Here is a 56385-nt window from a genome sequence, read left to right as displayed (position 1 = left end):
CCCTACGAACCGCATACCGGACTGGATGCGACTTCCCCCCCGGAGCCTGCAACCAGTCCGGTACGCGGTCCGAAACCTGACCGAACACCATGCGAGGCGCGTGCCGGGTGGAAGGTTCGCGTTTCGCCGGATTCCGACGAAACGAGAGGTGGATCATCCCAGTAACGGCGGGGGGTTGGAGTGTCTGCTCACCAGCGGAACCCGCACGGGCGGTGTTTGTCACGCGACGGGAGGGGGTCACTCCTGACCAGGAATCAACTTTGACCCGGGTTTGAAAAGACCCAGGGCCTGGAGAGGGCCTCAGCGCGACTCCTGCTCATAGGGCACGCCGAGTGCGGCGGGGGCGCTGCTGCGCTGTCCCTGGAGGGTGAGGAGGGCCAACGTGAGCACGTAGGGGAGGGCCTGCAACATGCCCTGAGGTACGACTTCCAGCAGACCGGGGGCGCTGGAGGCGAGGCCGATCCGCAGCGCGTCGCCGAAGGCGAAGAAGAGGGCGGCGAGGAAGGCGCCCACGGGCGTCCAGCGGCCGAACACCATGGCGGCCAGGGCGATGAAGCCCAGGCCCGCGGGGGTGTGCTGCTCGAAGCGGCCCAGCACGGACGTGGACAGCACGGCGCCGCCCAGGCCCGCCAGCAGCCCGCCGCCCAGCACCGCGCCCCAGCGCAGCCCGGCGACGCTCAGGCCCAGGGTGGCCACGGCGTGGGGCTTGTCGCCCACGGCGCGCAGCCGCAGGCCCAGCGGCGTGCGCGTCAGCAGGGCCTGGAGGGCGAAGGGCAGCACCAGCGCGAGGTACGTGGGGGCGGAGTGGCCGGACAGCGCGCCCAGCACCGGCACCGACGCGAGGCCGGGCACGTCCCAGCGGGGGGCCTGCGCGAGGGCGGGCGTGCCGTTGGGGCCGTAGAGGGACTCCAGCAGGAAGGTGCCGCCGGCCAGGGCCACCAGGTTGAGGGCGATGCCGGACACCACCTGGTCCGAGCGCCAGCGGATGCTCAGGAAGCCATGCACCGCGGCCAGCGCCGCGCCCGCCAGCATGCCCACGCCGACGGCCAGGGACATGGGCATGACGAGCGCCGCCACCGCCGCGCAGAAGGCGCCCACCCGCATCATCCCCTCGACGCCCACGGACACCACGCCGGCGCGCTCGGAGAGCACCGCGCCCAGCGCGGCGAAGACGAGCGCGGGCACCGCGTCCAGGGTGGAGAAGAGCAGGGCGTGGAGGACCTCAAGCACGGGGCACCTCCACGGAAGGAGCGGCGGCCGGAGGCGCCGCGGCGGCCTCGCGGCGGCGCAGCAGGGCGAGCCACACCATGCGGCCGGCGACGAAGAGCAGCGCGAGGCCCTGGATGAGCTCGGGGAAGCTCTTGTGCACGTCCAGCAGCTGCATGCGGGTGCCGCCCGCGCGCAGCACGCCGAAGAAGAGCGCGGCCCCCATGGCGCCCAGCGGGTGGTTGTTGCCGATGAGGGCAATGGCGATGCCGTCGAAGCCGTAGGGCGCGCCCAGCGTGCCGGGGTAGCGCCCCTCGGTGCCCAGCACCAGCACCGCGCCCGCCAGCCCCGCCATGGCCCCGGCCAGCGCCATGGCCACGCCGGTGCGACGGGCCACCGGGACTCCGGCGGCGCGCGCGGCCTCGGCGCCCAGGCCCACCGCGCGCGTCTCGAAGCCGGAGCGGGTGCGCGCAAGCCAGAGCCAGACGACGACCGCCAGCAGCAGCGCCAGCGGGAAGCCCAGGTTGAGGCGGGAGATTTCCCCGAGGAGCCGGGGCAGCGTCGCGGTGGCCTGGATTTCGGCGGTGCCGGTGATGGACTGGCCGCCCTCGGCCACGCCTCGCAGCGGTCCGATGACGAGCCAGTTGTCCACGAGGCGCAGCGCCACCCAGTTGAGCATGATGGTGGAGATGACCTCGTGCACGCCCCGGTAGAGCTTGAGGAGCGCGGCGAGGCCCGCCCACACGGCGCCCGCGAGCGCCGCGGCCACGAGCGCCGCGGGGATGTGCAGCACCGCGGGCAGGGACACGTGGGCGCCCACCACCGCGGCGGCCAGCGCGCCGAGAATCATCTGCCCCTGCGCGCCGATGTTGAACAGGCCCACCTTGAAGGCCACGGCCACGGACAGGCCGGTGAGGGTGAGCAGCGCCGCCTTCATCGCGGCCTCGCCCAGGGGCCGGGTGATGACGGTGGCCGCGGACCCGTCCAGCCAGGCGGGCCAGTTGCCGATGCCGCCCCACAACATCTCCACATAGGCGGCCGTGGCCGTGCCGGGCGTCATCGTCAGGGCGATGAGCCCCCAGCACACCGCGAGCGCCAGCAGCACGGAGAGCACCGAGGGCAGGGCCTGTCTCAGCCGCTCAGGCATGGCCCACCCCCGCGCCCAGCATGCGTCGTCCCATCTCCCGCTCGTCGTACTGGGCCTGGGTGAAGTGGCCCGTCACGCGCCCCTCGAAGAGGACGTAGACGCGGTCGGAGAGCGCGAGCACCTCCTCCAGGTCCAGGGAGACCAGCAGCACGCCGGCCCCCTGGGCGCGCGCCTCGCGCAGCTTCGCCTGCACGTGGGCCACCGCGCCGATGTCCAGGCCGCGCGTGGGCTGCACCACGACCAGCAGGCGGGGCTTCGCGTCCAGCTCGCGCGCCACCACCACCTTCTGCTGGTTGCCGCCGGACAGCCTCGCGAGCGTCAGCGTCGGGTCCGGAGGGCGCACGTCGTACGCCTGGAGCAGGGCGAGCGTGCGCTCGCGCCGCCCGGCGAAGTCGAGCCACGGCCCCCGGGCGAAGGGCGGCCGCGTGTGCCGGCCGAGGGCCACGTTCTCCTCCACGCTGAGGGCCTTCACCACCGCGCGGCGCAGCCGGTCCTCGGGCACGTGGCCCACGCCGCGCTCGCGCGCCCGGGCCGGGGTGAGGCCCGCCAGCGGCCCTCCGAGCAGCGTGCCGCTTCCCGCCGTCAGGGGGCGCAGGCCGGTGAGGACCTCGGCCAGCTCGCGCTGCCCGTTGCCGTCCACGCCCGCGATGCCGATGATTTCGCCCGCGCGCACGGTGAGGTCCACGCCTCGCAGCGCGGGGCGGCCGTTGTCCCCCACGGCCTGGAGTCCGCGCGCATCCAGCAGGACCTCGCCCGTGGACGTCACCGGGGCCTGCCCGGTCGCCGCTTCCGGTGGGATTCCGCCCGTGAGCGCGAGCGCCGACCTCCCGCGCAGGTCCATGCCTCCAGCTGTGGCGGCGGCCCCTGCCGGCGACGCGACGTCCATCACGCCGTCCTGGGGCCGTGAGGCGGCCGCTCCCGGCGACACTCCAGCCAGGGAGACGAACTCGCGCCCCCGGGCATTCATCCCGGGCCGTGCGCCTTCTCCCACCATGAGGTTGGCCAGCTGCTCCACGGTGGTCTCCGCCGCGCGCACCTCGGCCACCACGCGTCCCCGGCGCATGACGGCGACGCGGTCGGCCACGCCCAGCACCTCCTTCAGCTTGTGACTGATGAGCACCACGGTGCGCCCCTGCGCGACGAGGCCGCGCATGACCTGGGCCAGCTCGTCCGACTCCTGCGGCGTGAGCACGGCGGTGGGCTCGTCGAGCACCAGCACCTGCGCGCCCCGGTGCAGCGCCTTGACGATTTCCACCTTCTGCTGCGAGCCCACGGTGAGCGTGTCCACGCGGGCGCGCGGCTCCAGCTCGAAGCCGAAGCGGGCGCAGGTGGCGGCCACCTCGCTGACGGCGCGCTCCAGGTCGAACAGGCCGCGGCGCGTGGGCTCGCGGCCGAGCACCACGTTCTCCGCCACCGTCAGCGTGGGCACGAGCATGAAGTGCTGGTGCACCATGCCGATGCCCCGGGCAATCGCGTCGCGAGGGCTCTTGAAGCGCACGGGCTGCCCGCCCACGGACAGCTCGCCCCCGTCCGGCTGGTAGAGGCCGTAGAGGACGTTCATCAGGCTCGTCTTGCCCGCGCCGTTCTCTCCCACCACGGCGAGCAATTCGCCCTCGCGCACGTCGAGCGACGCGTCCTCCAGCGACACACAGTTGCCGAAGACCTTGCGGATGTGCCGGAGGGAAATCAGGGCGCGGCAGCCTGGAAGGTGGAGAGGTCCGCCGGCACGGCCGGCACCTGGAGCTGCCCGGAGACGATGCGCTGGCGCAGGGCCTCCACCTTCTGCAGCGCCTCCGCCTTGTTGGGGAAGTCCACCCGCACCTCGGCCATGCCCACGCCGTTCTCCTTCAGGCCGACCACCTGCTCACCCGCGGAGAACTTCCCGTCCACCAGGTCCTTCGTCGCCTGGTAGATGGCCAGGTCGGTGAACTTCATCATCGACGTGAGGATGGCATCCGGCGCCACGTGCGACTGGTCCGAGTCCACGCCAATCGCATACACGCTCTTGCCCGCGGCGCGTGCCTCCTTCACCGCCTGGATGACGCCGATGCCATCCGCGCCCGCGGCGTGGAAGAGGATGTCCGCGCCCTTGGCGATGAGGTCCTGCGCCACCTGCTTGCCCGCGGCCATGTTGTTGAAGCTGCCCGTGTAGACGGCCATCAGCGCCTGGGCGGCCTGGGGGTTGGTCGTCTTCACGCCCGCCCGGTAGCCCACCTCGAAGCGCTGGATGAGGGGCACCTCGATGCCGCCCACGAAGCCCACTTTGTTCGTCTTCGTCACCAGGCCGGCCAGCGCGCCCACGAGGAAGCTGCCCTCCTGCTCCTTGAACAGCACGGTGCGCACGTTGGGCAGCTTCAGCACCTTGCCCTGCGCATCCAGCACCTGGCTGTCGATGAGGAGGAACCGGGCCTTGGGGTTCTCCTGCGCGGCGGTGCGCACGGCGTTGGCCAGCATGTAGCCGTTGCCGACGGTGAGCTGGGCGCCCTGGTCCACGAGCAGCTGGAGGTTGGGGGCGTAGTCCTCCTGGGCCTTGCTCTGGAGCACCATGGGCTTCACGGGCAGGGGCTGGATGCTGGAAGCGAAGGAGGCCATGAAGGGCGGGAGCGACTGGCGGACCTCGTCGGGGGAGGCGTCCACGTACTTGCCGCCCTCGTAGCGCTTGCCGGCGGCGTACAGCTCCAGGCCGCGCAGGGCGGCGTCGTTGAAGGAGTGGTCCCCGCGCCCGCCCACGTCGATGACGAGCCCCACGGGGATGGGGGCCTTGGTCGGCTGCTGGGCGGTGGTGGTGCCCTGGGCACCGGCGGGGGGCGGCTCTTCCTTCTTGGAGCACGCGCACAGGAGGGCGGCGAGGGCCAGGACGTGGAGGCGGAGCATCATGGCCCGCTTATCTACCAGATGAAGGCCTGCCTTTCCCGGAGTGCATGGGGGGCCGTGTTCCTGCTATGGGCTGGCCCGTGCAACCCTACGAGCTCATCAAAGCGAAGCGGGATGGTGGCCGGCTGGACCCGGCGGACATCCGCGCGTTCATCCAGGCGTATACGGCGGGGACGGTGGCGGACTACCAGATGGCGGCCATGTGCATGGCCATCTTCTTCAAGGGACTCGACTCCCGGGAGCTGGGGGCCTGGGCCCGCGCCATGCTCGAGTCCGGCGAGGTGCTGGACCTGTCGGACACGCCCGCGGTGAAGGTGGACAAACACTCGACGGGTGGGGTGGGGGACAAGGTGTCGCTCAGCCTGGCACCCCTGGCGGCCGCCTGCGGCGTGCCGGTGCCGATGATTTCCGGCCGCGGCCTGGGCCACACGGGCGGGACGCTGGACAAGCTGGAGTCGATTCCGGGCTTCAACGTCAACCTGCCCACGTCCGAGTACCGGCGGCTGGTGCGCGAGGTGGGCTGCTGCCTGATTGGCCAGACGGCGCAGGTGGCTCCGGCGGACAAGAAGCTCTACGCGCTGCGCGACGTGACGGCGACGGTGGACTGCATCCCGCTGATTGCGTCCTCCATCATGAGCAAGAAGCTGGCGGAGGGCATCGACGCGCTGGTGCTGGACGTGAAGGTGGGCAGCGGCGCCTTCATGAAGCGCGACGAGGACGCGCGCACGCTGGCCCGGACGATGATCGGGCTGGGTGCGGAGATGGGGAAGAAGGTGGTGGCGCTCCTCACGGACATGGACCAGCCGCTGGGCCGCAAGGTGGGCAACGCGCTGGAGGTGATGGAGGCGGTGGACATGCTCCGCGGCGAGGCTCCGGACGACTACACGGAGATCACCTACGCGCTGACGGCGGAGATGCTGGTGCTGGGCAAGGCGGCGGCGACGGTGGACGAGGCGCGCGAGAAGCTGCGCAAGGTGGTGGAGGACGGCAGCGCGGTGCGCAAGCTGAAGGAAATCGTCCAGGTGCAGGGCGGAGACCCGCGCGCCATCGACGACTACTCGCTGCTGCCGCAGGCGAAGTCGACGGTGGACGTGGTGGCGCCGCGCGACGGCTGGGTGACGGCGATTGATACGGAAGGCGTGGGCCTGGCGGGCGTGGCGCTGGGGGCGGGGCGGCAGCGGGTGGACAGCAAGATCGACCCGGCCGTGGGCTTCACGCTGCTGAAGAAGACGGGCGAACAGGTGACGAAGGGCGAGCCGGTGGTGCGCGTGTACTACAACGACGCGGGCCCGGTGGCGGACGTGAAGGCGCGCCTGCTGGCTGCGTACAGGTTTGGCGACGCGGCGCCCGTGGCCCGGCCGCTGGTGCGCGAGCGGGTGGAGTAGGTTCCCAGGCTGGAGGAACAGGCAGGGGCCATGAACCAGGGCGCAGCGCTGTACATCCATCCGGGCGTGAAGGTCCGGCCGTGCGAGTGGGGCTACGGCGTCTTCACCGACGAGCTCATCCCCGCCGGAGAGCTCATCGAGGAGTGTCACTACCTCAAGGTGCTGCACAAGCACGCGCGGATGCCGCCGCTCGACGACTACGTCTTCCAAATCAAGTGGGGCGAGAAGGAGGAGCGCCGTGAGGGAGACTGGGTCGCCCTCGTGATGGGCTACGGGATGATCTACAACCACTCCCAGGAGCCCAACGCCGCGTACTACCGCCTCGTGGACCGCGACCTCTTCTGCTTCCACGCGCTGCGCGACATCCACCCCGGCGAGCAGATCTGCATCAGCTACGGCGAGGACTGGTGGAAGTCCCGGGGCCAGAGCGTGCCGGAGACCTGAGCGGGGCTTCCCGGGCTTCCGTTCATTCTGGCTGCATTGCACCGCTCCACCTGTGCCTTCCGCCCCCGTGCCGGGTATGACACCGGGCGTGGCCCCATGGCACCCCCGGTGGAACGCCCCCGCCGCCGTCCCCCCGTGCATTTCGGGGCCTCCTGTCGGGAAAGGTCCGCGTATGATGCCCCGACGATGCACTGTGACGAACGGGCGGAGGCCACGGTGGGGGCCTGCGCGAACAACTTCCAGCACGAGGCCGGTCTCCCTGTCGGCGAGCAGCCGGCGCCTGTGTCCCGCCCGTCCCCGGGACACATTCTTCGGACGGTGGCGCGAGCATGAGCGGCAGGGAGGCAACGGCGATGGCCGAGAGGAACGACTCGATGAGCGACAAGGCCGAGGACCGGCGCGACTCTCCCCGGGTGCCCATGCGCTTGAAGGTGCGCCGGGCGGGCAGCTCGGGTGACTTCGAGACGCGGGACGGCGACCTGTCCCTGGGCGGCTGCGCCTGGCAGGGCACGGGGCTGGAGGCGGGAGCCAAGGTGGAGGTGCGCTTCCTGCTCCCCATCCTCCCCGACGAGGTCGAGGCGACGGGCGAGGTGCTCCAGGTGAGCAACGGCCCGCACGGCCCGTTCGCGCACGTGCGCTTCGCGGACCTGCCGGTGGAGGCGGAGCTGGCCATTGCCCGCCACCTGGACGACGTGCTGGCGAAGGGCGGCGGTACCCGCTAGGTCCGCTGTCGGACCGGCGATTCACGGAGGGCGTCATGGCGGACGACATTCCCTGGGAGCGTCTGTTCGAGGAAGCCGCTCGGGTGCGCTCGCGCGCGCACGTGCCGTACTCGCGCTTCCCCGTGGGCGCCGCCGTCCTCTACGCCGACGGCGCGGTGGTGTCCGGCTGCAACGTGGAGAACGCCACCTACGGCCTCACCGTCTGCGCCGAGCGCAACGCCTTCGCCGCCGGGGTGGCCCAGGGCCACGCCAGGCCCGTGGCCGTCGCCATCGTCGTGGACACCCCCGAGCCCTGCCCCCCGTGCGGCATGTGCCGCCAGGTGATGGCAGAGTTCGGCCCGCCGGACATGCCCGTGCGCAGCCGCACCCCGAAGGGCGGCGAGGCGCGCTACACCCTGGGCGAGCTGCTGCCGCACGCCTTCACGAAGGACTTTCTCTAGAAAGCGACTCGAGCACCCCCGTGGACCTGCTCCTGACTGGCGGCACCGTGGTGACGATGAACCGCGAGCGCGAGGTGCTCGTGGCGGCGGACGTGCTCGTCCAGGACGGGCGCATCGCGAAGGTGGGCCGGGGCCTCAAGTCCCGGAGCACGCGGCGCGTGGTGGACGTGGCGGGGAAGGTGGTGCTGCCCGGCCTCATCCACGGCCACCTGCACGCCTGCCAGACGCTCTTCCGCGGCCGCGCGGACGGCCTGGAGCTGCTGGACTGGCTGCGCGAGCGCATCTGGCCCTTCGAGGCCTCGCACGACGCGGCGTCCATGCGCGCGTCGGCCGACCTCACCTTCGCCGAGCTCATCCGCTCGGGCGCCACGGCGGCGCTCGACATGGGCAGCGTGCACCACTACGACGCCGTCTTCGAGTCGGCGCGCGACTCCGGCTTCCGGCTGGTGGGCGGCAAGGCGATGATGGACGCGGGCGCCGCCGTGCCGGAGGGGCTGCGCGAGAGCACCACCGAGTCGCTCGCCCACAGCCTGTCGCTGATGGAGCGCTGGCACGGCACGCACGACGGGCGGCTGCGCTACGCCTTCGCCCCGCGCTTCGTCCTCTCCTGCACGCCGGAGCTGCTGCGCGAGGTGGCGAAGCTCGCCCGCGAGCACGGCGTGCGCATCCACACCCACGCCAGCGAGAATGCGAAGGAGACGGAGGCGGTGCGCCAGTACACCGGCGGCCAGGACAACGTCGCCTACTTCCACACGGTGGGCCTGTCCGGGCCGCACGTGACGCTGGCCCACTGCGTGTGGCTGTCCCAGGAGGAGCAGGACATCCTCCGCGAGACGCGCACCGTGGTGTGCCACTGCCCCGGCTCCAACCTCAAGCTCGCCTCCGGCATCGCCAAGGTGCCGGAGCTGCTGGAGGCCGGCGTGGCGGTGGCGCTCGGCGCGGACGGCGCGCCCTGCAACAACACGCTCGACATCTTCCACGAGATGCGGCTCGCGGCCGTGATGCACAACCCGCGCGTGGGGCCTCGCGCCATGACGCCCATGCGCGTGCTGGAGATGGCCACGCTGCACGGCGCGCGGGCGCTCGGGCTGGAGGACGAGGTGGGCTCGATTGAAGTCGGCAAGCGCGCCGACCTCACCGTGGTGGACGTGAGCGGCCTGCACGCGGGCCCCACGGCCGAGGACGTGCTGGCGCCGCTGGTCCACTCCGCGCGCGGCAGCGACGTGGTGCACGTCTTCATCGACGGCAAGCCGGTGCTGAAGGACGGCGTGCTCACCACGCTGGACGCGCCGGCGGTGCTCTCCAACGCCAATGCCAGCGTGGAGCGCATCCTCCGGCGCCGCAAGCGCGCCCGGGGCTGACGCACTCAGCCCGGCAGGCGCACCACGAAGGACGTGGACCAGCCGGGCGTGTCCTCCACCGCGAGCTGGCCGCCGTGTGCCTCGGCGGCCAGCCGGCAGAAGTAGAGCCCCAGCCCGTAACCCCGGCGGCTGTCCTTCTCCGCGGCGCCCTGCACGTACTTGTCGAAGATGCGGCTGCGCGTCTCCGGCGGAATCGGCGGGCCGTCGTTGCGCACGGCCAGCCAGTGGCACTCCGAGTCGGTGCCCGCCTCCAGCCGCACCCGGCCTCCCGTGGGGGCGTACCGCAGCGCATTGCTGGCCAGGTTCTCCACCACGCGCACGAGCAGCTCCGAGTCGCCCACCAGCTCCAGCTCCGGCGGCGCCGCCACGTCCAGCGTCAGCCGCCGCGCGCGGGCCACGCCGTCGAGCGAGCGGCGCACCTCCTCCAGCAGGATGGACGCCGTGAAGGGCAGCTTGCGCGGCTCCAGCCGGCCCTGCTCCAGGCGGGGCACGTCCATCAGGTCGGAAATCATCCTGTCGAGCCGCGCGGTGACGGCCAGGCCCGTGCGCACCGACTCCATGAGCACGCCCTTGCCGCCCGGCACCTCCTGCTCCATCCACGACAGCGTCATCGTCAGCGCGGACAGCGGCGAGCGCAGGTCGTGCACCAGGAACTGCGTGAGCTGCTCCTTGTCGCGCTGCAGGGCGTGGAGCTGGTCGTTGCGCGCCTGCGCGTCGCCGAGCATCCGCTCAATCGTGCGCCGTGCCTCCTCCACCTCGTGGAAGCGCCGTGCCTCCAGCGCCCGCTCCACCTCCGCGTGGGAGAGGGCCACCGCGAGCTGCCGCAGCCGGCCGGTGCCGTAGTGGCTCACCGCCGCCACCATGACGAGCGCCACCAGGGCAATGGCCACCGCGCCCCAGCCCACGCCCGCCTGCCGCATCAGCGCGGCCTGGGCCACCCAGGCCAGCAGCGCCGTGCCATAGACGACGCTGCGCCGCAGCGTCAGCCCGCTCAGCGCCACCACCAGCGCGAACAGCCCCAGGCTGAAGCCCGCCACCCCGGAGGGGAAGGGCGAGCGCGGCAGCGCCAGGTGCTGGAGCCAGTACACGAGCCCCACGTCCACCGGCGCCTGCACCACCCCCAGCCACCGCGCCACGGGCCGCCGCCGCAGCACGAACAGCGCCGCCGCGATGAGCAGGTACGCCGTCAGCACGGGCGGGTACGTCGCCCAGTCCTCGCCGCCCGACAGCCACAGGCCGGTGCTCAGGGCCAGGAAGACGGCCGTGCCCACCAGGCGCACCGCCGCGCCCGCGCCGAGCACGCGGCGCCGCTGGGAGTCCACCGCCCGCGTCAGCGCGTCATCAAAGGGGCTGGGGGCGGGGGAGGTCGACACGCGAGCCTGGGTTTTCCCCGACTCCTCACCGAGGGGCAAGCTCCATGCTCTCGTGGCGGGCAACCGGGCGGCGCTGGGCACGGGCGCCGGGGGCCTGTGCACAGCGCCGCGCGGGCCTGACTTTCTCGCGTCAGGCAATGACCTTAGGTGGGAGCGCGTAGCAGTTGTCAGAGTGTTGGGACTGTGGCTGCTTGCTCCCCAGGGAATCGTATAAGGTGGATGCAAGTAGGGCTGGATGGAGGTAGACCGCCGACATGTGGGAACGATTCAAGAGGGCAATGCGTAGCTTCGCCGGCTTCTTTGTCTCCTCCATCGAGGACCCGGAGCTCATCCTCGAGCAGAACGTCCGAGACCTGAACGACCAGGTCCCGAAGATGAATGAGTCCATCGCCATGGTCCGGGCGAACGTGACGCTGCTCGAGAAGGAGAACGCCAAGTACGCCGAGGACGTGCGCTCGCTGACGGCCAAGGTGAAGGCCGCCATCCAGGCCGGGCGTGACGACCTGGCCGCGCAGTACGCCGGCAAGCTCCAGATTGAAAAGGACGCGCTGGGCCGCAACGAGCAGCAGCTCGCCACGGCCCGCCAGGCCTACGAGAAGGCGCTGACGGTGAAGAAGGCGTTCATGCGCGAGAAGGAGCGCAAGACGCAGGAGGCCATGAACGCCATCCGCGAGGCGCGCCGCGCCAAGTGGCAGGCCAAGGTGGCCGACACCATGGAGTCCTTCACCGTCGCGGGCATCGACTCGACGCACGACGAGATGCTGCGCAAGGTGCAGGAGAAGTCCGCCGTCAACGAGGCCCGCATGCAGATGGCCCTCGAGTCGGTGGACCACATGGCCGTCAACATCGAGGAAGAGGCCGAGAAGATTCAGGCCAACGAGCTCGTGAAGCAGATGAAGATGGAGATGGGTCTGCTCGAGAGCCCGGCGCCGGTGTCGGATGTCAGCGGCGGCGCCGAGAAGACCATCGGCAAGAAGGTCGGCGTCGAGTAGCTCGCTTGGGACGGGGAAGAGGTCAACGGAACTCGGGATGAAGCTCCACCGCGGGCCAGGCCTCTTCCTCTTCCTCCTGCTCTGCGCGCTTGGCGCGGGCTACGTGCTCGCGTCGCGCCTGGGCTACCTGGACCGGCTCCAGGAGCGTTTCTTCCCCGCCGCGCGCGAGGCGGTGCGGCTGTCCCCGGGGGACTTCCCCGCCGGCGTGGCCGCCCCCGTGGCGGACGTCGCGTCGGTGCCGCTGCGGCCGGTGCTCATCGGCTTCACGCCGCGCGGCTCTGCGTCGGCGCTGCTGGTGGCCACCGGCGGCGCGACGACGCTGGACCACCCGGTGCCTCCTCAGGGCGCCGCCCAGGGCTTCCTGAAGACGGCCTATGCGCTGGACGCGCGCGCGGTGCTCTTCGCGCGCGAGGAGGAGCTGCGGCAGGCGCTGGCCATTGGCGCGGAGAACGGCGGCGTGGACATGGCGGCCCTGTCCGTGGACCGGCTGGCGGCGTGGGCTCCGGCGCTGCGGGACGCGGCGCCGCGCACGCTGCTGCTGGTGGGGCGCAGCCGGGGCCAGGAGGCGCTGGCGGCGGTGGGCGTGCCGGACCTCTCCGCGCTGAGGGGCAAGCGGGTGGGCGTGTACCCGTTCAGCTCCTCGCACTACTTCGCGCTGTGGGTGCTGGCGCGCGCGGGGCTGCGGACGACGGACGTGCGCTGGGTGGACCTGCCCTCCACGCTGGACGCGGGCCGCGCGCTGCGCGAGGGCCGGGCGGACGCGGTGGTGGGGCTGTGGGGCGACGTGGAGCTGGCGGCGCGGGACAGGGGCGGGGCGGTGCTGGCCACGACGGCGGACGCACCGCACCTGGTGGCGACGGTGCTGGTGGCGCGCGGGGACTTCGCGGCGCGCTACCCGGATGCCGTGCGCCGGGTGCTGCGCGGACTGTTGGATGCGGGGCAGAGCGTGCTGAAGGACCCCACGGCGGGGGCGCGGCTGTTGGGCGAGGTGGCGCCGTACCTGGGAGACCCGATTGAGGCCATCCGCAGCGCGCCGCCGGCGACGCTGGCGGACAATCGGGCCTTCTTCGGCCTTTCCGGTGAGGCGCCGGTCACCTATGACGAGCTCTTCCAGAGCGCCGCGGCGCTCTTCCAGAAGCTGAAGCAGGGGCCGCGGGTTCCTCCCGCGGAGGACACGCGGGACCTGGGCGCGTTGAAGTATGTGTCGGAGGCGCGAGGCCCCTGAGTCGAGCCCGGGACACCGGGAAGGGATGGACGGACGTGGCGAAGTCGCCCAACTACATCAAGGCCGCATTCCTGATGCCCGCCAACCTGGTGGGGCTGGGCACGGCGGCGGCCTCGGCGGCGATGACTGGCGAGCCCCTGCCGATGCTGGTGGCCCTGGGCCTGGAGGGCCTCTACCTGGGCGTCCTCTCGTCCATGTCGCGCTTCCAGCGCGCGGTGCGGGCGAAGACGCCCGACGACCCGGAGGCGGCGCGCAAGGCGGTGGACGCGCTCCAGTCGGATTTGGCGCCCTCGCAGCGCGAGCACTACCAGCAGCTGTTGGGGCTGAAGGAGAAGATTCTCGCCAACTACCGGAAGCTGCCGGGCGGCAAGGTGCTGGAGGCGGACAGCGAGCCCCGGCTGGACGCGCTGCTCACGTCCTTCCTGCGGCTCATCTCCACGCTGAACCAGTATCGCGCGTACCTCAACAGCTCGGACCGCGAGCACCTGGAGCGCGAGGTGCGCGAGCTGGAGGAGGACCTGGCCCGCGAGGCGAACCCGCGCCTGAAGGACGTGAAGGCGAACCGGGTGGAAATCCTCCGCAAGCGCCTGGCGCGCTTCGAGCAGGCCGGCGAGAGCCGCGAGGTGGTGAGCCACCAGCTCGCGGGCATCGAAGATTTGATGCGCCTGACGCACGAGCAGTCGATTGCCATTCGCGACCCGGAGAGCGTCAACCGCCAGCTCACCGTGCTGAGCGCGGAGGCCGAGGCGACCGAGGAGTCCGTGCGGCAGATGGAGCAGTTCCTGGAGTTCTCCGAGGAGACGCGCGGCCCGCTGCCGCACGGGACGCGCGTCCGGTAGACGCGTCCAGGTAGGGCGCGGCGTGCGCGTGTTGCCCGGTTGCGGAGACCGCGGGGGAGGGGACCGCTCAAGAGAGTCCCCGGCCACCCCGCCAACCCACGCCAGGTGTGAAACCCCGACCCGGACGTTGCCTGGCCGTCATCCGCCCCCCTGCCCTGGGGTCGGTCCTACACGTCACCCACGAATAAATTGACTCTCCGGCCCAGGCATCCTGTCCTGCCAGCATGTTCCGCCGAGCCTGGCTCCCGACGACCCTCCTCCTCGTGCTCGCCGTCGCGGGCTGTTCCCGCTGCGGCAAGGACGCCGGCCCCACCGGCGCGAGCGCTTCGGCGGGCCCCGCCCGCTACCTCCCGAAAGACGCCCAGGCCGCCGTGGTCATCAACGACCTGGGCGCGCTCGGCGAGAAGCTGGCCCGCTTCCAGAACCTCAAGGTCGCCTCCTTCGCCGCGCAGCTGCAGAACTTCTCCTCCGCGGAAGGGTACGTCTCGGCGGTGATGCGGCAGGTGGGCGTTGATTTGCGCAGCCGCCAGGCGCTGGAGGCCGCGGGCATCGCCCCCGGACGCGGCGCGGGCGCGGCGTTCCTCGGTGGCAACCGCGCCGTCTCCATCGTCGGCGTGAAGGACGCGGACGCGCTCCAGGCGACCTTCGCGAAGTTCGCCGGCAGCCGCCTGGGCGCCTCGGAGACGCAGAAGACGTCCGTGGACGGCGGCAGCCTCGTCAGCTTCAGCCGTCCGGGGGCCACCGAGCCCGCGCTGGGCATCCTCTTCCTGAAGGGCACCGACTACGCGCTGCTGGGCGCGGGCGCGTCGGTGGCCACGCTGCGCACGCTGGCCACGATGCCCGCGGAGCAGTCGCTCTCCACCGAGCCCGTGCTGGCCGAGTCCCTCAAGCGCCTCCCGTCCGAGCGCGACTTCCACGTGTGGCTGCCCGGCGGCACCGGCCTGCTCGTGCCGGCCGGCACCGTCCAGGGTGTCACCCTCACCGGCCGCATCGAAGAGCGCGCGGTGACGCTGCACGCGGACGCGCCGTGGCCGGACACGCAGGCCTCGCTCGCGGCGCTGGACCCGCTGAAGGACGCGTCCGACCTCACCGGCGCGCTGCCCGCCGACAGCTTCCTGGTGGCGCGCTTCCGCGGCGACCCGTCCCACCTCGACGGCGCGTGGCCGTACCTGCTGGGCGGCTACATCACCCGCGCGGTGCAGAAGAGCGGGCTCGACATGAAGACCGAGGTGCTCGACAACCTCAAGCCCGGCCTGGTGCTGGGCATGTCGCTGTCGCCCACGGTGAACCTGGGCTCGGGCATGCCCGCGCTGGACTTCCGCCGCACCAACCCCTTCCGCTTCGTGCACCTCGTCGCGCTGGCGGACACCGAGGACGCCGCGAAGACGCAGGCCACGCTGGAGAAGCTGCCGGCCATGGCCGAGGACTTCGGCGCGAAGGTGGAGCCGGCCGACCTGAAGGGCCAGAAGGTCTACCTCACGTCGTACCGCGCGGGGGAGGGTGCCCACTTCGCGCTCGCGCCCAACGGACGGCTGGTGGTCGCCGCCCCGAAGGCCCGGATGGAGGCCACGCTGGCCTCGCTCGCGAAGCCCGCCGGCGAGGGCCCGGTGGCCGCGGACCTGAAGGACGCCGGCAAGGACGCCGCCTTCACGCTGGTGCTCGATTTGCGCCGCCTGTCGGACGCGGTGAAGAACCTGCCCTCCGAGGCCTGGGGCATCGGCGGCTTCGCCATCAAGGCCACCACCGTGCGCTGGCTGGAGGCGACGGATGACCTGCGCGCGGTGACGCTGGCCGTGTCGCGCAAGGAGAAGGCCCTGCAGGCGGAGATGTCCCTGCGCCTGACTCCGGCCGCGGCGGCCTCCACCACCACCCAGCCGGCCACGCCGTGATTCGCGCTCGCGACATCGTGAAGGAGTACGTGGACGGGGACGGCACGAAGGTGCGCGTCCTCGACGGCATGGCCCTGGACGTGGACGCCGGGGACTTCGTCGCGGTGGTGGGCCCGTCCGGCAGCGGCAAGTCCACCCTGCTGCACCTGTTGGGTGGGCTGGACGTGCACTACCAGGGCGACGTGGAGGTGGGCGGCGTGAAGCTGCGCGGCCTGGGTGACAAGGCCCTGGCGCGCTTCCGCAACACCCACGTGGGCTTCGTCTTCCAGTCCTTCCACCTCATCCCCAACCTCTCCGCGCTGGAGAACGTGCTGCTGCCCTCGCACTTCGGCGCGCCGCACCCGGACGGCCGCAAGCGCGCGGAGGCCATGCTGGAGCGCGTGGGCCTGGGCGCGAAGAAGGACCGCGCGCCGGTGCGCCTGTCCGGCGGCGAGCGCCAGCGCGTGGCCATCGCCCGGGCCCTCTACAGCGGGCCGAAGCTGCTGTTGTGCGACGAGCCCACGGGCAACCTGGACTCGGCCACCGGCGAGGGCGTCATCCAGCTGTTCAAGGAGCTGCACCGCGAGGGGCTCACCGTGCTGGCCGTCACCCACGAGGAGCGCATGAGCGCCGCGGCCCGCCGCGTGCTGCGGCTGAAGGAGGGGCGGCTCGTGGAGGAGCGCGCCGACCTGCACCTGGCCACCCGAGGTGCCCCGTGAGGCTGGACGCGCTGTCCCGGCTGGTGCGGCTGAGCCTCGCGCGCGAGCGCAAGGGCGCCTTCTTCTCCGCCTTCGGCGTGGCCATGGGCGTGGGCGCGCTCGTCTTCTTCGTGGGCCTGGGCCTGGGCGTGGGCCGCGTCATCCGCGAGAAGATATTCCCCACCGACGCGCGGCTGGTGGACGTGGTGCCCGCGTCGGTGTCGCTGGGCTCGCTGCTGGGCGGCGGCAAGCTGGACGGGGCCACCGTGGACCGCCTGCGCGCGCTGCCCGGCGTGGAGGACGCGTACCGGAAGATGAACGTCCGCGTGCCCGCGGTGACGCGCTACGACGGCGTCTTCTTCGGGACGAAGCTGCGCATGGGCATGGAAGTGCTGGCCGTGGGCGTGGAGCCGGGCCTGGTGAAGGGCGACGTGCAGCTGGGTGAGTTCAAGGACCCGGGCGACGGCCAGCCGATTCCGGCGCTCGTGTCCACGCGGCTGCTGGAGCTGTACAACAAGACGTTCGCCCCGGCGCGCAAGCTGCCGCAGCTGTCCGCGAACATGATTGTGGGCTTCGGCTTCCCGGTGGAGTTCAACCGCTCCTACGTGGCGAACACCGGAGGGGGGCCCACCCGCTCCGCGACGACGCAGGTGGTGGGCGCGTCGGACCGGGCCATGCTCGCCGGCCTCACCATTCCCCTGGAGACGGCGGTGCGCATCAACCGCGAAGCCGGGGTGGACGCGGAGAGCTTCAGCGGCGTCACCCTGGTGGCGAAGGACCCCTCGCAGGTGCCCGGCATCGTGGAAGCGGTGAAGGGCATGGGGTTGGAAATCGACGACCAGGAGCGCCGCATGGCGGAGAACACGGGCGCGGCGGTGGCGCTCGTCACCTCCGCGCTGGCGCTCCTGTCCATCCTCATCTGCCTGCTGGCGGCGGTGAACATCGCCCACGCGCTGTCGGCCTCCGTGCGGGCGCGCGCCAAGGAGATTGGCGTCATGCAGGCGGTGGGCGCGTCGCGCGCGGACGTGCGCGGCATCGTCCTGGCCGAGGCCGCCGTGGTGGGCCTCCTCGGAGGCGCCGCCGGTACCGCCATCGCCCTGCTGCTGGCCTTCGTGGTGAACCGGCTGGCCTCGGGCTACCTGCCCAACTTCCCCTTCAAGCCCGACAGCTTCTTCTCCTTCCCCTGGCCGGTGGTGGTGGGGGGCGTGCTGCTGGGCCTGTTCGCCGCGCTCGCAGGCGCGTACTTCCCCGCCCGCCGCGCGGCCGCCACCGACCCGGCGCGTACGCTCGCCGGATGATGCTCCCCTCGCGCAAGACGCTGCTCGGCAACGGGCTGAGCCTGGTCGCGCTCGCCTGGATATACGGCGGCGACCTCGCGGACGCCGTGCGCGCCCGGAGCGCGGAGGTGGCCGCCTTCACCGCGCTGCCCTCGCCCGTGGGGCCCGCGGTGGTGCTCGCCCTGACCGTGCTGGCCACACTCGTCGTCGTGGTCGGCGTCGTCGGGGGCCGGGCGGAGGGCTTCAAGGGCTACCGGCTGCTGCCCATCCTGCTGGTGGGCTCGCTCTTCGTGGACCTGGTGATGGCGGAGAGCCGCGTGCCCCTGTCCTCGCTGGACGTGGCCTCCATGTCGCTCCAGCGCTTCCACCAGCTGGCCCAGCAGCTGGCCACGGAGCAGGCCGTCCCGGACGACCCGCGCGTCCTCCAGCCGCTGCTGGAGCAGCTCGGCAAGCCTCCCTACCTCGTCCGCGGCGAGCCGGTGGCCGCGTACACGCTCCAGGTGCGCAAGGACTGCGAGGGCCCGGTGCAAGAGGCCCCGGGTGTTCTGCCGGGGACATTGCTGTATTGCGTCGCCCCGGAGAAGAAGGGCGCCTGGGTGACGCTGGTGGGGCTGCCGGGGGAGCAGCGCTTCGGCGCGCCCGCGGTGGTCTCCGCCCGGGGCGAGACGCGCTTCCTGCTGGTGCGGCCCACGCCTCCGGACGAGGAACAGGTCGGTGCCTTCCGTGACGGGGATGTAGCAGCGGAGCCTTCTGAAGCCGACGCGGGGACCTCCAGCGTCCAGCCCTGAGCCAGCGCGGCCGGACGGAGGGGGGGCGGGCAGCCTGCCTGCCCGGGTACGGGAGTCGTACCCGTGGTTGACCCTGTGGAGTGGCGATCGCTAGGCTCGCTGGGAACGGACCCTCCCCCACGTGACGACCACTCAACCGAAGCGGCAGCCCATCCCGTTTGGGAAGTACCTCCTTCTGGACCGCATCAACATTGGCGGCATGGCGGAGGTGTGGCGCGGGAAGCAGTTCGGCGCGAGCGGCTTCGAGCGCCTCGTGGCCATCAAGCGCATCCTCCCGAACATCGCGGAGGACGAAGAGTTCATCTCGATGTTCATCGACGAGGCGAAGATCAGCGTCCAGCTGACCCACGCCAACATCGCGAGCATCTACGAGCTGGGCCACATCACCAGCAGCTACTTCATCTCGATGGAGTACATCCCCGGCAAGGACATGCGGGCCATCTTCGACCGCTGCCGGAAGAAGGGGGAGCCCGCGCCGGTGCCGCTGGTGGCCTTCTGCGTGTCCAAGATGTGCGAGGGCCTGGACTACGCCCACCGGAAGAAGGACGGGATGGGGCGGGACATGAACATCGTCCACCGCGACATCTCGCCGCAGAACATCCTCATCTCCTACGAGGGGGAGGTGAAGGTCATCGACTTCGGCATCGCCAAGGCGGCGGGCAAGGCCACCAAGACGCAGGCGGGCATCCTCAAGGGCAAGTTCGGCTACATGAGCCCGGAGCAGATCCGCGGCCTGCCGTTGGACCGGCGCTCGGACGTGTTCGCCATCGGCGTGTGCCTCTACGAGATGCTGACCGGTGAGCGCCTCTTCGTGGGCGACAGCGACTTCAGCGTCCTGGAGAAGGTGCGCAAGGCCGAGGTGCCGCCGCCCTCCACGTACAACCGCCGCATCCCCGAGGCGCTGGAGAAGATCGTCCTCAAGGCGCTCGCGAAGGACGTGGACGAGCGCTACCAGTACGCCAGCGAGCTGGGCGACGACCTGCAGCGCTTCCTCATCACCAGCGAGACCATCTTCAGCCGCAAGGACCTCATGCAGTACATGAAGTCCACCTTCGCGGAAGAGGTGGAGCGCGAGAAGCAGCGCCTCGTCGAGTACGCCGACATCAAGCCGCCCGACGGCATGCTGGCCGCGCTGGAGGCCGCGTCCTTCAACAGCACGCCGGGCCAGTCCGCCGCCACCGCCGCCGCCAATGCCGCCGCCGCCGCAGCGGCCGCTGCCCAGCCACCGCCTCCCGCGGCGGTCCCGGCGGTGCCGCAGGTGGCCCCGCAGCCGCCGCGCGCGACGGCCTCCATGGGCACGGTGAGCCCCAGCGGGAGCAGCTCCAACAACGGCGTGCGCCGCTCGCCCACGCTGGCCGCGCTGCCCAAGCTGACGGCCGCCACCGCCGCGCCCGCGCCCAAGGAGGACGAGGTCCTGGCCACGCAGCTGGTGTCCAGCGACCACGTCTTCGACGACAGCCCCGAGCCCACCACGCAGCCGGGCGCCAACGTCGGCCGTGCCGTCACCCCGCTGGAGACGCGCGCGGTGCCCGGGGGCGAGGACGAGGAGCCCAGCACCGGCGGCAGGACGGCCGTGCTGTCGCCTCCGCCCACGCTGGCGCCCTCGGCGCCGCGCCTGTCCCAGGCGAACATGCCGGCCACGGTGCCGCCGCCCTCGCCCGCCATGCCGCCGCGCGCGTCCATGAGCGTGCCCACGCTGGCGCCGGTGGACGCGCCGCCGCCCACGCTGCGGCCCGGCCGGCCCCCTGAGAGCCAGGGGGGGCTGCCGCGCATCGTCCGGGACGTGCCGCCGGACGTGTCGCAGGGCATTCCGCGCTCGGCGCTGCCGCCGGACGTGTCGCAGGGCATTCCGCGCTCGGCGCTGCCGCCGGACCTGGGCCAGGGCATGTCGCGTCCGCCTCCTCCCGTCATGGGACAGGGGCTGGGGCCGGGCAACCGTGCCGCCCCGCAGGAGGACGAGGACGACGAGCAGGAGCGGCCGACGGCCGCGGTGCCCGCGCTGGCGCGCCGGGGCCTGGACAAGCGCGTGGCGCTCTTCGGCGCGCTGGGCGTGCTGGCGCTGCTCCTGCTGGTCGGGATTGGCTGGGCCGTCTCGCGGCCGGGCACCGGCTACATCCTGGTGGACCTGCAGGGCGTTCCGGTGGACGTCCGGAGCTCGGTGAAGGTGCTGGTGGACACGCAGCCGGTCCCCGTGGGCAAGGACCCGGCGTTCCTTCGCGAGGTCCCCGCGGGCCAGGTGATGGTCGTGGTGAGCGCGGAGAACTTCAAGCCCTTCACGCAGACGGTGGAGGTCTCCGAGGGCAAGGGCGTTACCCCCATCCAGGTGGTGCTGGAGAGCCTGTCGCGCTCCGCGTCCCTCATGCTCGACACCGAGCCCGAGGACGCCGAGGTGAAGGTCGACGGCAATGTGGTGCGCCCGCAGGGCCGCAAGGACCGCTTCATCAAGAGCCTGCCCGTCACCGCTCAGGAGTGGTCGGTGGAGGTCAGCGCTCCGGAGTACAAGACGGCGTCGCAGAAGGTCGCCGTGCCCGCGGATGGCCCGGCCGAGGTGCGCCTCAAGCTGCAGCCCCGGGTGGTGAAGGTGGCCGTCAGGGTCGACTCCAAGCCGGCCGGCGCCACCATCTTCGTGGACGGCCAGGACGTGGGGGCCATCACCCCCGCGGTCGTCCAGGTGCCCGCCAGCGCCCGGCAGCTCCTGCTGAAGCTGAAGTGCCACGACGAGGCCGAGGTGGACGTGCCAGAGTCTCAGTCGGGGCAGGGACCGGCGACCGCGCGGGTTTCCCTCAAGCGGCAGCGCGGCTGCCGTTAGCCCCACGCCCGCTCCCCCTGGGAGCGGGCGGGCCTGCTCCCCGGACGGTGGAGCGAGAGGAGGCGTGTGTGAGCAAGGTGCGCAAGGTCAACAAGGCGGATCCGCTGGCGGATCTGCCCCGCTGGGCGCAGCAGCTGGCCCGCAAGTACTACACGAAGACGGTCAGCACCTTCCTGCTGTACGGGGCCGTGCGCGACTTGCAGCCCCTGCAGATGGAGGACGGCAGCCGAGGCTTCGGCACCCTGAAGACGTTCCTCTCCGAGGAGCTCTTCGGCGGCCGGGACCACGTCCTCTTCTATGACCGCTCGTCCGGCGTCCGCTCCGCCACCCCGGAGACGCAGAAGGACCTGATGCGGACGATGTCCGGCTACGACGCCATGTACGGCACGGACTATGCCAAGGTCATGCCGAGAGACCCGGGCCGGGCGCTCCAGATTCTGGAGAACTTCCTCCGCATGCGCGTGAGCGAGGGCAAGTCCCTGGCGCTCATCATCGACTTCGCGGAGACGCTGGTGCCGGGCGGGGAGATTTCCCACCTGTCCACCGAGGACCGCTTCGTGCTCGCCACGCTGGACAAGTGGGCGCATGACCCGCAGTTCCTCGCGGGCGACGTCTCCGTCGTCCTGCTCGCGGAGAACCTGGCGGACATCTCTCCGCGCATCAGCCGCAACCCCTACGCGGCGCCGATCGAGCTGCCCCTCCCCAACGAGGAGGAGCGGCTGGAGTACGTGCGCTACAAGCTCGAGGGCAAGCGGCTGCAGTCGCTGTCGGACGTGCCGCTGGCGGGCCTGGCGAAGATGACGGCGGGCCTGTCCCGCATCAACCTGGACCGCGTCCTCACCGAAGCGCTGGAGCGCGAGGTGCGGATCACGCCGGAGCTCCTCAAGGAGAAGAAGAAGGAAATCATCCAGGCGGAGTGCCATGGCCTGCTGGAGTTCATCGAGCCGACGCACTCGCTGGACTCGGTGGCCGGGCACACCAAGGCCAAGGAGATGCTGCGGCAGGCCGCCAGCGCCCTGAAGAAGGGCCGCATGGAGGTGATGCCCATGGGCTACCTGCTCACCGGGCCGGTGGGCACGGGCAAGACGTTCATGGTGAGCTGCTTCGCCGGGGAGATTGGCATCCCCGTGGTGAAGTTCCTCAACTTCCGCAGCCAGTGGCAGGGCGTTACCGAGTCCAACCTGGAGAAGATCTTCAACCTGCTCAAGGCCCTGTGGCCGGTGGCGGTGATGATCGACGAGGCGGACACCTTCCTGGGCAACCGCGACTCCGGCGGTGACTCGGGGACGAGCAGCCGCGTGTTCGGCTCCATCGCCTCCTTCATGGGCAACACGCAGTACCGCGGGAAGATTGTCTGGTTCCTGATGACGGCCCGCCCGGACCTGCTGCCCATCGACCTCAAGCGCCAGGGCCGCGCCGAGGAGCACATTGCCCTCTTCTACCCGCAGTCGGACGCGGAGCGAGACGAGCTCTTCAAGGTCATGTCCAAGAAGACGGGCGTGGCGGTGGAGGGCGTGGACTCGTTCGCCGCGCTGATTCCGGAGGGCATCCGCGCCTTCAGCGGCGCGGACATCGAGGCCGTCATGGTGCGCTCGAAGTTCCGCGCGCTGGCGGCGGGCCGCGAGTCGGTGGGCAAGGACGACGTGGCCGCGGTGCTGGCGGACTTCGTGCCCCCCAGCTACCCGCTCGAAATCGAGCTGCAGAACCTGGTGGCGGTGCAGGAGTGCACCAGCCGCGAGCTGCTGCCCGAGGGCTTCCGCAAGCTGGACCGCGACTTCATCACCCGCCGCGTGCGGGAGCTGAAGGCGCTGCTCGAGGGGTAGCCCTCCCCGGGCCTCAGGACACCGGCACCGGGACACCCAGGTGCGGGTCGTCCACGTGCTCCACGATGGCCACGCGGTCCCCCGGGGACAGCGCGTCGTGGAGCACGAGCACCGCCTCGTTCGAGTGACGGATGCAGCCGTGGGACACATCCGCGCCCAGCAGGGCGGGGGCGTAGGTCCCATGCAGCTCCTCTCCCGAGTGGCGCCCGTCCGCCCAGGACAAGTCGAGGATGCGCACGCCGAAGACGTGCCTGTCACTCCAGAGCCGCGCGCCCGCGGCCTCGGCGGCGGCCTGGTCCAGCTTCGTGCGCACCACCTTGAGCCCGGTGCGCGTGGGCGTGGCGGCGGTGCCGGTGGCGTTGGGGAAGAGGTCCACGAGGCGGCCCTCCGTGTCGTAGAGGAAGGTGCGGTGCTCTCGGAGGGCCACCACCACGCGGACGGGCTGGCCGTCGTAGAAGGCGGAGGGCAGGCCCCGGGACTGGCCGCGTGCGCCCGGAGCCGGGGCCAGGGCGTCCAGCGCGCGCAGGGTGGCGGCGTCCAGCGTGCCCGTGGGGCGTACGGTGGGGAAGGTGCGCGAGGCGTGGACCTGGAAGTTGCGGAGCGCCCGCGCGGTCTGCTGGCCGTAGCGGCCGTCCGCGCCGCCGTGGAGCGAGAAGCCCATGTCGAGGAGTGCGGACTGCACGGCGCGCAGGCCGTCTCCCTTCGTGCCCGGCCCCAATACCTGCTGGCCCGAGGCCACGTCGGCGAGCTGCGGCAGGCCGGTGAAGCGGGCGTTGGACGGCGGCTCCGGCAGGCGGGGCAGGGCGGACGCGCCGCGCGTGTCGGCAAGCGGCTGGGGCAGGTCGGTGGCAGCGGCCCGGGGTGGCGGTAATCCGCCGGAGGCGCGCTGCCGGGTGTCGCTGTCCGGGCTCCGCGGCTCGAGGAGGAGGGCGGCCCGCGAAACGTCCGCCGCGCTCGTCGGTGCCGGCAGCAGCGTTCTCTCCGGCGCGTCCCGCTCGTCGGTGGCCATCCCGTAGCGCGGACGCCCATCCATCCGCTGGCTGGCATTCACCTGGAGCGGCGGCGACCTGGGCGCGAGGGGCCGGACCTCTGGCGGGCCACCCTCCGTCGGCGGCACGTCCTGCGAGGCGGGAAGGGGGAGCAGCGAGCGAGAGTCCTGCGGCGAGAGGGTGGTGGTCATCCCCCGCCGCAGTGCAAATCACCCGCCCGGCGTCAGGGCGCGCTCAGGTTGAGCAGCTTGCCCGTGGGGATGGTGCGGTGGTCCTTGATGTTGTTCCACCGCATGATGTCCTCGACGGAGACGCCGTAGCGCTGCGCCACGGACCAGAGCGTCTCGCCTTCGGCCAGCGCGTGCGTCCGGCTGCTGGCCTTCGCCGCCACCGTCTTCGCCACCACCGTGCCCGAGCGCTCCTGCACCTGCGCCGTGGCCGCGCTTCCCTCCGGCCACACGTACAGCAGCGAGCCCACCTGCAGCGTCGGGTTGCGCCGCGTCAGGTTGTTCCACTTCTTCAGGTCGTCCACCGACACGTTGAACTTCGTCGCCACCACCCAGAGGCTGTCGCCGGACTGCACGCCGTACGTCACCCGGGTGCGGCCGTTGAGCTTCTCCGTCTTCACCGGCCCCGCGGCCACGGGCCCCTTGGGCGTGCCCGCCGGCACCTCGTCCTCGGGCCGCACCACCACGCCGCTGCGCCGCGCCTGCGCCACCTTGCTCGCCAGCGCGCCGCCCGTCGTGCCGCCACCGCCGCCCCTGCCCGTGGGCACCGGAATCACCAGCTCCTGGTTCAGCTTCAGCGTGCGCGCCGACTTGAGCTGGTTCATCTGGAGGATGGCCTCGGACGCGGTGCCGTACTTCTCGGCAATCTGCGACAGCGTGTCCCCGCGCTTCACCTTGTGGACGCGGAAGGCCAGCCGCTCGGCGGGCGCCATCCGCTTGTAGTTCTCCGCGAAGGTCGTCCCCGCGCCCCGGGGCACCCGCAGCGTGTACGGGTTCTTCGTGCTCGCCGGCGGCGTGCACCAGCGGCGCAGCTCCGGGTTGAGGTCCTGCACCAGCTTGACGCTCACCCCCGCCGCCCGCGCCACCACGTCCAGGTCCGCCGCGTCCGTCAGCTCCACCTCGTCGAACTCGAGCACCGGCTCGGGCTCGAACTCCTCCTCGGAGATGCCGAACGCGCTCGGGTTCTTCGCCACCAGCGCCGCGGCGATGAGCTTGGGCACGTAGTGCTTCGTCTCCTTCGCCAGCCCGCGCTCCTCGGCGAGCACCCAGAAGTTGTTCGTGCCGTGCCGCTCCACCATCCGCCGCACGCGTCCGGAGCCCGTGTTGTAACCGGCCCACGCCAGGTACCAGTGCCCCAGCTCCCGCTTCAGGTCTTTCAGGTACGACGCCGCCGCGTGCGTGGCCTTGATGGGGTCCCTGCGCTCGTCCACCCAGAAGTCCTGCTTCAGCCCGTACTGCTTGCCCGTGCTGGAGATGAACTGCCACGGCCCCGCAGCGTGCGCCCACGAGTACGCGTTGGCCGAGAAGCCGCTCTCGATCATGGCCAGGTACACCGTGTCCTTCGGCAGCCCGTACTGCTCCAGGATGGGCTGCATCACCGGCATGTACCGCGCGGCGCGCGACATCCACTTGCGGAACCAGCGCCGGCCCGGGCCCTGGAAGAACTGGATGTACTGGGCCACCAGCGGCTGCATCTCCACCGGGATGTCGTAGCGGTCCTGAATCTGCGCGACGTCGAAGTTGGCCACGTCGGTGATGAGCGGCAGCTCCGCGGGCGTGTCGTCCTCGCGGAACGTCGGCTCGTCCAGCGCGTCCAGCATCCGCATCCGCAGCGGGTTGGCCAGCCCCAGCCGCCGCAGCGACTGCATGACCTCCGCGTTGGGGCGCGCCTGCGGGTCCAGCGCGGCGCCCTCCAGCGCGCGCAGCTCCTCCAGCTCCGCGGACTCGGCTTCCACCTCCTCGCTGGTGGCCTCCTCCTCGGGCGCGGGCTCCTCGGCGGCGGTGGGCTCACCACCCGCGGCGGGCGCCTCGCCCGTCAGCAGGCGCTTCTCGTCCGCGGCCAGCACCCGCATGCCCGGAGGCGGCGGAGGCATGGGCGGAGGGGCGCCCTCCGAGGCTGGGAGCGAGGCCAGGGCGAGCAGCAGGAGGGGAAGAGGCGGCATGGAGTCGCGAACCCAGAAGCGCCCAGAAGCAGGCGGAGGCCGAAGTATTCGCGCTTTTTCTTGACAGTCAAACAACGAGTCGCGCCGTGTGACCTTTCGGTGGACGCCGCGTGGGAGCAGGCGTCCAGGCGAGCCCGTCCTATGGCGTCGACTTCCGGGGTTCCACCGGCTTCCCGTGTCCGGGCCCGAGGATTCGCGGCAGGTAGGTCGCGAAGTCGAAGTGGGGCGAGTTCTCCGGGTTGTGGCAGGTGATGCACACCGACTCGCCCGGGGAGGCGATGATGGTGTCCGTGGACGGCGCGTCCGCGTGCTCCGAGCCCGGGCCGTGGCAGCTCTCGCAGCCCACGTCCTCGCGGCCGGCCACCTTGTCCAGGCGGCACACGCCGCCGGGCTGCTCCCAGCCCGTCACGTGGCAGCTCACGCAGTTGAGGTGGAACTGCTTGCCCTGGGACTCCAGCGTCTCCCACGCGTGGGAGTGCTTGGACTTCTCCCAGACGGGGAAGGTGTCCTCGTGGCAGGTGCGGCACGTGTCGCTGCCCACGAAGGCCGCCTGGCCCTTCTTCGGCGCGGGGCAGTCCTGGCCGTGCTCCTTCGCCCACGCGAGGTTCATCTTCCCCACGTCCGCGTCGTACGCGGCCACCAGCGCCTGCGCGTCGGGGTGCGAGGGCAGGCTGGACTCCAGCGGGACGAAGCGCAGGGTGAAGCCGTTGGTGTCGCCCGGAGGCGCGGAGGGCGCCGTCAGGAGCGCCTGCTTGCGCGCCACCAGCTCATCCCGCTTGCCCTGCTTCAGCGCCTTCAGCTTCGGGTCCACGCCGGGCAGGTTGATTTCCTTGTCCAGCAGGGCGAGCCGCTGGTCCAGCGTCGCCGCCTCGCGCTCGGTGTCGCCCTGGCCCTTGAGCAGGGTGAAGGCGCCCGGCTGGGGCGCGTAGCCCAGGTCCACGCGCAACAGCGAGCGCCCCTTGCTCTGCAGCGCCACCACCGGCACCGCGGCGCGCACCAGCTTGTTCTGCTCGCCGCTGAACTCCGTCGCGGTGCGGGTGGCCACCACCACGTCCGCCTTCAGGCCCGGCCGGTCCACCGCGGCCTGCGCCGCGTCCAGCGTGGCGTCCAGCAGGGCCACCACGAAGTCCGCCCCTTCCGCGCGGGCCCGGGCACTGGCCTCCACCAGCTGCTCCGGCGTCCGGGCCGCCACCACGCCAACCTTGCGCGCGCCCGCGGGCAGCACCTTCACCGCGCCGGGCGGCAGCTCCGGCAGCCCCAGGCCCTGGCGGAAGGCCGCGCCGCGCGTCTCGTCCAGCGGGCCGGTGGCGCGCACGGCCAGGCCCATCAGCCGCATGGCGTCCGACAGGGCCTTCGCCTTGCGCTCCTCCTGAGGCACCTGGCCGGGCTTCAGCTCGGGCTCGCCGAAGAGGCTGTTGCCGCCGTCGACGTAGAGGACGGGCAGGGGGCCCTTGCGCGCCTCCAGCACCTGCGAGGCCGCGCGGGCGATGCCGCCGCGCATGTTCTCACTGCAGCCGCACGGGCCCAGGTAGCCGCGCGTGTCCGCGGAGACGAAGAGGATGGCGCCCGGGGCGCTGCTGTTGGACGCCGGGGCCGCCGCGCTCGGGGCCGCCGCGGCCGTGCCGGCTTCCGGGGGGGCGGGCGGCGCCGACTCCTTGCGCATGCACCCGGCGAGCGACGCGCCCAGGAGCGCGGCGACGAGGACGCGGCGCATGGGGTTCACCAGAGGATGCTCTGCACCAGCTCGTCTATCTTCTCGCCCATCGCCTCCAGCCCGTTCACCTTGGACAGGGAGCCGTCGGCGCCGACCTGCTCGGCCAGCTTGGACAGCTCGTCGTCCGGGAGGCTGGAGAACAGGACGATGGGGATGTCCTGCGTGCCGTACTCGTTCTTGAGCGTGCGGCAGATGTCCGTGCCCTTGGCCTCGGGCATGTGGATGTCGGTGAGGATGAGGTCCGGCCGCCAGCTCTGGAGCGTCTTCTCGAACTCCATCAGGGTCGACGTGGCGACGACCTCGTAGCCCCGCGCCTCGAGCACCGCCTTCTCCATGGCGAGCGTGATTTCGCTGTCGTCAATCAGGAGGATTCTTCGCTTCTCGGACACGGCGACCTTCCTTGGGGCCGTTTCTATCCTACCCCCATCCTGCGCACCAACGGTTTCCCAAGCCCTGAGATGCGGCCGCATGCTCCCATGTTGGCCTGTCCACCGTCGCACGCTCGGCCGCCAGAGGGGCAGCCCCCACTTCTTCCGGCATGACGCCCGAAAAGGAGTATGGAAAGACCCCATGATGCACCGTGACAGTTGGGGCCTGAGAGCCCTCGTCCTTGCCTGCGTCCTGTGGAGCCTGCCCGCCGCCGCGCTCAACAACGGCCTGGGGCAGCCTCCCCCCGAGGTGGACCGGCAGACGCCCCATGCCGCCGTCCAGGGCTTCCTGTCCGCCGCCCACCGGGGCAACTACGCCCTGGCCGCCCACTACCTGGACCTGGACTTCATCCCCCGCGCCGAGCAGGCGGCGCGCGGCGCCCAGCTCGCCCGCCGGCTGAAGTTCGTGCTGGACCGGAAGCTGCCGGTGGACCTGTCCTCGCTGAGCAAGGCGCCGGAAGGCGAGCCGCCCAACTCCCGGACGCAGCAGCTGGGGACCATTCCCCTGGAGGGCGCCAACGTCGCCATCCGCGTCCAGCGGGTGACGGCCGAGGGCGCGCTGGTGTGGGTGTTCAGCGAATCCTCGGTGCGGCAGGTGGACCCGCTCTTCGCGGAGCACGGCCCCCGCGTCGCCGAGTTCCTTCCGCCCATCTTCTTCTCCAATCCGGTGCTGGGGCTGGAGCTCTGGCAGTGGCTGGGCCTGCTGGTGGCGCTGCTGGGCAGCCTCGTGGTGGCGTTGGTGGTGGAGCGGCTGCTGCTGGCCTTCGCCCTGCGGCTGGCGCGCTGGACGCGCATCACCTGGGACGACGACCTGGTGTCCGCGGGCCGGGGGCCGCTGAAGCTGGTCGTCTTCGCGGCGCTGCTCGTCGCCGGCACCTCCTTCCTGCGCCTGCCGCAGCCGGTGCAGACGTTCTTCAACCGGGTGGGCTACTCGCTGGGCGTCATCTCCCTGGCCTGGTTCATCCTGCGCTTCCTCCGGGTGTCCGCCGCCTTCGTGCAGAAGCGGGTGTCGGTGGAGATGAAGGACGCCTCGCGCGCGCGCAGCGTCAGCACCCAGCTGGTGGTGCTGCGCTCCATCTTCGAGGTGGCCACCTACGTCATCGCCGCCGCGCTGCTGCTCATCCAGTTCGACGTGGTGCGCAGCGTGGGCGTGTCGCTGCTGGCCTCCGCCGGCATCGCCGGCCTGGTGCTCGGCCTCGCGGCGCAGAAGTCCATCTCCACCCTGCTGGCCGGCATCCAGCTGTCCATCACCCAGCCCATCCGCATCGGTGACACCGTCATCGTGGAGAACGAGTTCGGCACCGTGGAGGAAATCACCCTCACGTACGTGGTGCTGCGCGTGTGGGACCAGCGCCACCTGGTCATCCCCATCACCCAGTTCCTGGACAAGCCCTTCCAGAACTGGAGCAAGGGGAGCCCGGAGATGCTCGGCGCCGTCACCCTCCAGGTGGACTACTTCACCGACATCAACGCCCTGCGCGCGGAGCTGACGCGCATCCTGGAGACCGAGGGGAAGAAGATGTGGGATGGCCGGGTGGGCAACGTGGTGGTGCTGGACGTGCTGGACCGCACGCTCACCATCCGGGCCCTGGTGAGCGTGGCCAACTCGGACCAGCTCTTCGACCTGCGCGCCCTGGTGCGCGAGCGGATGGTGGAGTTCCTGCGCGTCAACCCGCAGTGGCTGCCGATTACCCGCACCGAGGCCCGCACGGGGCCCCCGACGCCGCCCCCGACGGACGGCAAGAATCCCCCCCCGCCCTCGACGCCTCCCCGGGCCTGAGGGAGGCTTCAGGGCGCGGGGTGTAGGGAGTCCTTGCCTGCCGGGCAGGGGACCTTGAATATTCGGCGCACCGCGCCGTCAGAGCGCACGAATTCACGCACCTACTGCTCGGGGGAGTCTTCGAGATGAAGCGTCATGCCAGGTTGTGCGGGGCCCTCGCGTTGCTGGCCGCCGCCGCGCCGCTCACCGCCGGCGCGCAGGAGCGCGGCCGCACGGATGGGCCCGAGGAGTCGGAGTACGGCAAGGGCGGGTACGACGACCCGGGTGGCCGGGGCGTCTCGCTCCAGCTGGACTGGGGCGCCGCCGTCAACTCCCAGGAGCCGCCCCGGGGCGCTCCCGAGGGCCCGCCGCTGTACGTGGGCGCCACCCTGTCGCTGTGGGGCGATGACTGGTTCCAGCTCGACATGAGCGGCGCCTACGTCTTCGACGGCGGTCGCTTCATCGGCATGGTGGGCCCGCGCTTCCGCACCTGGGGCTGGCCCATTGTCTTCACCGCGGGCCTGAAGGCGGGCGCCATCGTGATTCCCGAGGGCGAGGGGCTGCGCTTCGGAATCGAGCCGAACGTGGGCGCCGAGTTCTTCCTGGGCGACGAGAACCACATCCTCCTCGGCCTCAACTACATGCCGGACATCCCCATTGGCGGCGGCGGCGTCACGCACCGCCTGGGCATGTCCGTCGGTTACAAGTTCTAGAGGGGGACCACCATGCTTGCCCACATCCTCGCCGCCACGCTGGCCGTGGCCGCCAGCCAGGCCCCCGTCGTGGCGCCCCCGGTCCGCGGAAGTCCGCAGATTTCCCTGCCGTTCCCCACGGGCAACGTGCAGACCTACAACATCATCCAGTGGGACCCGAACCAGCTCCCGCGCATCTACGAGCGTTCGGACCAGCTCCCGCTCACCGACGAGGAGCTGACCAAGCTGTCCCAGGCCGGCTTCGAGCCCGCGCAGCTGGTGAAGATGATTGAGGAGCGCCGCTGCGCCTGCGACGCCAGCGCCGACGGCCTCATCCGCCTGAAGAAGGCGGGCGTGGACAAGAACGTGCTGGCGGCGGTGTCCCGGCACGGGCTGGCGCCCAACCGGGCGCTTGATTTGCTGGTGACGCTCGACTTCACGGGCGAGAGCCGCGTCGCGCGCGAGGGGTTCCTCTACTTCTTCGTGGACGACGGCGACGTCACCCGCGTCTTCACCGCCAACATCCCGGAGCTGCTGCAGCGCCGCAACAGCCACGAGACGATGGTGGACCGCAGCGACATCGTCATCGCCCGCACCGTGCGCCGCGTGCAACTGGCGGGCAAGGTGCCGCTCAGGACGTACGGCCCGCACAGGGTGCTGGTGGCCGCCAGCGGCAGCCCCACGCTCACGCACCCCTCGCAGCTCACGGACCAGGAGCGGGCGAAGTCGCAGACCTACACCTTCGACTACCCGCGCGCCTCGCTGCAGAGCCTCTGCCGCCTGACGGCCGGCTACCGCCGCGACGCGGTGCTCAACTACAAGTGGAACTTCGAAGGCAGCCGCTTCGAATGCGAATGGAACTAGGAGTCAACGCACCATGAACCCCCACCGCCTGCTTCTGTCCGCCTGCCTCGCCGTCACGCTCTCCGCGTGCTACGGCCCGCGCGCCTACACGCGTGGTACGTACGAGGACCCCAACACCATCGAGATGCTGTCGGACCGTTTCAACGAGAACGACCTGCAGCTCATCGCCAAGAAGATGGCCAACTCACTGGCCGAGTCCGCGCGCTTCCAGCAGCCCCGGCAGGACGGCTCGCTGCCCATCGTCCTCGTGGGCAAGCTGAAGAACAGCACCTCCGAGCACATCGACATGCGCTCGCTGGGGGACAAGATTCAGACGGCCCTCGCGCAGACGGGCCGCTTCGCGCTGGTGGACCAGGCGGCGCGCCAGGACATCGCCGAGGAGTACGAGTACCAGCAGTCCGGCTACGTGGACCCGAACGCGGCCAAGGGCCCGGGCCAGCAGACGTCGGTGGACTTCCTGATGACGGGCGACCTCGCCTCCATCATCCAGGAGGTCGGCAACGACAAGCTCGTCTACTACAAGATGACGGCGAAGCTGAGCAACGTGCGCACCGGCCTCATCGAGTGGACGGACGAGAAGCAGATCCGCAAGAAGTTCGAGAAGCGCAACGTCAGCTGGTAACTCCATGAGCTTCTCCACTCCTGGCCCGTCCCGCCTGTCCCGGTGGGGCGGGCTGGCGCTGTTGAGCCTGTTGCTGTTGTCCGGCTGCGCGGGGGACTACGTCGCGCGCACGCGAGGCGTCCGCGCGGCGTACCAGTCCGGGGACTACGCGCGCGCCCTGGACGCGCTGGAGTCCACCGCGCGCTCCGCCGTCGACAAGGACCGGCTGCTGGTGCTCCTGGACAAGGGCATGGTGCTGCACGCCGCCGGGCAGTGGGCGCAGAGCAACGCCGTGCTGGAGGACGCCGAGCGGCTCAGCGAGCAGCTCGACGCCGTCTCCGTCAGCGAGGAGGCCGGGGCGCTCGTCACCAACGAGCGCCAGCGCACCTACCGCGGGGAGGACTTCGAGAAGCTGATGATTTCCGTCCTCCAGGCGCTCAACTACGCCGAGCTGGGCGAGGACGAGAGCGCGATGGTGGAGGTCCGCCAGGTCAACGACCGCCTGGAGAAGATGGTCTCCGAGGAGAAGAAGCCGTACGAGCAGCTCGCGATTGCGCGCTACCTCGGCGGCGTGCTCCGCGAGGACCAGCGCGACTGGGACTCGGCATACATCGACTACGCGAAGGCGTACGAGCTGGAGCCCGGGTCGGGCGCGCTGGTGGAGCCGCTGTTGCGGCTGGCGAAGCTGGCGGGCCGGGACGACGCGTACGCGGAGCTGCGGGAGAAGTACCCGGACGTACCGCACGCGCCGCTGGCACCCGGCGAGTCGCAGCTCGTCGTGGTGGTGGAGGCGGGCCTGTCGCCGGAGAAGCAGAGCGCCTCGCGTGACGCCGACGGCGGCAACCTCATCGAGGTGCCCGAGTACAGGGACCGGGGCAGCGCTCCGGCGGTGCACGTGACGCTGGGCGAGGAGTCGCAGCGGGCCGTGACGGTGACGTCGATTGCGGACGTGGCGCGCGTGCACCTCAACGAGCGCATTGGCCGGATGCTGGCGAAGCAGCTGGCGGGCGTGGCGGTGAAGGCCGGCCTGGCGGCGGGCGTGGGCGCGCTGACCAAGAGCGACGAGGTGGGCGTGCTCACCTTCCTGGTGCTCAACGCGATGAACGCGCCAGACCTGCGTTCCTGGCTGTCCCTGCCGGCGGAGTTCCAGGTGGCGCGCTTCCGGGTGAAGTCGGGCAGCCACACCGTGCGTGTGGAAGCGAGTGGCCGGACGACGGAGCACACGGTGGACGTGAAGCCCGGCCGGGTGGGGCTCATCGTCGTCCGGCGCTACTGAGCGGCGCTTCACGAAGCGCGGCACGGCGGTCGGATTCCAGATTCGCGAATCTGGAATCCGATTGAGGTAGGGTGCGCGCCCCATGTCGCCAGTCCTGGCCACGGTGGCCCTCTACTCGCTCATCATCGTCCTCGGTGCCCTGCTGGGCGCGGTGGGGGTGGTGTGGACCGAGCGACCCACGCACCTGGTGCGCTTCCTGGCCTTCGCGGCGGGGGTGATGCTGGGCGCGGCCTTCTTCCACATGCTGCCGGAGGCGTATACCGGCGGCGGGTGGTGGGCCTTCGCGCTGGTGCCGGCGGGCTTCGCCTTCCTCCTCGTGCTGGAGCGCTACCTGGTGGCGCACGCGGGGGAGGACCTGCCCGGGGACCACATGTCCGGCACCGGGGCGCCGGCTGCACCCGGGCAGGTGCTGGGCTTCACGGCGTTCCTCGGGCTGTCCACGCACACGCTGTTCGACGGGATTGCCCTGGGCTCGGCGGTGGAGGAGGGCGTGGGCTTCATGGCGATGCTGGCCATCGTCGCTCACAAGGTGCCCTCCGCGCTGTCGCTCGCGTCCATCCTCAAGACGGAGGGCCGCTCGCGCAGCTCCATCCTGCTGCTGTCCACGCTGTACGGGGCCATGGTGCCGGCGGGCGCGGCGCTCTACTTCCTCTTCAACGCGGTGCTGAACTTCGAGAGCCTCGGCGCCAAGGCGCTGGCCTTCTCCGCGGGGACGTTCCTCTACATCGCCGTGAGTGACCTGCTTCCGCACGTGCACCGGCATGGCAAGGACAACCCGGGGCGCAACGTGCTGGCGCTCTTCGCGGGGCTGGCCCTGATGTTCGTCCTCGCGCGGCTGATGGGGCACCCGGCCGGGCACTGAGCCGGGGCCCGTTCGTCTCCACCGCCGCCGGCCCGCGCGCATGCGCCGGGGCCGGTGGGCCGCTCCTCGGGGAGGGGGGCGTGGAGCGGCCCACCGGCTCAGGCGGCTGGGGTGAGTCGTCGCCTGGACGGTGCTTCCGAGAGGCTGCGGATGACCTGGGCGCCGAACTCCGCCAGGTCACCCGTCTTGCGCAGGTAGACGACGCCCGCGGGCGGCACCAGCAGGTCCAGCCCGCTGTGGAGGATGACGGGGACGTCGCGCAGCCACGGGTCCTCGCGCAGGGCCTGACAGAGCTCGAGCCCGTTCATCCGCGGCATCGTCAGGTCGGTGATGATGAGGTGGGGGCGCAGGTGCGGCGCCATCGTCAGCGCCTCCTGTCCATCCGGGGCGGTCGCTACGGCGCAGCCCAGGTCCTCCAGGACGCGGGTGTAGAGGCGGAGCAGGGTGGGGTCATCGTCAACCAGCAGGACGCTATGCAGCATGTCGCTCCTCGAAGCGGGTGGGGGCGGCAGCGCCGCCGTGCTGGTGGATGGGGGGCCGCCGCGGCGGATGTGAACCGGCGCGGGCGCGAGGCCTGTCCGCCGTGTGTCCAGGGAGGGCCGCGCCCGGCGGCACGACTGCTCCCGGCTGCACGGTGTGGGGGGCGGGTGCACCCTCCCAGGGAGGTCCGCATCTTCCGGCCCGTGCGAACCCCGACTCACCCCACGGGCGGACACCGAGGAGGCCGCGCCATGCTCACCGTGGGCGACTTGATGACCCGCGACGTCGTCACGCTGCAGGAGACGGATGGCCTGCTGAACGGGGATGACCTGCTGAAGCTCCACCACATCCGGCACCTGCCCGTGGTGCGGGACGGGAAGCTGGTGGGCCTGGTGAGCCACCGCGACCTCATCCGCGCGCTGGGCCGGCACCTCGCGTCCGCGCCGCAGCCGGTGTCCGTCTCCGACATCATGACGCGCGGGCTGGAGGCGGTGACGCCGGACCTGCCGGCGCGCGACGCCATCCACAAGCTGCTCGACGGCCGCTTCGGCTGCCTGCCCGTGGTGGACGGCGACGACACGCTGGTGGGCATCGTCACCGAGTCCGACTTCATGCGCCTGGCGTCGCGGCTGCTCGACGCCGCGGAGTCGGAGGGGCGCGGGGCGCGGGAGGCGGGTGTCACCGCGCCCTGAAGCCCCGGGCTTCTTCTTGCTTTCTCCCCGGGCGCCTGGAGGATGCGCGCGCCCTCATGGAAAAGCGCACCGACTGGTACGAGCACCCCGAGTATTACGAGGCCATCTTCGGCACCGACACGGTGCGCGAGGCGGACTTCCTCCAGGCGCTCAGCGAGCGCCATGGCACCGGCGGCAAGCTGTGGCTGGAGCCCGCCTGCGGTGCCGGGCGGCTGGTGGAGGAGGCCGCGGGCCGGGGCCTCCAGGTGGTGGGCTACGACATCTCCGACGCGATGCTCGCCCACGCGCGCAGGCGCCTCACGCCCGCGCAGCGCCGCCGCGTGCGGCTGTCGCAGTCTCGCATGGAGTCCTTCGCCGAGCCGTCGCTGCGGGGCCGTGTGGACCTGGCGCACTGCCTCGTCTCCACCTTCCGCTACCTGGACAGCGAGGCCGCGGCGCGCGAGCACCTCATCGGCACCCGGCGGCTGCTGAAGCCGAAGGGCATCTACGTGCTCGGCTTCCACCTCACGGACTACGCGCGCACCACGCCGGAGCACGAGCGCTGGGTGGGCCAGGTGGGGAAGGACAAGGTCGTCTGCAACACGCACGAGGGCGTGCCCGAGCGCCGCGCGCGCCGCTCCCCCATGCGCAACCGGCTGCGCGTCACCGGGCCGGGGAAGGACTGGCTCATCGAGACGACGTGGTTCTTCCGCACGTACAGCGCGGCCCAGGCCAGCAAGCTCTTCCGGGACGCCGGCCTGCGCGTGGTGGCCGCGTACGACTTCGACTACGACGTGGCCTCGCCCGTGTCCCGGGGCAGCCGCCGGCTGGACCGCGTCTTCGTCCTCCAGCCGGCCTGAGGCGCGCCGGGCGCCGGGCCTCTCACTCCGGCGCGTCGGCCTTGGCGAGCACGTAGCACAGCTCGCGCAGCGCGGCCCGGCGCATGGCGTCCACGTCCGCGAAGCCGCCGTCGCGCGCGGCCCGGCCGAGGGACTCCGGCATCATCCGGCCCTGGCGCTCCTCGAAGTACCAGCGCCACAACATGTCCTCGGTGATGCCCGCGTCCTCCGGCCGTGGCGTCGCCAGCCCCGCCGCCGTGAGCACCCGCTCCTTGTCCTGGGCCCGCTCCAGCAGGGCCGCGTACTCGCCCGTCAGCCGCAGGTGGTCCGCGAGGTGGCGCAGCACGTCCGGCTCGAAGAGCGTCTCCACCCAGCGCACGTGGGACTCGTCGCGCACGAGCCGCTTCAGGTCATCCACCTGCTGCTCGGCCTGCCAGCGCTCGAAGGACTCGGGGGCCAGGCCCCGCTCCTGGCGCAGCGCCTCGGCGGTGGAGCGCAGCTCGTCCTCGCCGGGCTCGCGTCCCAGCCGGCGGGCCTGCTCCACCGCCAGCGCCCGCGCCATGCTCGAGCGCCGCGCCGTGCCCAGCTCGCCGCGCAGCCGCAGCTCGTCCAGGAGCGACTCGGGCGCCACGCCCTCCAGGGGCCGCGTGTCCTTGCGCAGGGGAAGCCGGCCCGCGCGCCGTCGCGCCTCCTCCCACGCATCCGTGTGCTGGAAGGGAAAGCTCACCGTCTTGGGCGACAGCCCGACTTCCAGTCGCTCCCGCATCGTGCGCAGCAGGGCCAGCGCGTCCGCCTTCTTCTGGTCCACGCGCCCCGTCGGCAGCCACGCCTCGAATGCCTTCAGCTGCGAGGGTGGCACGCCCTCCCGCGCGCCCTTCGCGAGCACCACCGGCCAGGCCCGCTCCACGTAGAAGAGCTCCTTGGCCACCCGCACCAGGGTCCGGGTGGTGTCCTCGCTCACGACGCGGTCGACCCAGGCGGCCGACAGCGTGGCGCTGATGTTCACCATCGCCTCGGACAGCGGGCGCCAGCCGTCCTCGGCGCCCGCGTGGGCCACGGCGACGTCATCGTCGTCCTCCAGCTCGCCCCGCTGGAAGGCGTCGAAGATGGCGCCCACGCCCTCCATGCCGAAGGCCTCCAGCTCCGCGGCGCGCAGCGCGCCCATGCTGGCGGCGCCGAAGACGTGGATGCCCTCCGACATCGCCCAGAGGATTTCCTTGTGCCACACCGCGGGCACGTGCTCGAAGAAGCCGTCGATGATGCCGATGGCCACCGGCCCTTCCCGTGCGGCCCGGTACACGTCGCCCTGCTGCACCGGCGGAAGGCAGGTGGCCTTCAGCTCCGCGTGCGCCTCCTCGGGTCGCAGCGTGGGGCCGGTGAAGATGAACACCTTCGTCATTCCTCGCGCTCCCGCATCGCCCGCTGCGCGCGAGCGCCGGGCACATAGCCCGGGGCCTCGTGCGTGGGCTCCAGTCCCGGCACCACCACCCGCACCACGGGCACGCCCAGCTCCGGCTTCGTCAGGTCCACCGCCACCACCTGGCCCAGTCCCACCGCGCCCAGCTTCCCCAGCACCCACGCCAGGTCGTCTTCCAGCGTCGCCCCGTCGTACGTGGGGGCGTCGGGGAAGCGGCGCACGGGCGTCTCCTCGCGCAGCCGCGTGCGCAGCCGGTCCGCCGCGACGCCGTCCCGGGCGGATTCGTAGACCTTGCGGTGCAGGTCGTCCCTCGCCCCGCTGATGCGCGTGAGCCGGCTCTGCGCCGCCTCCGTCAGCGCGCGCAGCAGCGCCACCTCGCGCGACGGGTGGCAGCCCATGCCGCTGGCCACCGCCACGGGCCGGAAGGCCTCCGGCTCGCGGTCGACGATGGAGCAGGTGAAGGCGGGGACGCCCACGTCGCTCGTCGTCTCCCACGCGCCCACGGCCACGCCCGCGCGCGCATACCTCTCCAGCACCTCCCGGCACCCGGCGTCGTCCACCGAGTCCAAATCCAGCCGGGTGCGTGCCTGGGCCCGCTCGCCCCGCGCGTGCCAGAGCGTGGTGGCGTCGCGCTCCACCACCTCGCACAGCCCGTGGAGCGTGGCCTCCACCACGTGGTTGCCGGAGGCCAGCCCGTTGCTGCTCATCAGGAACGCGCCGCTGCCGGTGGGCAGCGGCAGCGTGTAGTCCGTGTGCACCAGATCGAAGGGGAGCCACAAGGTGCTGCCCTGAATGAGATTCACACCCTCCACCCAGAGCATCCGCCAGTTCTCGTGGAACAGGCTCACCGACAGCCGGGGCAGGCCGGCCACGTCCACCACGCTCTCGCCGAAGCGCAGCTCGTTGTACGTGGCCAGCTTCAGCGGCAGGGAAACGTGCTCGGCGTGGTAGCCCTCCACGGACTCCATGAGGCCGGACGCCTTCGCCGCGTCCAGCGTCAGCCCCTTGCCCTGCGACACCGCCAGTGAGCGCGCGTTGGGCCGCGCCACCATGACGACGGGGATGCCAATCGTGTCCAGCCCGGTGACGTTGGCGATGCGGGTGATGCCCAGCACCGGCATGAGCCGGCGCACGCGCTCCAGCGTCTCGGTGGGCGTCACCACCCGGTGCGTCCCGTGGCGGAAGTGCTTGAGGGTGCCGGAAGGAAGGGCCGCTTCCGGAGTACGACGGGTGGGACGAAGGGGCATCAGTACTTCCGTGACTCGAAGGGAGAGGCGTCCTGCTCCCTGGCTTCCAGCTCCTTGCTGGGCGTGTAGCTCAACAGGATGCTGTTGAGGTTGAGCAGGAAGCAGGTGACGGGCTCGGCCGGCGTGGGTGCTGAGATGTTATCGCCCAAGCCGCCCGCGCGCTCGTGTGCGACGTGGTGCGGGATGTTGGCCACCACGGCCTCGTTCTTGAGCAGCGGGAGGAGGGCCTTGGCGAGCTTCTTCATGTCCTGGGGATGCTTGGGGTCAAAGGACTTCGCCTTCGTCCACGCCTCGGTGGGCAGCCAGTAGACCTTGCCGTCCGGCGCGTAGACGAGCAGGTCCGACTCGTCCACCCACAGCCGCGCCCGTGCCTCCAGGCCGGTGGGCAAGGGCGAGCCCTTCCTGGGAATGGCGAGCAGGTCGGCGGGCTCGCCGCTCGGCTTGACGCCCTTCACGGTGACGGCCTCGTCCGTCCGGCTGACAACCTTCACCTGGGCGCGCGCTTCCTTCTCTTCCGGGGACTTCTTGGGATTGACCTTGAAATCCACGAACCGCGTCACGTTCTCCGGGACATTCGGGTTGTCCTTCGGCACGCCCATCACCTTCAGCTCGGTGGTGAAGCCCTCGAGGACGTTGACCTCGTTGGGCTGGAAGAAGAGATAGACGTACTCCTTGGGGCTCTTGGCGGCCATGCGCACCTCGGTGGCTGGGGGTGAACGACGGAAGTCGAAACCGTCACAGGTAGCCGAGCCGCCGAGCGGCGTCGCTCGCCACCAGGAGGTGCTCGCGCGCGGAGGCGGTGTCCGCCTCCGCCGCCAGCGCCGCGGTCAGGGGCGCGAAGAGCGCGTCCGGCAGCCGCTGCTGGCTCGATGCCAGCATGGCGCGGGCGTGGCCCAGTGCTTCGGGCACGCGGCCGTCCGCCAGCTCCACCGCCAGCAGCGGCCAGTGCGCCAGCCACTGGAAGGGGTAGACGAGCGACAGGGGCTGCCACAGCCGCAGCGCTTCCGAGCCGGCCTCGCGCGCGGCCGGGCCGTCCGCCGAGCGCAGGGCCACCCACGCCCGGTTGGCGTGCGCCGCCCCCACGTAGTCCGCCATGCGCGCGGTGGAGGCCACCTCCAGGCTGCGCCCGGCGGCCTCGCGCGCCGCGTCCACGTGCCCGCGCAGCCGGAGGATGACGGTGAGGTACGTGAGGCAGCGCGTCTGCAGCGTCACGTCTCCCAGCCGCTCCGCCTCGCGCAGCGACAGCTCCATGCCCGCCTGGGCCTCCTCCAGCGCGCCGTGGAAGAGCAGCACCGAGGCCAGCACGCACCGCGCTCCCGCGCGCTCCAGGTCGCCGCCCGCCTCCAGCGCCGCGTCCGTGTAGGCCCGCGCGTGCGCCACCGTCTCCGCGGAGGCCTGGTAGCGCTCGCTACGCAGTTGCATCTGCACCAGGGAGTTGAAGAAGCGCGCGCGCTGGAGCGGCGAGCCGTGCTCCTGCACCACGGGCCGCACGCCGTCCACCAGCGCCTTCATCGCGTCGAGCTGCGCCAGCCAGTAGTGCACCGTGATTCGCTCGCCCTGGAGCTGCACCCACTCGTGCCACCAGGCCTCGGACGCCTCGGACTCCGGGGAGGCCGCGTCCGGCGCGGGGCCGAGCTCGGCCTCCGCGCGCGCGTAGACGCGCAGCGCCTCCTCGTTCAGATGGTGCGTCTGCAAGGCCTTGCCCACCTTCCGCAGCACGTTGGCGCGACGGACGCGCGCACTTTGCGGAATGCGTGCCAGGGCCTCCATGAAGGCCGTGCGCGCCTCGGCCTGCCGCCCGGTGAGGGCCAGCACCTCGCCCAGTGCCTCCCAGACGTGCTCCAGCGCCAGCTCCTGCCTCGCCGCCGCGTTCCCCGGGAACGCGCTCGCGTCCTGCGTGGACGCCGCCGCCGCCTCGCGCAGCGCGGCCTCGTAGAATGCAATGGCCTCGCCGTTGGCGTACGCGGCCCGGGCCCTGTCACCCGCGCGGGTGAGCCAGCCGCTGGCGCGGCCGGGCCTGCCCGCGCGGGACCAGTGGTGGCCCAGCGCCGCGGCGTGACGCTCCACCTCCGGCGTGCCCGCGTACCGGCGCTCCAGCAGCTCCGCCGAGCGCAGGTGCAGCGCCTGGCGGGGCGCGGCGGGGATGCGTGCGTAGGCCACCTCGCGCAGCTTGTCGTGCACGAAGCGCAGACGCCCGCTGCCGGACTCCTCCAGCACCTGCCGGCGGCGCAACTCCTCCACCGCCTCCGGCTCCGCGGCCTGCGTCAGCGCGGCGATGGTCAGCAGCAATTCGGCATCCTGCTCGCGTCCCAGCACCGAGGCTGCTTCCGCCAGCGCGCGTGCATCCGCGCCCAGGTCGGCCAGCCGCCGCTCGATGAGCTCGACGATGCTGCCCGGCAGGGGCAGCGGGCGGTGCGCGGTGCTGCCGCCCGCCTCGAAGAGCCACTCGCCGGAAGGGGCGCGGAAGAGCAGGCCCGCGTCGATGGCGGCGCGCAGGTACTCGGCGATGAAGAAGGGGTTGCCGCTCGTCTCCCGCACCAGCGAGTCCACGAAGGGCGCGGGCACCTCGCGCAGCGCCAGCATGCCGCGCACCATCTCCCCGGCGCTCGCCGCGTCCAGCCGCCCCACCTCCACGCGCACCGCGTCCGGCGCGCCCACGAGCGTGCGCAGGGCCGCGCCCATCTCGTCCATCCGGTACGTGCCCACCAGCAGCACCGGCCGCGACGCGAGGTGCTCGGCGCCCAGCTCCTGCAGGAAGCTCAGCGTCAGGTCGTCCGCCCACTGCAAATCATCCAGCACCAGCAGCAGCGGCTGCACCTGCGCGAAGGCCCGCAGCGTGTCGCGCAGCGCCGCCAGCACGCGGGCGCGGGCCTCGGGGGCCGGAAGGGGCGGGGGCTCGGGCTGCTCCTGCTGGCCGGGAAGCTGCGGGAGGGACGGCTCGTACGCGGCGAGCACGCGCCCGCGCGGCCCCAGGAGCCGGTCCGCCTCCGCCGCGCCCCGCTCGTTGCACCGGTCCGCCACCGCCAAGAGCAGCGGGCGCAGCGGCTGCAGCGGCGCGGCGTGGACGTCCGCGCCCCCGGCATCCAGCGGCACGCACTCGCCCGTCACCACCGCCATGCGCCGCCACGTGGCCTCGGACGCCAGCTCCAGCGCCAGCCGCGTCTTGCCCGCGCCGCTCTCCCCGCCCAGGAACACACGCCCGCCCTGGCCTCGCGAGGCCGCGTCCAGCACGTCCATGAGGCGCCCCAATTCGCCGCCGCGTCCGGCCAGGTCCGGCCGGTAGAGGTAGGCCGGCGTCCGGGGCACCGCGCCGCCGTCGCCGCCGCCTTCCGCGCCGAGCGCGTCCAGCGCCGCCGCCACGTCCTCCGCGTAGCCCGGCCGCTCCGGGGGCTTCTTCGCCAGCAGCCGCAGCGCCAGCGCGTCCACGCCGTCCGGCAGGCCCTCCACCCGCCGCGACGGGGGCACCGGCGCCACGTGCAGGTGCTGGTGCGGCACCGGCCCCTCCCGGCCCGGGACGAAGGGCGGCCGGCCGGTGAGCAATTCATAGAAGATGCAGCCCAGCGCGTAGAGGTCCGCGCGCGCGTCCACGAAGCCGCCGCGCAGCTGCTCCGGGGCCATGTACGCGTCGCTGCCCACCACCGCGCCGCCCACGTCCAGCGTCTCGCGGCCCCGCGAGCCGCCGAAGCGCGCGGCGATGCCGAAGTCCACCAGCACCGGCGTGCCGTCCGGGCGCAGGAAGACATTCTCCGGCTTGAGGTCCCTGTGGACGAGGCCGTTGGCGTGCAGGAAGGCCAGCGGCGCGCACATCCGCCGCACCAGGGTGAGCACGGCGCGCAGCCGCTCGGGCGCCACCGGGCCCGCCTCCTGCCCCGCGCTGGCGCCGCGCAGCGTCTGCCCGCGCAAGAGCTCCATGGCGTACCAGGGCAGCCCGTCCGCCACGCCCTCCGCCACGATTCGCACCACCCCCGGGTGCCGCAGCCGACGCAGCGCGTGAATCTCCCGGCGGATGCTCGCCAGCGGCACCTCGGAGGCGGCCCTGACAGTCTTGACCGCCACCGCCTCGCCCGTCTCCGGGTGCTCCCCCCGGTAGACGACGCCCATGCCGCCCTGTCCCAGCACCTCCTGGAGCCGGTAGGGACCGATGGTCGCCCCCACCCCTGGCAGGGAGTGGAGCCACGCTGGAGCCGTCATAGGGGGGCGGAGCATACCGGGCGACCCCCGCTGCGTCCGCCTGGAACGCACGCGCGTTCCGTCAGGACGCGCTCGCGTCCCGCCCGGACGCGTCCCGGGGCCGCTTTGGAGCCCCTTTCGGGTCAACTCCCTGAAAACACTGAAAACAGGGTGGTTGGCACGAAGTCCGCAAGAGGAATTGGCGTGGCGCCACGGGAAACCGGGGCGCCCCGCCGTCATGGAGGTCCGAGAACGCGGAAGGAGGGGCCGCTCCTTCCGCGTTCTTCATCTCCATCTCCGCTACACTTCTGTCCTTCTTCCGAAGCGGCCCTGAGAGGGGTGGCTCGGATGGCTCCGGACGGAGGCGAGTGGATGCATGACGAGATGGCGCAGCTCCTGACCGCATTGCGGGGGGCGAAGGACTTCGAGACCGCCGCGGCGGCCACGCTTCGCCGGATGCTGGCCCTGGCCCAGGAAGCCGTTGCGTCCAGTCGGTACGCAGCCCGGGCCCGCGTGCTCCGCGGAATCGTCCACCTCCGCCCCGGCGAGGCCTACCGTCGCCTGGCCGCGCTGGATGTAGGGGCCTCTGAGATTACGGATGCGAGTGTGGGGACGCCCTTCTTCACCTCCGCCACGGCGTGGCGCGCGGTGGTGGAGCACCGGTGCGCGGTGTCCATCGACGTCAACGTGGGCACGGTGCAGCCGCACGCGCCCAACGCCCCGGTGACGGGGGACCCGGGCCTGGCGGGCTTCCACAGCAACGAGAGCCGGCAGCGCTTCCTCGGGCGCCACGCCACGCACGTGTGCGTGCTGCCCCTGCGCACGCCGGGCGGCAGCATCGAGGGGATGATTTCCCTGGAGGCGGACTGCCTCGCCGCCATGGGCCAGGAGTTCGTCTGGCTGTCGGCGGGGGACAAGCTGCAGCTGCTCGCGGACGTCGCCGCGCCGTACCTCGCCGGGCTGCCGCAGCGCCCGGTGGCCACGCCGGAGGTGGACGAGTTCCTCCCGGTGGTGGGCCGCTCCATGGCGGAGCTGCTGCCCATCCTCCGCGTCTTCGCGCTGCAGGATGAGACCATCCTCATCAGCGGCGCCACCGGCGCGGGCAAGTCTCGGCTGGCGCGCTGGTGCCACGAGCGCTCCAACCGCCGGGGCAAGCCCTTCGAGACCTTGGATTTGGTGACGGTGCCCGAGGACCTCCAGATGGCGGAGCTCTTCGGCTGGAAGAAGGGCGCCTTCACCGGGGCGGTGCGCGACGCGCCGGGCAGCGTGGCGCGGGCGGACGGTGGCACGCTGTTCATCGACGAAATCGACAAATTGTCACTCAAGGCGCAGGCGGGCCTGCTGCACCTCCTGGAGTCGCGCAGCTACCGGCCGCTGGGCGAGGGCACCGGTGAGCGCCAGGCGGACGTGCGCTTCATCATCGGCACCAACGCGGACCTGCACGCCGAGGTGCGCGCGGGCCGCTTCCGCGAGGACCTCTACTACCGCGTCAACGTGCTGCCGGTGCGCATGCCCGCCTTGCAGGAGCGCACGGACGAAATCCCCATGTGGGGGCGGTACATGGTCAACCGGCGGCACCGCGAGCGCTCCCCCGAGGGCAGCGCGCGGCTGACGCAGGAGGCGGAGCGGCTGCTGGTGGGCGGCAACTGGCCGGGCAACCTGCGGCAGCTCGACAACATCGTCCGCCGCGCCTACACGCTGGCCATGGTGGAGCAGACCACGCCCACCGGGGAGCTGGTGCTTCAGGAGAAGCACGTGGCCCGCGCGCTCGACTACGAGCAGGCCCCGGGCGGCAAGCCGCTGCCGGAGGCGCTGCGCGCGGCGGCGCAGGCCTTCGTCGCCGAGGCGCGCAAGCGCAACGCCCCGCTCGACTTGGACCTCGCGGACGCCTTCCGCGGGCTGGTGCTGGGCATGGCCATCCGCCAGGTGGGCCGCGACGAGGGCTTCCGCCTGCTGGGCCGCGAGAGCCTGGTGAAGAACCGCAACCACCACAAGGCGCTCAAGCGCGAGCTGGAGAAGGTGGAGTCGCTCTACAAGGCCCTGGGCGAGGACGCGTCTCCCTTCGCCGACCTGCTGACGGAGGCCGAGGCGGACTGACGCGGGGGAGTTCGGGAATACTCCGTTCCGGTGGCGTTGAGGCATGGACGCCACACCCACGGGATGGAGGAACCCATGAAGCTCATTTCGGACAGCGCCATCGTGACGGGCGCGGGGCAGGGCATCGGGCTGGGCATCGCCTCGCGGCTGATGCGGGACGGGGCCAGCGTGCTCCTCTTCGGCCGGACGCAGGCGAAGCTGGACGAGGCCGCCGAGCAGCTCAACCGCGCCGCGGAGGGCCGCGCTCGGGCCGTCCCCGTGGCCGGGGACGTGTGCCGCGCGGACGACGTGGCCCGGGCGCTGGACGTGGCCACGCGCGAGCTGGGGCAGCCGGGCATCCTGGTGAACAACGCCGGCACGGTGACGCTGTCCCCGCTCGTCGACATGTCCGAGGCGGACTTCGAGCACGTCATCGACGTGAATCTCAAGGGGCCCTTCCTGTTCATGAAGGCGTTCGCCCGCGCGCTCATCGCGGCGAAGCGGCCCGGCGCGGTGGTGAACATCTCCTCGCTGAACCAGACGGCGGTGACGGACGGGCTCGCGCACTACTGCGCCTCCAAGGCCGGGCTGGCGAACCTCTCGAAGGTCGCCGCCTCGGAGCTGGGGAGGCACGGCATCCGCGTCAACGTCGTGGCGCCGGGCGGCGTCCGCACGCCCCTGTCGCAGCCCTTCTTCGAGGGCGACATGGGACGCGAGTTCCTCTCCCGCACGCCGCTGGGCAAGCCGTGCGGCACGGTGGAGGACATCGCCGGGGCCGTCGCCTTCCTGTGCAGCGAGGACTCGGCGTGGATGACGGGGGACACCCTCGCCGTCGACGGGGGCACCCACCTGCGCGGGCTGCACAGCTACTGGGACACGCTGAACCCTCCGAAGTAGCTCAGCGCGGAGGGCAGGGCGCCGCGCCGCCACCCCGCGCCGTGATTCCGGGCGCGCCCCGGGCCAGCTCGTCGCACACGAGCGCATGGAGGCGGAAGGCCATGCGGGCCTCCTGCACGACTTCCTGGACCTCGTCCGCGTCCAGCTCCAGCCCGTCGATGCGGGAGTGGAGGCGGACGCGGAAGGCCGCCAGCTCCGGCGCGGTGGGCGCGCCGTAGAAGAGGGTGCCCCGGCCGTCCTCCAGCTCGAAGGCCTGCGAGATGCTCCGGGCCCGGGCCGTCGCCGTGAAGACGTCCAGCATGCACCGCGCATACGCGTGGGCCACGAGCAGGTGCGGCGCGTCCCCGGCGATTTCGCGCAGGCGCTGCGCGTGCAGGCGGGCCTCCAGGCAGGCGAAGGCGTCCGAGCGCGTCTCGCCGCAGAAGTAGGCGAGGTCCGCCTCCAGCGCGTCCGCGCGGCGCAGCTCCGGCAGCAGCAGCACCGGCGTCAGCGGCGTGTCCACCACGCGCGGCAGCAGGGCCTCGAAGGCGGAGTAGAGGTAGTGGAGCTGGCGCAGGTAGCTGACGTAGTGCTGTGCCCGGACGAACTGGCCGTAGACGCCGCCCTCCCACGCATCCTCGAAGAGCGTCTGGAGGAACAGCGAGCGCTCCGTCTGCTGGCGCGCCTTCGCCGTCCCTTCCTCCAGCAGCACGGACAGCGGGGCCGTGACGGGCTCGCGCGCGGGCGCGGCGGCCTCCACGTCCGTCAGGCGGCGCACGCGCGCGGACAGCTCCGTCCGGGGCAGCCGCAGGGAGCCGGTGGCGCTCACTGCTTCCACCCGCCGGAGGTGAGCACGGGCTCCGCCGTCTCCACGGTGGAGCCTTCCCGCTCGCCGAGCTGCTGGAGCGCCTCGGCCACCGTCAAGCCGATGGCCCGGAGCACGTCCTCCTCGACACGGAGGGTCACCGGCCCCATCGCCAGGTGGATGTGCCCACAGGAGCACCGCGTCACCTCCGCACACGGACCTCGCGCCAGCACCGTTCTGCAGCATCCCTGTCCGAGCATCGTGCCTTCCTTGATTTTGATTTTGATTATCGATATCAACAATATGATGCACGAAGTCTTCGCCGAGGGCAAGGGTCATCGTGTTGCGTCTGCGGAAGGGTGGGCTACCGGGCGTCGTGGCCCATGGGGGCGCGCTGCTCGTCGCGCAGGCCCACGAGCACGCTGGCGCCGCTGCCCGCCACGCGCAGTTCGCCGTAGCGCGCTTGTTCGTACCGGTCCGCGTGGCCCTCCTGGAAGAAGAAGGACTCCGCGCCCAGGCGCACGCGCTCCTGACGGACGCGGTAGCGCAGCTTGAACTCTTCCGGCGCCAGCGGCGTCTCCGGCGTGTCGAAGCGCACGAAGCGCCCCACGCCCTGTTCGTCCAGGCGCAGCACGAGGTTTCCGTCGCGCGGGCGCTGCGCCAGGTCCTCGCTCCGCTCGCGGCTGATGGCGTAGTCGAGCACCATGTAGTCGCCCTGTATCAGCGAGCGCGGGTCCCTGGGCGCCAGCTCCAGCAGCACGGTGCGGCCGGTGGACAGCACATGTTCCTTCTGGATGACGAGCCCCGCGGGGGCTCCCAGCGCGAGCACCAGCCCGCCGAAGATGACCGCCGCGCGCATCACCGCACCTCCGCCGCCGCGGCGGGGAAGCGCCGCAGGAGGAACAACCTCAAGCCCAGGAACACCAGCCCGCTGCCCGTCAGCGCGAGCGCCTTGGCCAGCAGTGTGAGCCCCAGGTCGTAGTAGTACCAGCCGCCCGCCGCGAGCAGGAACGCCACGGCCAGCCCCAGCAGCACCGTCGAGCGCCGGTGGAAGGCGAGCACCAGCATCCCCACCGCGGCGATGACGGCGGGCGTGTGGAGCGTCATCAGCGCCGTCAGGCCCAGCGCGACGAACACCGCCGCGCCCGCCACCCCCGACGCCTCCAGCCCCAGCTCCCGCATCACCCGCCACGCGGTGTACAGCGTCAGCGCCGTCAGCCCCAGCGTGAGCACCGCATCCGGTGTGGAGATGCCGTGCTCGCCCAGCTCGCGGAGGAGCGCGCCGAGGAAGCTGAGCGACAGCAGCGCGCCCATGAGGCCGCAGGCCAGCGCGAAGCCCGCCGGGCCCACCAGCTCACCCCAGCGCCCGCGCCGCAGCCGGGCCTGCTCCAGGAGGAGCCAGTGGACGAGCACGGCGCAGCCGAGCAGCCCCACCTGCATGCCCAGTTCGCCCAGCCCCTTCCAGAGCAGGTACACCGCCGCTCCCGCCATGCCCAGGGCCATGAGGAAGCGGAGGATGGCGTCCGGGAAGAGGACGAGCAGCACCGCGCCCAGCACGAGCTGGATGACGGCCGGCGCGATTTCGCTCTCCGTCATCACCGCGATGCCCGTCTGCACCATGGCGATTCCGGCGAGGCACAGCGCCAGGGCGAGCTGCTCCATGAAGGCCCCCCGGGTGCTCCGCCGCAGCAGCGTGGCGCCGCCGCCGATGATGAGCCCGAGGAAGGCCAGCAGCAGCTCCTCCTGCCAGAGCCCGACACAGCCGAAGAAGCTCAGGAGGAACGCCGCGGCCACCCAGGCGCCGAAGCCGGCGAGCGCCTTCACGAACCAGGGCGTGGCCACGTCGGTGCGGCGGTACACCTCCATGGCGGTGCGGGCCCGCTCCCCGGCGTCGGGAGCCAGGTGGCCCTCGGCCTGGAGGCCATTCAGGACGTCCTGCAGTGTGGGGCGCGCCATGTCAGGCCTCCTCCGCGGCGCCCGTGGCCCGGGCTTCGTTGCGCAGCCACCACACCGCGAGCGCCACCTCGCCGATGATGACGAAGGGCAGGATGAAGAGGCTGAGCTCGTCCACGCCCGTATCCACGATGAGCAGGCGGCCCACCCACGTGGTGGCGAGCGTCATCGCGGACAGCACGCCCAGGGTGAGCAGGAACAGCTCGCCGCGCAGGTGGCGGTGCAGCGCGTACTCCGCCGCCAGCGAGCCCAGCACGAGCAGCAGCGCCACGCCGGCCCCCGGCCCCACCTCCGACGGCGCAACGATGAAGGCCACCGCCGCCGCCAGGAGCGGGCCCACCGTCATCACCGCGAGCCCGCGCGGCACCCACCGCCCCTGGAGCCAGGACAGGCCCGCGTTGGCGAAGTGCTCGTACGTGGCCCACGCGAAGCCGTTGAGCAGGCCCAGCACCACCGCGAGCCACGCGGCGGTGTCCTCGTCGCCGTCGAGCACCTGCCCCCAGAAGAGGACGATGCCCGTGTTCACCAGCAGGACCAGGAACATCCACAGCGGCGCGAAGCGGGCCAGGAGCACCCACGGGAGGATGAGCACCGCCCAGCCGACGAACAGCTCATACGGGTCCGCGCCCGTCTGGTAGGCCTGCCCGTACACGGCGAGCAGCGCTCCCACGAGCACCGCCGAGGCCAGCAGCGAGAGCTGGCCGGCGAGCCCTTCCCCCAGCCGCCACGCGCCCACCGCGGTGCCGACGAGCGCGGCGGCGATGAGGCCCAGCTTCCCGAAGCGGTGCAGGGCCGCCCAGTTGTACGCGAAGAAGTAGATGACGCCGGAGAGCACCAGCAGCGTGCCCAGGGCCATCAGGGTGGTGGACAGGAAGCTCCGCCACTCCGCACGGGGCGGCGAGGCCACGGACAGGTGCAGCGCGCGCTCGAGCGCGGCGGGCGGAAGGACTCCGGCGTCCGCGAGCGCGCGCAGGCGCTCGGGCGTCGCATCCAGGTCGAGCAGGTCTTTCGGCACGGGGGCAGTGTAGCCGTCCCAGGGGCCGGGGTAACCTTGCCGGACACGAAGGAAGGGGAGCGCGCCCGATGGCGACCGTGGAATGCCCGAAGTGCGACCGGCCTCTCGACGCGACGGGGCTCGCGCCGGGCACCCTCATCACCTGCCCGTGTGGCAACGTGACGACGGCTCCGTCCCGCATCAATCGGAAGTGGTTCTTCCTCGCGCTCGGGCTGCTGGCCTGTCCGTGCATCGGCGCGGTCGCCGCCATCACGATTCCCAACTTCGTCCGGTTCGGCCAGCGCGCCCGCGCGGCGGAGTGCAGGTCGAACCTGAAGGGCTGGCACACGGCGCAGCGGTACCACTTCATGGACAAGCGGACCTACTCGCCGGTCTTCTCCGAGGTGGGCTTCGCGCCCGAGCGGAGCAATCGCTACGCGTACTTCACCGGCCAGGGGCCCATGGAGCTCCGCGACACGGAGCGGAGCGAGACGCCCGAGGGGGCGGTGGCGATTGGCGTGGATACCTACCGTTTCGATGAGTCCCGCGCCGTCAGCCTGGAAGCGCTTCCCGCGCCGGTGAAGGCGCGGCTCGGCGTCTCCGGGACATGCCCCGACTGCAACATCACGATGGCGTGCGTGGGGAACACGGACGAAGACGAGACGCTGGATGTCTGGGTCATCTCCACCGGGCCGCTGGACCTCCAGGCCGAGGACGGTGAGGCCTCCGAGCCCGGCGAGCCCCTGCACTTCGTGGACGACACGCGCTCGTGAGGAGTGGACGCCCCATGCCCGCCCTCAAGCCACTCTTCCTGCTCGCGGACAGCTCGCTCCTGTACTGGCGCGATGGGGGCCGGCCGTACCTGGCCTGTCTCTCCACGTGGCTGCCAGCGGACGCTCCGCTCCGGGCCGCGTACCTGGGCGCATCCAACGGCGACGAGCCTTCCTTCTACGAAATCTTCACCGGCGCCATGGCGCTGGCGGGCATCTCCCACTGCCGGATGATTCCCTCACGGCCCTCGGACGAGGACCTCGCCTGGCTCGCGCGTGCGCACGTCATCCTGCTGGCGGGAGGAGACCCGCTCCTGGGCTGGGAGACCTTCCAGCGCAACGGCGTGGAGCCGCTGCTCCGCGAGCGCTACCGCGAGGGCGCCATCCTCATGGGCATCTCCGCGGGCGCGATGCAGCTCGGCGCACGGGCCTGGCGCGAGGACCCGCCTCCTGGCGAGCTGGCCCTGTTCCCCGTCCTGGGCCTGGCGCCCTTCATCGTCGGCGTCCACGAGGCACCGGAGTGGAAGGAGCTGAAGCGCGCCATGCGGGCCGCGGGCCCTGGGGCGCGTGGAATCGGCATCCCGCTGGGAGGCGGCGCCCTCGTCCACCCGGATGGAACGCTGGAGCCCGTGCGCCACCCGGTGACCGCCTTCCACAATGAAGGCGAGCTGCTCCGTCAGTCGCTGGTGACGAGGTAGGGCTCGGGGAGGGGACGCTCCTCGCAGTCGAGCGCCGTGCCGTCCTCCCACGCCAGCATCAGCAGGTCCGCCGGCCCGTCGAGCGCGATGATGGGGTGGTGCCAGAGTCCCGGGCGGTAATTCACGCCCTGGCCCGGGCCACACACGAAGGCGCGCAGCTGCGACAGGTCCGGCTCGCCGCGCGCATCGTCCGGGCACACGACGACGAGGAAGCGCTGGCACTTCAGCGCCACGAACATCTGCGACGAGCACGGGTGACGCTCCAGCAGGCGCACCTCGAAGGGCAGCGTCTTCGCCACCGAGCGGAACACCGCGAGGTTGGGCTGGGCCTGCTCCCGGCTGCCGCCGAGTCGGGCCACCCTGTCGAACCGGGTGGCGGTGCCCTGGTTGGCGCTGGAGCCACCGGAGAGGTCCAGGCCGATGACGTCCCCGAAGGGAGCGAAGGCCTCGCGGGTGAGGGGTTGTGCTCGAAGTGGCGCTCGCATGGTCCGTCTCGCTCCCTAGGTGCCCAGTCCGGTGATGTGCTCGCAGAGGGTCCGCAGCTGGTGCTCCCACCGGGCGCGCCGGTTGCGCGCGGCGCTCGTGAAGAGGACCCGGGCCAGCGTGTAGCCGCCCGCGGCGACACCGAAGAACACGCCGAGTCCCGTGAAGACCGAGGAGGTGAAGATGGCGGTGAGTGTCCCGAGGGGAATGCCGAGGCCGCCACCCACGCCTCCCCAGACGCCGCCATACAGCCCGCCCGCGAGGCCGCCCTGCGAGGCCGTCAGCTCCACGCGCAGGCGCCCGCCGCTGCTCCAGATGGCGACTTTCTCCGGGAGCGAGCCATTCTCTTCCTTCCGTGTCCAGGTCAGCCGCTGTTCATCCTGGAAATGCAAGACGGTGCCCTTTCCGCCCACCAGGTCATTCATCATCAGGGCCAGTCTTTCGAGGCTCTTCGGCGTGAGCTGCACGGACAGGGTGCGCTCCAGATGGACCGACAGGGACTCACCGAAGAAGAGGCTCTTCGTCGCGAGGGTGGCCGGGGCCTCCAGGGACTCGGCGGCGCGGCGGATGTTCTCCGGCGAGATGCCGGCGTCCGCGGCGATGCGCTCCAGCTCCTCGAGGCTCAGCTCGGCCGGGGCCTCGCGCGTGCCGAGGTGCGCAGCGCGTCGCAGGATGAGCTCGGCCTCTTGTTGGGTGAAATGACGGGCGGGCTCTCGCGGCTTTTCCATGAGCGTGCATCTTGCCTCAACCCGGGGGCGCGGCTGATAGCATCCGGGGACACAAGGACACGGTGATGGACTCCGTCAGACAGAACTCCCGGCCGCGACGCTTCCTGCTCCTGCTGTCCTCCCTCCTGCTACTGGGCGCCTCACCTTCCCGGACTCCCATGAGCCCTCCTCCCGCCGTCCCCACCCAGGCGATTCCCCCTCCGAAGGCGCTCGCGGCGCTGTGGCCGGAGGTGCACTCGAAGGCGCTCCCCGTGGCCCCGCTGGTGCGGCACGGCGACGTGGAGAAGCACCTGAAGGCCCTGCGCGAGCGCGCCCCGGACCTCTTCCAGTTGGAGGTGGTGGGGCACTCGGTGGAGGGCCGCGCGCTGTACCACCTGTCCCTGGGCACGGGCGCGCGGCACGTCCTGCTCTGGTCGCAGATGCACGGCGACGAGCCCACCGCCACCTCGGCCCTGCTGGACTTCTTCGAGTACGTCCGCACGCACCGCCAGGAGCCCTGGGTGGCGCGGATGCTCACCGAGCTCACCCTCCACGCGGTGCCCCTGCTCAACCCCGACGGCGCCGAGCGCTTCCAGCGTCGCAACGCCCAGGGCATCGACATCAACCGCGATGCGCTCGCGCTCCAGACGCCGGAGGCTCGGGCGCTCAAGGGCTTGCGGGACAGGCTCAAGCCCTTCATCGGCTTCAACCTCCACAACCAGAGCTGGCGCCACGCGGTGGGCCGCACGGGGCGCCCGGCGTCCATCTCGCTGCTCGCGGCGGCCTTCGACGAGAAGCGCAGCGACAACCCGGGCCGGCTGCTGGCGAAGAAGGTGTGCGCGGTGATTCGCGACGCGGTGGAGACGCTCGCGCCGGGGCAGGTGGGGCGCTACGACGACTCCTTCGAGCAGCGTGCCTTCGGCGACAACATGACGCGCTGGGGGACGCCCTCCGTGCTCATCGAGACGGGGGCGTGGACCTCGCTGCCGCCGGACGAGCCGCTGGTGCGCCTCAACTTCGTCGCGCTGGCGACGGCGCTGGACGCGCTGGCCACGGGAAAGGCCGCGGAGGCGGACGTCGCGCGCTACGACTCCATCCCGGAGAACCTGGGCTCGGGGCTGGTGCAGGTCCTGCTCCAGGACGTGGGCCTGTTCGGCGCGGACGGAAAGCCCTTCACCGCGGACGTGGGCATCGCCGTCACGCGCGAGGTGCGCAAGCAGGGCGGGCAGCTCTCGCTCGTGCACGTCGGGAAGGTGGAGGAGCTGGGCGACCTGCGCGTCCTGGGCGCCGTCGAGTCGGTGGCCGGACGGGGACTGTTCGCCGTGCCGCTGGCGGGGCACGCCGCGAAGGTGGGCGACACGCTGCGCCTGGAGAAGCCCGAGAAGGACGTGGTGGAGCTGGGTCAGTCCGGGGCGCTGATGTTGCTGAAGCCGCTGACGCCGGCGTCCACCTATCGCGTCGAGCGCATCATCCGCTTCGACCACGACTAATCCGGTACGCGGACTCGGAGCGGATGCGGACCACGCTCCGGGCTCTCAAGAGCGCCATGGCGCGGTGCCGACATGAGCCAGTCGATGCGCAAGGTCGCTGGTTCGGCTCCGTCTACACCTCCGTGAACCGCACGCCCGTGACCTTCGCGCGCTCCAGCGCTGACTTGATGTCCTCGGAGACGATGAGGGGAATCTTCCATCCCCACGCGCGGAACACCCTGGCGTTGCCTGCTTTCGTGCCGTCGATCCGCATGCCGGACACGGAGCGATACTCGCCCACTCGCTCTGGCCGCCCGTGCTCTGGCGTCCAGTACCGCACCTCCGAGGATGCCTTCTCATCAATGCAGCGAATGAGCTTCGTGGCAACCAGGATGAGGTATTGGTCCGGATGCCCCTTGATGTCCACCGGGATGAGTTGCACGTCATTGGGGGCCAGCTCTGTGAAGAGCGAGGCCACCCGGACATGGACGACAGGCGTCACCCCTACGCCAGCCAGTGAGAAGTCCAATGGCTTCCCAGGTTCACCAATGGGGATGCTCAGTCGGCTTTCGACACGGAGAGGCCGTCCTGCCCTGAACATCCAGGGGTCGTCCACTTCCTGGCCGCGCTCGTCCAACGCGTCTCCCAGGTACCAGTTGCCGGTTTTGACATTCTCGGAGAGGTCGAAGAATCGAGCTGGCATGGTGTCGTGCTTCTAGCGCCGCTTTCTTTGGGTCAGGAGCTTGTTGATGTCCGTTCCTCTCGTGACTGCTTCCTGCGCCAGTTCCTGGAGAGCATCCGTCAGTAGTTTTCTACACTCCAGAATCTTGCGGCAGCCCTCCGTGGCATCGCTCAGCCGTCTGAAGACCAGCGCATGGTAGTCCTGTGGATGCGGCCCCTTGTGTCCCTCGATGGGGACGACGTTCTCAGGGTCTTTCAGCTCCATTCCCGCCTTCTTGAAGATGTCCCGGAACCGAGGCGTCCAGGGCCCCCCGCGCGCGGTGGACTTCTCGTTGCGGATGGTGGCGAGGTGGTGCTTCTGGGGGCGGCCCGTGCCGCTCATGCCCCGCTCCGCCATGACCACGGCGTTGGGGGCGAGCGCGACGGTGAAGCCGTCCGCCGCCATGGCCACCGAGCGCACGCTTCCAATTGAAACGAACTGGTAGCCCGCCTGGGACTCGACGGCGAGCGCCGCCTGGGCGGAGCCGGGCAGCCTCGCGGCCTTTGCCGCGAGCCCGGCGGTGTTGCCGATGGCGGCGGTGGCCAGCATGATGAACACGCGCGCCGCGTTCTCTCCCAGCACCTCGCCGTACGCCTCGCCTGCGGCGCTGAGCTGCTCGAAGGTGGTGGCCTGGTCCACCTCACGCACCAGCGAAACCCACCCGTCCAGCAGCCGCCACACCGTGTCGACACCCAGATAGGCAATGGCGGTGGCCGTCAGCAGGGCCGCCAGGCCCTTGCTCAGCGGCTCGGGGAGTGCCCACAGCAGCAGGTACATGCTGACGGAGGCCGTGACGGTGGCCTGCAGGGCGCGAGGGTCCGCGATGTCCCTCAAGGCCTTGGCTGTCTCCTCCCACACCGAATCCATGGCGATGGCCATCGCGAGCGCATACCTGCCATCGCTGGCCAGCAAGGGCCCCTCGCCCAGCAGGTGGAGGCAATCTCCGGGCTGGCGCTTGCGCTCGCACCATTGGCCATAGTCACGCGTCAGCGCCTCGTCGGCGTAGGACGCCAGAAGGCGAGGGCCGTCAGCGTCCGTGTCTTCGGCCACCGGGATGAGACGGTGGCCGTGCCCCTCGTACCAGTACACGCCGCCTCGCTTTGGGACGCCGAACAGTTGCCGGGCCTCTCGCAGCGGATTGGCGAAGGGGCGCACGTCGCGGGCCAACTCCGCGACGGCCTCCTGGAAGTCGTCTTCGTCCAGTTCCACCGGGCCGGCGCCTTCGTCCTCGCGCGGCGTGTGAAGCAGAAGCGCCCCGTCTCCCGTGTCCAGGCGTACCACCCGGACTGTCGAGCAACCCGCCACGGCCAGCAGCAGCAACAGCGGCACGGCCCGGCGCAAGCGCATCGGAACTCCCTGGATACGGCCTTCCGTACGCGGAGG

At 71.6% G+C, this 56385-nt stretch carries 50 protein-coding genes; 27 read left to right on the top strand and 23 right to left on the bottom strand.

Features of this window, described 5'->3' with window-relative positions; translation table 11 throughout:
* Nucleotides 1-300: 300 nt before the first annotated feature.
* From ACX9TP_RS36690 to ACX9TP_RS36675, 4 genes are all read right to left on the bottom strand, one after another.
* A complete protein-coding gene (locus tag ACX9TP_RS36690) occupies nucleotides 301-1230 on the bottom strand; it encodes an ABC transporter permease (RefSeq protein ID WP_482975306.1) in 930 nt (309 codons plus the stop codon).
* Nucleotides 1223-2353: an ABC transporter permease gene (locus tag ACX9TP_RS36685; protein ID WP_482975305.1), complete on the bottom strand. Its 1131-nt coding sequence runs from the start codon at nucleotides 2351-2353 to the stop codon at nucleotides 1223-1225. Before ACX9TP_RS36685 ends, ACX9TP_RS36690 begins: the two co-directional genes overlap by 8 nt.
* Entirely contained in the window at nucleotides 2346-3974 is a 1629-nt protein-coding gene (locus ACX9TP_RS36680; RefSeq protein ID WP_482982276.1) for an ABC transporter ATP-binding protein, read from the bottom strand. Before ACX9TP_RS36680 ends, ACX9TP_RS36685 begins: the two co-directional genes overlap by 8 nt.
* A gap of 65 nt (nucleotides 3975-4039) precedes the next feature.
* Nucleotides 4040-5230, bottom strand: coding sequence for a BMP family lipoprotein (locus tag ACX9TP_RS36675; protein ID WP_482975304.1), 1191 nt, complete (start codon nucleotides 5228-5230; stop codon nucleotides 4040-4042).
* Between the two features lie 77 nt (nucleotides 5231-5307).
* Between ACX9TP_RS36675 and ACX9TP_RS36670 the strand changes: the two genes are divergently transcribed.
* From ACX9TP_RS36670 to ACX9TP_RS36650, 5 genes are all read left to right on the top strand, one after another.
* Nucleotides 5308-6612: a thymidine phosphorylase gene (locus ACX9TP_RS36670; RefSeq protein ID WP_482975303.1), complete on the top strand. Its 1305-nt coding sequence runs from the start codon at nucleotides 5308-5310 to the stop codon at nucleotides 6610-6612.
* Nucleotides 6613-6642: 30 nt separating this feature from the next.
* Nucleotides 6643-7056 carry an SET domain-containing protein-lysine N-methyltransferase gene (locus tag ACX9TP_RS36665; RefSeq protein WP_482975302.1) on the top strand — a complete coding sequence of 138 codons (414 nt, stop codon included), beginning with the start codon at nucleotides 6643-6645 and terminating at the stop codon, nucleotides 7054-7056.
* Between the two features lie 353 nt (nucleotides 7057-7409).
* A complete protein-coding gene (locus tag ACX9TP_RS36660) occupies nucleotides 7410-7778 on the top strand; it encodes a PilZ domain-containing protein (RefSeq protein WP_482975301.1) in 369 nt (122 codons plus the stop codon).
* A gap of 35 nt (nucleotides 7779-7813) precedes the next feature.
* Nucleotides 7814-8218, top strand: a complete 405-nt coding sequence (locus ACX9TP_RS36655; RefSeq protein ID WP_482975300.1) for a cytidine deaminase — start codon at nucleotides 7814-7816, stop codon at nucleotides 8216-8218.
* Nucleotides 8219-8238: 20 nt separating this feature from the next.
* Nucleotides 8239-9579, top strand: coding sequence for a 5'-deoxyadenosine deaminase (locus tag ACX9TP_RS36650; protein ID WP_482975299.1), 1341 nt, complete (start codon nucleotides 8239-8241; stop codon nucleotides 9577-9579).
* 5 nt (nucleotides 9580-9584) lie between these two features.
* Here ACX9TP_RS36650 and ACX9TP_RS36645 read toward each other — a convergent pair whose 3' ends face one another.
* Nucleotides 9585-10952, bottom strand: coding sequence for an ATP-binding protein (locus ACX9TP_RS36645; RefSeq protein ID WP_482975298.1), 1368 nt, complete (start codon nucleotides 10950-10952; stop codon nucleotides 9585-9587).
* 254 nt (nucleotides 10953-11206) lie between these two features.
* Between ACX9TP_RS36645 and ACX9TP_RS36640 the strand changes: the two genes are divergently transcribed.
* From ACX9TP_RS36640 to ACX9TP_RS36600, 9 genes are all read left to right on the top strand, one after another.
* Nucleotides 11207-11944, top strand: coding sequence for a PspA/IM30 family protein (locus tag ACX9TP_RS36640; RefSeq protein WP_482975297.1), 738 nt, complete (start codon nucleotides 11207-11209; stop codon nucleotides 11942-11944).
* Nucleotides 11945-11981: 37 nt separating this feature from the next.
* Nucleotides 11982-13169: an ABC transporter substrate-binding protein gene (locus tag ACX9TP_RS36635; RefSeq protein WP_482975296.1), complete on the top strand. Its 1188-nt coding sequence runs from the start codon at nucleotides 11982-11984 to the stop codon at nucleotides 13167-13169.
* Nucleotides 13170-13204: 35 nt separating this feature from the next.
* Nucleotides 13205-14008, top strand: coding sequence for a hypothetical protein (locus ACX9TP_RS36630; RefSeq protein WP_482975295.1), 804 nt, complete (start codon nucleotides 13205-13207; stop codon nucleotides 14006-14008).
* Nucleotides 14009-14232: 224 nt separating this feature from the next.
* Nucleotides 14233-15897, top strand: coding sequence for a hypothetical protein (locus tag ACX9TP_RS36625; RefSeq protein WP_482975294.1), 1665 nt, complete (start codon nucleotides 14233-14235; stop codon nucleotides 15895-15897).
* Nucleotides 15894-16595 (top strand): ABC transporter ATP-binding protein, encoded by a 702-nt coding sequence (locus ACX9TP_RS36620; protein WP_482975293.1) that lies wholly within the window; start codon nucleotides 15894-15896, stop codon nucleotides 16593-16595. Before ACX9TP_RS36625 ends, ACX9TP_RS36620 begins: the two co-directional genes overlap by 4 nt.
* Entirely contained in the window at nucleotides 16592-17872 is a 1281-nt protein-coding gene (locus ACX9TP_RS36615; RefSeq protein ID WP_482975292.1) for an ABC transporter permease, read from the top strand. Before ACX9TP_RS36620 ends, ACX9TP_RS36615 begins: the two co-directional genes overlap by 4 nt.
* Nucleotides 17869-18639 (top strand): hypothetical protein, encoded by a 771-nt coding sequence (locus ACX9TP_RS36610; protein WP_482975291.1) that lies wholly within the window; start codon nucleotides 17869-17871, stop codon nucleotides 18637-18639. The genes ACX9TP_RS36615 and ACX9TP_RS36610 overlap by 4 nt, the downstream gene beginning before the upstream one ends.
* 121 nt (nucleotides 18640-18760) lie before the next feature.
* On the top strand, nucleotides 18761-21448 hold the full coding sequence (locus ACX9TP_RS36605) for a protein kinase domain-containing protein (RefSeq protein WP_482975290.1): 2688 nt from the start codon (nucleotides 18761-18763) through the stop codon (nucleotides 21446-21448).
* 68 nt (nucleotides 21449-21516) lie between these two features.
* On the top strand, nucleotides 21517-23271 hold the full coding sequence (locus ACX9TP_RS36600; RefSeq protein WP_482975289.1) for an ATP-binding protein: 1755 nt from the start codon (nucleotides 21517-21519) through the stop codon (nucleotides 23269-23271).
* A gap of 13 nt (nucleotides 23272-23284) precedes the next feature.
* On the opposite strand, the gene ACX9TP_RS36595 is transcribed toward ACX9TP_RS36600, so the two are convergent.
* The 4 genes from ACX9TP_RS36595 to ACX9TP_RS36580 all read right to left on the bottom strand — a co-directional run bounded on the left by ACX9TP_RS36595 (nucleotide 23285) and on the right by ACX9TP_RS36580 (nucleotide 28533).
* On the bottom strand, nucleotides 23285-23953 hold the full coding sequence (locus ACX9TP_RS36595; protein ID WP_482975288.1) for a L,D-transpeptidase family protein: 669 nt from the start codon (nucleotides 23951-23953) through the stop codon (nucleotides 23285-23287).
* Nucleotides 23954-24483: 530 nt separating this feature from the next.
* Nucleotides 24484-26430 carry a lytic transglycosylase domain-containing protein gene (locus ACX9TP_RS36590; protein WP_482975287.1) on the bottom strand — a complete coding sequence of 649 codons (1947 nt, stop codon included), beginning with the start codon at nucleotides 26428-26430 and terminating at the stop codon, nucleotides 24484-24486.
* A gap of 139 nt (nucleotides 26431-26569) precedes the next feature.
* Nucleotides 26570-28144, bottom strand: coding sequence for a multiheme c-type cytochrome (locus tag ACX9TP_RS36585; protein ID WP_482975286.1), 1575 nt, complete (start codon nucleotides 28142-28144; stop codon nucleotides 26570-26572).
* 5 nt (nucleotides 28145-28149) lie between these two features.
* Nucleotides 28150-28533: a response regulator gene (locus tag ACX9TP_RS36580; RefSeq protein ID WP_120202605.1), complete on the bottom strand. Its 384-nt coding sequence runs from the start codon at nucleotides 28531-28533 to the stop codon at nucleotides 28150-28152.
* Nucleotides 28534-28714: 181 nt separating this feature from the next.
* Between ACX9TP_RS36580 and ACX9TP_RS36575 the strand changes: the two genes are divergently transcribed.
* The 6 genes from ACX9TP_RS36575 to ACX9TP_RS36550 all read left to right on the top strand — a co-directional run bounded on the left by ACX9TP_RS36575 (nucleotide 28715) and on the right by ACX9TP_RS36550 (nucleotide 34626).
* Nucleotides 28715-30352 (top strand): mechanosensitive ion channel family protein, encoded by a 1638-nt coding sequence (locus tag ACX9TP_RS36575; RefSeq protein WP_482975285.1) that lies wholly within the window; start codon nucleotides 28715-28717, stop codon nucleotides 30350-30352.
* Nucleotides 30353-30477: 125 nt separating this feature from the next.
* The gene (locus tag ACX9TP_RS36570; RefSeq protein WP_482975284.1) at nucleotides 30478-31044 is read left to right on the top strand and encodes a hypothetical protein; all 567 of its coding nucleotides are present in this window, start codon (nucleotides 30478-30480) and stop codon (nucleotides 31042-31044) included.
* A gap of 12 nt (nucleotides 31045-31056) precedes the next feature.
* The gene (locus ACX9TP_RS36565; RefSeq protein WP_482975283.1) at nucleotides 31057-31887 is read left to right on the top strand and encodes a hypothetical protein; all 831 of its coding nucleotides are present in this window, start codon (nucleotides 31057-31059) and stop codon (nucleotides 31885-31887) included.
* A 13-nt stretch (nucleotides 31888-31900) separates the two neighbouring features.
* Nucleotides 31901-32509, top strand: a complete 609-nt coding sequence (gene lpoB, locus ACX9TP_RS36560; RefSeq protein ID WP_482975282.1) for a penicillin-binding protein activator LpoB — start codon at nucleotides 31901-31903, stop codon at nucleotides 32507-32509.
* A 4-nt stretch (nucleotides 32510-32513) separates the two neighbouring features.
* Nucleotides 32514-33764, top strand: a complete 1251-nt coding sequence (locus tag ACX9TP_RS36555; RefSeq protein ID WP_482975281.1) for a COG3014 family protein — start codon at nucleotides 32514-32516, stop codon at nucleotides 33762-33764.
* An 82-nt stretch (nucleotides 33765-33846) separates the two neighbouring features.
* Nucleotides 33847-34626 carry a ZIP family metal transporter gene (locus ACX9TP_RS36550; RefSeq protein ID WP_482975280.1) on the top strand — a complete coding sequence of 260 codons (780 nt, stop codon included), beginning with the start codon at nucleotides 33847-33849 and terminating at the stop codon, nucleotides 34624-34626.
* Between the two features lie 98 nt (nucleotides 34627-34724).
* Here ACX9TP_RS36550 and ACX9TP_RS36545 read toward each other — a convergent pair whose 3' ends face one another.
* Nucleotides 34725-35108, bottom strand: coding sequence for a response regulator (locus ACX9TP_RS36545; protein WP_482975279.1), 384 nt, complete (start codon nucleotides 35106-35108; stop codon nucleotides 34725-34727).
* A 249-nt stretch (nucleotides 35109-35357) separates the two neighbouring features.
* On the opposite strand from ACX9TP_RS36545, the gene ACX9TP_RS36540 reads away from it, so the two are divergent.
* Together ACX9TP_RS36540 and ACX9TP_RS36535 are read left to right on the top strand one after the other, a co-directional pair.
* A complete protein-coding gene (locus tag ACX9TP_RS36540; protein WP_482975278.1) occupies nucleotides 35358-35798 on the top strand; it encodes a CBS domain-containing protein in 441 nt (146 codons plus the stop codon).
* Between the two features lie 56 nt (nucleotides 35799-35854).
* Nucleotides 35855-36637: a class I SAM-dependent methyltransferase gene (locus ACX9TP_RS36535; RefSeq protein WP_482975277.1), complete on the top strand. Its 783-nt coding sequence runs from the start codon at nucleotides 35855-35857 to the stop codon at nucleotides 36635-36637.
* Nucleotides 36638-36659: 22 nt separating this feature from the next.
* Here the strand turns inward: ACX9TP_RS36535 and ACX9TP_RS36530 are convergent, their stop codons facing one another.
* The 4 genes from ACX9TP_RS36530 to ACX9TP_RS36515 are packed head-to-tail and all read right to left on the bottom strand — an operon-like array spanning nucleotide 36660 to nucleotide 43381.
* Nucleotides 36660-38015: a TfuA-like protein gene (locus ACX9TP_RS36530; RefSeq protein ID WP_482975276.1), complete on the bottom strand. Its 1356-nt coding sequence runs from the start codon at nucleotides 38013-38015 to the stop codon at nucleotides 36660-36662.
* Nucleotides 38012-39280, bottom strand: coding sequence for a YcaO-like family protein (locus ACX9TP_RS36525; protein ID WP_482975275.1), 1269 nt, complete (start codon nucleotides 39278-39280; stop codon nucleotides 38012-38014). The genes ACX9TP_RS36530 and ACX9TP_RS36525 overlap by 4 nt, the downstream gene beginning before the upstream one ends.
* The gene (locus tag ACX9TP_RS36520; protein ID WP_482975274.1) at nucleotides 39280-39972 is read right to left on the bottom strand and encodes a hypothetical protein; all 693 of its coding nucleotides are present in this window, start codon (nucleotides 39970-39972) and stop codon (nucleotides 39280-39282) included. The genes ACX9TP_RS36525 and ACX9TP_RS36520 overlap by 1 nt, the downstream gene beginning before the upstream one ends.
* 43 nt (nucleotides 39973-40015) lie before the next feature.
* Complete coding sequence (locus tag ACX9TP_RS36515) at nucleotides 40016-43381, bottom strand: serine/threonine-protein kinase (protein ID WP_482975273.1); 3366 nt, start codon at nucleotides 43379-43381, stop codon at nucleotides 40016-40018.
* Between the two features lie 417 nt (nucleotides 43382-43798).
* Between ACX9TP_RS36515 and ACX9TP_RS36510 the strand changes: the two genes are divergently transcribed.
* Nucleotides 43799-45547 (top strand): sigma-54-dependent transcriptional regulator, encoded by a 1749-nt coding sequence (locus ACX9TP_RS36510; RefSeq protein WP_275899121.1) that lies wholly within the window; start codon nucleotides 43799-43801, stop codon nucleotides 45545-45547.
* Between the two features lie 75 nt (nucleotides 45548-45622).
* Nucleotides 45623-46423 (top strand): SDR family NAD(P)-dependent oxidoreductase, encoded by an 801-nt coding sequence (locus tag ACX9TP_RS36505; RefSeq protein ID WP_482975272.1) that lies wholly within the window; start codon nucleotides 45623-45625, stop codon nucleotides 46421-46423.
* Nucleotide 46424: 1 nt separating this feature from the next.
* On the opposite strand, the gene ACX9TP_RS36500 is transcribed toward ACX9TP_RS36505, so the two are convergent.
* From ACX9TP_RS36500 to ACX9TP_RS36480, 5 genes are all read right to left on the bottom strand, one after another.
* A complete protein-coding gene (locus tag ACX9TP_RS36500) occupies nucleotides 46425-47231 on the bottom strand; it encodes a biliverdin-producing heme oxygenase (protein WP_482975271.1) in 807 nt (268 codons plus the stop codon).
* Nucleotides 47228-47368, bottom strand: a complete 141-nt coding sequence (locus ACX9TP_RS36495; protein WP_482975270.1) for a hypothetical protein — start codon at nucleotides 47366-47368, stop codon at nucleotides 47228-47230. Before ACX9TP_RS36495 ends, ACX9TP_RS36500 begins: the two co-directional genes overlap by 4 nt.
* A gap of 203 nt (nucleotides 47369-47571) precedes the next feature.
* A complete protein-coding gene (locus ACX9TP_RS36490; RefSeq protein ID WP_482975269.1) occupies nucleotides 47572-48069 on the bottom strand; it encodes a GDYXXLXY domain-containing protein in 498 nt (165 codons plus the stop codon).
* Entirely contained in the window at nucleotides 48066-49163 is a 1098-nt protein-coding gene (locus ACX9TP_RS36485; protein WP_482975268.1) for a DUF4401 domain-containing protein, read from the bottom strand. Before ACX9TP_RS36485 ends, ACX9TP_RS36490 begins: the two co-directional genes overlap by 4 nt.
* Nucleotide 49164: 1 nt before the next feature.
* Nucleotides 49165-50175 carry a DUF2157 domain-containing protein gene (locus ACX9TP_RS36480; RefSeq protein WP_482975267.1) on the bottom strand — a complete coding sequence of 337 codons (1011 nt, stop codon included), beginning with the start codon at nucleotides 50173-50175 and terminating at the stop codon, nucleotides 49165-49167.
* Between the two features lie 68 nt (nucleotides 50176-50243).
* On the opposite strand from ACX9TP_RS36480, the gene ACX9TP_RS36475 reads away from it, so the two are divergent.
* Nucleotides 50244-50927, top strand: a complete 684-nt coding sequence (locus ACX9TP_RS36475; RefSeq protein ID WP_482975266.1) for a fimbrial protein — start codon at nucleotides 50244-50246, stop codon at nucleotides 50925-50927.
* Nucleotides 50928-50941: 14 nt separating this feature from the next.
* Nucleotides 50942-51622: a Type 1 glutamine amidotransferase-like domain-containing protein gene (locus tag ACX9TP_RS36470; protein ID WP_482975265.1), complete on the top strand. Its 681-nt coding sequence runs from the start codon at nucleotides 50942-50944 to the stop codon at nucleotides 51620-51622.
* Here the strand turns inward: ACX9TP_RS36470 and ACX9TP_RS36465 are convergent.
* On the bottom strand, nucleotides 51601-52107 hold the full coding sequence (locus tag ACX9TP_RS36465; RefSeq protein ID WP_482975264.1) for an ureidoglycolate lyase: 507 nt from the start codon (nucleotides 52105-52107) through the stop codon (nucleotides 51601-51603). The genes ACX9TP_RS36470 and ACX9TP_RS36465 overlap by 22 nt on opposite strands.
* A 15-nt stretch (nucleotides 52108-52122) precedes the next feature.
* Nucleotides 52123-52833 (bottom strand): hypothetical protein, encoded by a 711-nt coding sequence (locus ACX9TP_RS36460; protein WP_482975263.1) that lies wholly within the window; start codon nucleotides 52831-52833, stop codon nucleotides 52123-52125.
* 158 nt (nucleotides 52834-52991) lie between these two features.
* Here ACX9TP_RS36460 and ACX9TP_RS36455 point away from each other — a divergent pair, with 158 nt between their 5' ends.
* The gene (locus ACX9TP_RS36455) at nucleotides 52992-54302 is read left to right on the top strand and encodes a M14 family metallopeptidase (RefSeq protein WP_482975262.1); all 1311 of its coding nucleotides are present in this window, start codon (nucleotides 52992-52994) and stop codon (nucleotides 54300-54302) included.
* A 112-nt stretch (nucleotides 54303-54414) separates the two neighbouring features.
* Here the strand turns inward: ACX9TP_RS36455 and ACX9TP_RS36450 are convergent, their stop codons facing one another.
* Nucleotides 54415-54984: an imm11 family protein gene (locus tag ACX9TP_RS36450; RefSeq protein ID WP_482975261.1), complete on the bottom strand. Its 570-nt coding sequence runs from the start codon at nucleotides 54982-54984 to the stop codon at nucleotides 54415-54417.
* Between the two features lie 12 nt (nucleotides 54985-54996).
* Nucleotides 54997-56349 (bottom strand): AHH domain-containing protein, encoded by a 1353-nt coding sequence (locus tag ACX9TP_RS36445; protein ID WP_482975260.1) that lies wholly within the window; start codon nucleotides 56347-56349, stop codon nucleotides 54997-54999.
* Between the last annotated feature and the right edge of the window lie 36 nt (nucleotides 56350-56385).

This window comes from Pyxidicoccus sp. M15 (assembly GCF_056858435.1).
The sequence above is the reverse complement of the archived record's forward strand: the minus strand, read 5'-3'. Positions and strand labels throughout refer to the sequence as shown.

Bases quoted from the DNA above. Each gene is read 5' to 3' on its own strand.
- ACX9TP_RS36530 (WP_482975276.1), bottom strand. From the start codon at position 38,015: ATGACGAAGGTGTTCATCTTCACCGGCCCCACGCTGCGACCCGAGGAG.
- ACX9TP_RS36590 (WP_482975287.1), bottom strand. From the start codon at position 26,430: ATGCCGCCTCTTCCCCTCCTGCTGCTCGCCCTGGCCTCGCTCCCAGCC.
- ACX9TP_RS36450 (WP_482975261.1), bottom strand. From the start codon at position 54,984: ATGCCAGCTCGATTCTTCGACCTCTCCGAGAATGTCAAAACCGGCAAC.
- ACX9TP_RS36565 (WP_482975283.1), top strand. From the start codon at position 31,057: ATGCTTGCCCACATCCTCGCCGCCACGCTGGCCGTGGCCGCCAGCCAG.
- ACX9TP_RS36635 (WP_482975296.1), top strand. From the start codon at position 11,982: ATGAAGCTCCACCGCGGGCCAGGCCTCTTCCTCTTCCTCCTGCTCTGC.
- ACX9TP_RS36535 (WP_482975277.1), top strand. From the start codon at position 35,855: ATGGAAAAGCGCACCGACTGGTACGAGCACCCCGAGTATTACGAGGCC.
- ACX9TP_RS36455 (WP_482975262.1), top strand. From the start codon at position 52,992: ATGAGCCCTCCTCCCGCCGTCCCCACCCAGGCGATTCCCCCTCCGAAG.
- ACX9TP_RS36570 (WP_482975284.1), top strand. From the start codon at position 30,478: ATGAAGCGTCATGCCAGGTTGTGCGGGGCCCTCGCGTTGCTGGCCGCC.
- ACX9TP_RS36505 (WP_482975272.1), top strand. From the start codon at position 45,623: ATGAAGCTCATTTCGGACAGCGCCATCGTGACGGGCGCGGGGCAGGGC.
- ACX9TP_RS36510 (WP_275899121.1), top strand. From the start codon at position 43,799: ATGGCTCCGGACGGAGGCGAGTGGATGCATGACGAGATGGCGCAGCTC.
- ACX9TP_RS36665 (WP_482975302.1), top strand. From the start codon at position 6,643: ATGAACCAGGGCGCAGCGCTGTACATCCATCCGGGCGTGAAGGTCCGG.
- ACX9TP_RS36655 (WP_482975300.1), top strand. From the start codon at position 7,814: ATGGCGGACGACATTCCCTGGGAGCGTCTGTTCGAGGAAGCCGCTCGG.
- ACX9TP_RS36610 (WP_482975291.1), top strand. From the start codon at position 17,869: ATGATGCTCCCCTCGCGCAAGACGCTGCTCGGCAACGGGCTGAGCCTG.
- ACX9TP_RS36485 (WP_482975268.1), bottom strand. From the start codon at position 49,163: ATGGCGCGCCCCACACTGCAGGACGTCCTGAATGGCCTCCAGGCCGAG.
- ACX9TP_RS36540 (WP_482975278.1), top strand. From the start codon at position 35,358: ATGCTCACCGTGGGCGACTTGATGACCCGCGACGTCGTCACGCTGCAG.
- ACX9TP_RS36575 (WP_482975285.1), top strand. From the start codon at position 28,715: ATGATGCACCGTGACAGTTGGGGCCTGAGAGCCCTCGTCCTTGCCTGC.
- ACX9TP_RS36660 (WP_482975301.1), top strand. From the start codon at position 7,410: ATGGCCGAGAGGAACGACTCGATGAGCGACAAGGCCGAGGACCGGCGC.
- ACX9TP_RS36640 (WP_482975297.1), top strand. From the start codon at position 11,207: ATGTGGGAACGATTCAAGAGGGCAATGCGTAGCTTCGCCGGCTTCTTT.
- ACX9TP_RS36525 (WP_482975275.1), bottom strand. From the start codon at position 39,280: ATGCCCCTTCGTCCCACCCGTCGTACTCCGGAAGCGGCCCTTCCTTCC.
- ACX9TP_RS36545 (WP_482975279.1), bottom strand. From the start codon at position 35,108: ATGCTGCATAGCGTCCTGCTGGTTGACGATGACCCCACCCTGCTCCGC.
- ACX9TP_RS36685 (WP_482975305.1), bottom strand. From the start codon at position 2,353: ATGCCTGAGCGGCTGAGACAGGCCCTGCCCTCGGTGCTCTCCGTGCTG.
- ACX9TP_RS36465 (WP_482975264.1), bottom strand. From the start codon at position 52,107: ATGCGAGCGCCACTTCGAGCACAACCCCTCACCCGCGAGGCCTTCGCT.
- ACX9TP_RS36460 (WP_482975263.1), bottom strand. From the start codon at position 52,833: ATGGAAAAGCCGCGAGAGCCCGCCCGTCATTTCACCCAACAAGAGGCC.
- ACX9TP_RS36515 (WP_482975273.1), bottom strand. From the start codon at position 43,381: ATGGGCGTCGTCTACCGGGGGGAGCACCCGGAGACGGGCGAGGCGGTG.
- ACX9TP_RS36585 (WP_482975286.1), bottom strand. From the start codon at position 28,144: ATGCGCCGCGTCCTCGTCGCCGCGCTCCTGGGCGCGTCGCTCGCCGGG.
- ACX9TP_RS36445 (WP_482975260.1), bottom strand. From the start codon at position 56,349: ATGCGCTTGCGCCGGGCCGTGCCGCTGTTGCTGCTGCTGGCCGTGGCG.
- ACX9TP_RS36675 (WP_482975304.1), bottom strand. From the start codon at position 5,230: ATGATGCTCCGCCTCCACGTCCTGGCCCTCGCCGCCCTCCTGTGCGCG.
- ACX9TP_RS36550 (WP_482975280.1), top strand. From the start codon at position 33,847: ATGTCGCCAGTCCTGGCCACGGTGGCCCTCTACTCGCTCATCATCGTC.
- ACX9TP_RS36470 (WP_482975265.1), top strand. From the start codon at position 50,942: ATGCCCGCCCTCAAGCCACTCTTCCTGCTCGCGGACAGCTCGCTCCTG.
- ACX9TP_RS36520 (WP_482975274.1), bottom strand. From the start codon at position 39,972: ATGGCCGCCAAGAGCCCCAAGGAGTACGTCTATCTCTTCTTCCAGCCC.
- ACX9TP_RS36475 (WP_482975266.1), top strand. From the start codon at position 50,244: ATGGCGACCGTGGAATGCCCGAAGTGCGACCGGCCTCTCGACGCGACG.
- ACX9TP_RS36625 (WP_482975294.1), top strand. From the start codon at position 14,233: ATGTTCCGCCGAGCCTGGCTCCCGACGACCCTCCTCCTCGTGCTCGCC.
- ACX9TP_RS36555 (WP_482975281.1), top strand. From the start codon at position 32,514: ATGAGCTTCTCCACTCCTGGCCCGTCCCGCCTGTCCCGGTGGGGCGGG.
- lpoB (WP_482975282.1), top strand. From the start codon at position 31,901: ATGAACCCCCACCGCCTGCTTCTGTCCGCCTGCCTCGCCGTCACGCTC.